Here is a 57671-nt window from a genome sequence, read left to right on the forward strand (position 1 = left end):
AGATGACCTCGCCTTTCAGGACACCTTTATTACCGCCTGCACTGCCGCGGGCATTCAGGCGGAGGCCATGGATCCGGCGCTGGCGCGGCGGCTGGAACCGTCGGTCAACCCGGCGCTTATCGGCGCGGTTAAAGTCCCTGACGGTACCGTCGATCCGTTTCGCCTGACCGCCGCCAACATGCTGGACGCCCGTGAGCATGGCGCACGCATTCTGACCGGACATGAAGTGACCGGGCTTATTCGCGAAGGTCATCGCATCTGTGGGGTGCGGGTGTTTGATACACAGTACAACGAGCACGGCGAGCTGTATGCCGCCGTAGTGGTCAACGCGGCGGGGATCTGGGGCCAGCGTATTGCGGAACATGCGGACCTGTCGGTGCGCATGTTCCCGGCGAAAGGCTCGCTGCTGATCCTCGACCACCGCATCAATAACCACGTGATTAACCGCTGCCGCAAGCCGTCTGACGCCGATATCCTCGTCCCGGGCGATACCATTTCGTTAATCGGTACGACTTCAACGCACGTGGACTACAGCGAGATAGACTACAACCGCGTGACCGCCGAAGAGGTCGACATCCTGCTGCGCGAAGGGGAAAAACTGGCCCCGGTAATGGCCCAGACGCGCATTCTGCGCGCCTACGCGGGCGTGCGTCCGCTGGTCGCCAGCGACAACGACCCGAGCGGACGGAACGTCAGCCGGGGCATCGTGCTGCTCGATCACGCCGCGCGCGACGGCATGGACGGGTTTATCACCATCACCGGCGGCAAGCTGATGACCTATCGCCTGATGGCCGAGTGGGCGACCGATGCCGTCTGCCGCAAGCTCGGAAATACCGAGCCGTGCGTCACGGCAGAACAGCCGCTGCCGGGATCGCGTCAGTCCACCGAAAAAACGCTGCAGAAAATCATCTCCCTGCCCGCGCCGCTGCGCGGGTCCGCGGTATACCGCCACGGCGACAGAACGCCACCGTGGCTTGGTGAAGGAAGATTGAGCCGCAGCCTGGTGTGCGAGTGCGAAGCCGTGACGGCCGGTGAGGTGCAGTACGTGGTGGAGAACCTGACGGTCAACAGCCTGCTCGATCTCCGCCGCCGCACCCGCGTCGGAATGGGCACCTGTCAGGGCGAGCTGTGCGCCTGTCGTGCCGCCGGATTATTGCAGCGTTTTCACACCACCACCGCCACCCAGTCGCTCGATCAGCTCAGCGCGTTTTTAAACGAGCGCTGGAAAGGCATTCAGCCTGTCGCCTGGGGCGATGCCCTGCGCGAAAGTGAATTTACCCGCTGGGTCTACCAGGGGCTTTGCGGTCTGGAGAAGGAGCAACACGATGAAATTTGATACCGTGATTGTCGGCGGCGGGCTGGCGGGCCTGCTCTGCGGCATTAAGCTCACGAAGCAGGGGCTGCGCTGCGCCATTATCACCCGGGGGCAGAGCGCCCTGCACTTCTCGTCGGGCTCGCTGGATCTGGTGGACGAAGCGTACCGCGATAAGCTGCCGCCGGAGCACCCGTATCACCTGGTTGGTGCACAGCATATTGACCGCTTTGCGCTGGAAACCGAAGCGCTGCTGGCGGAGTGCGGCGCGCGTCTGCAGGGCAGCGCCAGGTTCAATCACCAGCGCGTTACGCCGCTAGGCACCCTGCGTTCCGCCTGGCTCAGCCCGGAGGAAGTGCCCGTTGCCCCCATTCGCGCGGGACGCGTGCGGGTGGTAGGGATTAGCGGCTTTCTGGATTTTCAGCCCCATCTCGCGGCGGCGTCACTTTGTCGCCAGGGCGTTAACGCCGAAACGGCAGAGATAGAGCTGCCTGAGCTTGATGTCCTGCGCGATAACCCGAGCGAATTTCGCGCGGTGAATATCGCCCGTTTTCTGGATAACGAGGACAAATGGCCGCTGCTGTATGAGGCGCTCAGCCCGCTTGCGGCAGGATGCGATGCGCTATTGATGCCCGCGTGCTTTGGCCTGAACGACAACCGACTCTGGCGCTGGCTCTCAGACCGTCTGCCCTGCACGCTCGGTTTGTTGCCCACGCTGCCCCCGTCTGTCCCCGGCATTCGCCTGCATACCCAGCTCCAGCGTAAGTTTGTTGCGCAGGGTGGCGTCTGGATGGCAGGTGATGAAGTGAAAAAAATCACCCTGACAGACGGCGCGGTGAGCGAAATCTGGACGCGCAACCACGACGATATTCCGCTTCGTGCACGCTATACGGTGCTGGCAAGCGGCAGCTTCTTCAGCAACGGGCTGCTGAGCAGCCGGGAGGGCATCCGGGAAGCCATTATGGGGCTGACTGTTCGCCAGCGAGCCTCCCGCGCGGACTGGTATCAAAGTGATTTCTTCTCGCCGCAGCCCTGGCAGCAGTTCGGCGTGATTGTCGATAACCACCTGCATCCGCAGCTTGCCGGTAAGCCCGTCAGTAATCTCTTTGCCATCGGCTCGCTGCTGGGCGGGTACGATCCCATTACCCAGGGATGCGGTGGCGGAGTCTGCGCCGTCACGGCGCTGTATGTGGCAGAGCAGATTAGCCAGCGCACGGAGGCTGAACAATGAACGATACCCGTTTTGAAAGCTGCATCAAATGCACGGTGTGTACCACCGTCTGCCCGGTCAGCGGCGTGAACCCACGTTATCCCGGGCCAAAGCAGGCCGGGCCGGACAGCGAGCGTCTGCGCCTGAAGGACGGCAAGCTGTACGATGAAGCGCTGAAATACTGCATTAACTGCAAACGCTGCGAAGTCGCCTGCCCGTCGGATGTGAAAATCGGCGATATTATCCAGCGCGCCCGGGCGCGCTACAGCACGCAAAAGCCGTCGCTGCGGGACGCGATTCTGAGCCATACCGATCTGATGGGCAGCGTCTCGACGCCGTTTGCCCCGCTGGTGAATGCCGCGACCGCTCTCAAGCCGGTGCGCCAGCTGCTGGATGCCACGCTGAAGATAGACCATCACCGCAGCCTGCCGAAATATTCTCACGGCACCTTCCGCCGCTGGTATAAATCCGTGGCGGCGGAGCAGGCGCAGTACGCCGAGCAGGTGGCTTTTTTCCACGGCTGCTATGTGAATTACAACCACCCGCAGCCGGGTAAAGATCTGCTGAAAGTGCTGAACGCCATGGGAACGGGCGTTCAGCTACTGAATAAAGAAAAGTGCTGCGGCGTGCCGCTGATTGCTAACGGGTTTACCGATAAAGCACGCAGGCAGGCTCAAAGCAATGTCACCTCCCTGCGCGAGGCGATTGTCGAGAAAGGCATACCGGTATTGGCGACCTCATCCACCTGTACCTTCACCCTGCGCGACGAGTATCCGCACCTGCTGGACGTGGACAACACCGGCCTGCGCGAGCACATCGAGCTGGCGACGCGCTTCCTGTGGCGCAAGCTGGACAGCGGACAGACGTTGCCGCTGGGGAAATTACCCCTGAAAGTGGTGTACCACACGCCGTGTCATATGGAAAAAATGGGCTGGTCACTCTATACGCTTGAGCTGCTGCGGTTAATTCCGGGGCTGGAGCTGACGGTGCTGGACTCACGCTGCTGCGGGATTGCGGGAACCTACGGCTTTAAGCGTGAAAACTACGAAACGTCGCAGGCGATCGGCGCCCCGCTGTTCCGTCAGATTGAGGAGAGCGGCGCGGATATCGTGGTGACGGACTGCGAAACCTGCAAGTGGCAGATTGAGATGTCCACCAGCAAGCGCTGCGAGCATCCGATTACGCTGCTGGCAAAGGCGCTCGGGTGAACATGGCCGGGGCGAAAGGCCCCGGCACAGGCGTTACTCCACGAACAGCGACTCAACCACGTTAATCCAGCCGTGCTCGCTGGCCACCTCTTTGCCATTCAGCCAGCGGCGCAGCATGTTCAGCGCCATCATGGCGCACACCTCCTGACGCACCGTCAGGCTGTGGCGGGTAATGCTCATTTTTACCCGCAGGGCGTGGGTGCCCTCGGGCGTCGCCAGCGCGAAGTTGAGGTATTCCTCATCCAGCCCGCCGACAAACAGCGCCAGACCGGCAAAATGCTTCACCCTTCTCTCGGACGCCCAGCGGGCGGTTTGCGCGAGAGTCTCCTGCTGGAACGGCACCACTTCGCTGGCCAACAGCGGCGCGTTGACGCGCGACAGCTGCAGCGCCAGCAGGCCACCGGTGAACTGCTCGCTTAAGGTCACGCTCAGTTGACGCGCCTGCAGCTGCTTCGCAATCTGCGCGGGCAACCCTTCCGTACCTTCAAAGATCAGGCTTTCGCCCGCCACGCGCTGCACCTCGGGCCACAACGCCAGCATCGCCTCTTTCTGTTCGGCCGGGCCTGTCAGCTTAAGTTCAATGATCGGCATGGAGGAGCGATAGCCCATGGACACGCCCGGCGGCAGCGGAAGGTGATCGAGGCTCTGGGCCAGATCGCTTTCCGAGCGACCAAAGGTGGTCAGACGCAGGCACAGCGGCGGTTCCGGCAGGGTAAAACGATCGCGAAGGCGCGGCAGGATCTGCTGCTCGACCATCACTTTAAATTCTGAGGGCACGCCCGGCGTGAAGAACATCAGGCAGCGGTTAAGTTGCATGGCAAACCCACACGCGGTACCGACCGGGTTATCGACCAGTTCAGCACTGGCGGGAATTTCAGCCTGTTTGCGGTTGCTGGGGGCCATGACGCGGCCACGTTCGGAAAAAAAACGCGCCATCTGCGAGAGCCACGCCTCATGCAGCACCAGCCCTTCGCCTTTTGCGGTCGCGGCGGCCAGGGCACTGAGATCGTCACTGGTGGGACCGAGCCCGCCGTTCACAATCAGCACGTCGCACTGTTCACTGCGCTCGCGCAGAACTGCAACCAGTGACTCAAGATTGTCGCCCACCGTATTGCGGCGCGTTAACGGTAATCCTTGCTCAAAGAAAAGATCGGCCAGCCAGGCAGCATTGGTATCAATAATTTGTCCATGCAGCACTTCGTCGCCGGTGGATAACATCTCCACGTTAATCATTGTGTTCTCCCGCTTATTTGGTCAAAACACTATAGCGCAAACGCGGGGTGGAGCAGAGAGAAACTGGCGCGACAGCATGCCGCGCCGGAGAGATTAGAAGCCTGCGCTGACGCCCACGTACGGGCCGTCGGCCAGCGCGTTATCGCGGTTGCCGTCTTTGCCGGCCAGGTTCAGATAGCGATAGCCTGCTTCGATGGTGATTGGACGCATGATGGTCCAGCGTGCGCCAGCGTTGGCCTCTTCATAGCTGTCGATACCGCTTGAGAGGGAGTCTGGAGAGTAGTAGTACTCACCAAACAGGCCAAAGCTGTCGCCAATTTTCCACTGCAGACCGCCGCCCACTGCCGCCGCGTACCCTTCATCACCGTCATTTGGGTTGGTATAGATACCTTTACCGCCGACGGTCGCCAGGAACGGGCCAAGAGGAACGTTGAGACCCAGGCCGAGGCTGGCCGCGTCGCCGTCGTCATCGTTATGCGTCCAGCCGCCGGTCATCGCCAGACCGGATGTCTCGGTACCCATGCCAAAGCCCAGGTGGGTATAATCCTGACCCGCCGAGCCGTTAATGCTAATGGCGTTCGCCGCCGCAGATACAACCATCAGGCCGAAGCCCAGTAATGCCACTTTTTTCATTGTCGTGATCCCGCACAATTTTTATAGAGAAGTCCCAAAACCGCGAGATTTTAACCTGGGTCTTCCGGGGATCAAGCACTCTGCGTGCGGCCGGTCAGTAGATTGTAACTATTTGAAACGGCTATTATCCCTTCAGCGCTGCGTTAACCCACTCCTGCAGCGCGCGGCGCGAAACTTTAATGCCGCCATTTTTGAGTTCAGTCGGCAGCAGCAGCCAGCGGACGGGTTGCTCAAAACGCGCCACCTTGTCCCTGACCCAGTCGGGTAAGCAGGTGATATCCGTTCCCGGTTCACACTCCACTACCGCCACCGGGCGTTGCCCGAATTCAGCGTCGTCCAGCGGAACGACAAACACCTGGTTAACCTGCGGGTGCGTGGCGATAACGCGCTCCAGCGATTCCGGCTGGATCCCTTCTCCGCCGCTAAAAAAGAGGTTGTCCATGCGGCCAAGGATCGTCAGACGGCCGTCATGCCATTCGCCGCGATCGCGTGTGGCGAACCATCCCTGCGCGTTGGTCAGCGGAATCAGTTCGCCATCCCGCCAGTAGCCTGAGGCCATGCTTTGCGCCCTGATCCAGACTTCACCGTTAACGACCTGCACCTCTCTGCCCGGCAGCGCACAGCCCACGTCCGGCTCGCCGTCCGCCTCTTTCGCACAGACGGTAGAGGCAAACTCGGTCAGACCGTAGCCGCAGAAGGTGCGTATATGCTGCTCTCGCGCCTGTTCGGTCAATTCAACAGGGATGGCCGCCCCGCCCAGCAGCACCGCTTTCAGTGCGACAGGCTGGTGGGCATTCAGCAAGCGCCAGAGCTGGGTTGGCACCAGCGAGGCGTGGGTGCAGCCGCACAGCGCCTGCTCAAGAGGCTGTTTCTCGCGTACGGTTAACCGCGCGCCGGCCTGCAGCCAGCGCCATAAGATCCCCTGGCCGGAAACGTGAAACAGGGGCAGCGAAAGCAGCCAGTCGTCGTCTTCACCGTAGGGCATCAGCGCCAAAACGCCGCGCGCGCTGGCAAGGTGGGCCTCGCAGGTATGGACCGCCGCTTTCGGCAGCCCGGTGGAGCCGGAGGTCAGCGTCATGGAGGCCAGCCGCGCCGGTTGCCACGCAGCGCAATACGCATCGGCGGTCTCACGCATGCTCAGGGCAGGAAGGCCGTCGTAGCTGCCGTCCAGCACCAGCGCAAAGCGCAGCGTCATCTGCGGGAGCAGCACGTCCAGCAGCGGGCGCGGCAGCTGCGGATTAACGGGAAGAATACGCGCCCCGCACTGGAGCAGCGCCAGCCACGCCAGCAGGGTTTGCGGATGATTATGGGCCTGCAGCAGCACGCCGCAGCCCTCTTCCACGCCCTGCCGGTGAAAGCCTGCCGCAAGGCTGTCGATGCGTGCGCACAGCTGTTGCCAGCTGAGCACCTCGTCGTTCAGCCTCAGGGCCGGTTTATCGGCAAACAGCGCGCACCAGTGTCGCCACGGCCAGTCGGTAAAACTCATCGCAACGGCTCCAGCGCCGCGACGTCGAGGCACGGCAGCGCGCTGTCCGGCCACGGGCGGAGAAGCTGAGCCTGCATCAGGTTCAGCGTGTCGAGGCCAGGAACCGTATCCGGCGTTAGCCAGGCGGCCACGCGCGCCAGCTGTGTTAGCCCAAGGCTGGACTCAATCGACGAGCTGATCACCGCCGTCAGCCCTAAGGCGTGCGCCGCCGCGACCTGCTCGCGCACTTTCGCCAGGCTGCCGGTCAGCGTCGGTTTAATCACCACCGCGCTGACGCCGGGCTCGGCAGCGAATTCAAAATCGGCCTCGCGCAGGCTTTCATCCCAGGCGATGGCAATCCCCGTTTCGCGGGCGAACGCGCGCGAATCCTCGCGGGTTTTGCACGGCTCTTCGAGGAAGGCAATGCGGCTCCGGTAGGCCGGGTTGACGTACTTCGCAAACTGCTGCGCCTTAAGCGGCGTCCAGGCGCGGTTGGCGTCCAGACGCAGATGCAGATCGGGGATCGCCTCCAGCAGCAGGTTGGCGACCATGCCGTCACGCACCGCCTCGTAGAGCCCAACTTTGATTTTCGCGACTTTCTCGCCCGGCATGGCGGAGAGCAGCGCGAACAGCTCGTCCGGATCGCCTGTGCAGAGCGGCGCCGCGCGGTAATTCCCCGCTTCCGGCAGGCTGCCGTCCAGCTCGGCCAGCGCGCAGCTGATACCAAAGGCCGCGGAAGGGACCTCCGGCAGCGCCGGATTTGCACCCTCGCGCCACGCGTCCGCCCACGCCAGCAAGGCCGTCTGAGCGTCATCCAGCGACTCGAGGCTAAAGCCCGGCAGAGGCGAAATCTCGCCCCAGCCTTCCCGCTCGCCCTGCTGCAGATGCACGAAGAAGCCGTCACGGGTTTTTAACCGCCGTTCACGCAGCACCACGCCCGCGTCCATTGGTATCTGCCAGCGGTAAACCTGCGCGCGACGCATTACGGATTCCGTTTGTATTTGCTGAAGTCTGGCTGGCGTTTTTCGTTAAACGCGTTGCGCCCTTCCTGACCCTCTTCGGTCATGTAGAACAGCATGGTGGCGTTACCCGCCAGCTCCTGCAGACCCGCCTGACCGTCACAATCGGCGTTAAGTGCCGCTTTCAGGCAGCGCAGTGCCATCGGGCTGTTTTGCAGCATTTCACGGCACCAGCGCACGGTCTCTTTTTCGAGATCGGCAAGCGGCACCACGGTGTTCACCAGGCCCATATCCAGCGCTTCCTGCGCGTTGTACTGACGGCACAGGAACCAGATTTCGCGGGCTTTCTTCTGACCGACGATGCGCGCCATGTAGGAGGCCCCCCAGCCGCCATCGAAAGATCCCACTTTCGGGCCCGTCTGGCCAAAGATGGCGTTCTCGGCGGCAATAGTCAGGTCGCACATCATGTGCAGCACGTGGCCGCCGCCGATGGAGTAGCCCGCCACCATCGCCACCACCGGTTTTGGACAGGTGCGGATCTGACGCTGGAAATCGAGGACGTTCAGGTGATGCGTACCCGCGTCGTCCTGGTATCCGCCGTAGTCACCGCGCACTTTCTGATCGCCACCGGAGCAGAACGCTTTCTCGCCTTCGCCGGTCAGGACAATCACGCCGATGTTGTCGTCGTAGCGCGCATCCGCCAGGGCCTGAATCATCTCTTTCACGGTCAGCGGACGGAAGGCGTTACGCACCTGCGGGCGGTTGATGGTGATTTTGGCAATGCCGTCGGTGGATTTGTGGTAACGAATGTCGGTGTAGCCTTCGGAGCAGTCCTGCCATTCAACCGGAGCGTAAAGCATGTGTTCATCAGGGTAGATCATAGAGTGTCCTTTATTCGAAGACGCAGTATCTGAGCCAGACTTGCCGCAACCGCATCGGGGTTGTCCCGGTGGGCGTTGTGTCCGGCGTTGGGAATTGCATGGCGAACAGCGTTCAGCTCCGCGGCAAGGGCCGCAAACTTCTCATCACGTTCGCCATAGAGATAATCAAAAGAGAAATGGCGCGCGCTCAGGGCAGCACGCAGGTCGGGCTGCACGGCCAGCGATGTTGCCTCGAGCATCATCGCCAGCGCCGCGCCGCTGTTCTGGCTGCGCAGGGTAATCAGCGCGTCGCGCTGGGCGTCCGTCAGGGAGGCAAACACGGGCTGTTGGTACCAGTCAGCGAACACCTTATCCAGCGGTTCGCTGCGAAAACGTGCTGCCCAGCGGCGGTCGGATGCCAGCCGCGCCTGTCGCGCATCGGCATCCTGCAGGCCCGGATGTCCCCCTTCTACCGTCAGGCCCAACAGCCCCTTTGGCTGCTGGCAGGCATGGAACATCGCAATGCGGCCGCCGAGGGAGTACCCGACGAGCCAGAACTTCAGTATGTTGTAACTAATCAGGGTTCGGGTGAGCAACGCGCTCATCTCGTCGAAGCCCTCGACGCCCAGGTGCCGGGATCCACCGTGACCCGGCAGATCCAGATACAGCCGGGGGTAGTCACGAAGTCGCTCCCCAACACCCTGCCACTCGCGGTAATCGCCGGAAAAACCGTGCAAAAAGACCAGCCAGGGATAGCCTGGTTTTCCGGCCTGCTGCACGCCCGAGAGGATCACAGCTGGCTCACCTGCGCCAGCAGGCTTTGCAGGGTCTGCGCACCGTCAGCCTCGTTCACCACCAGCTCAATCAGCGTCGCGCCTGGCTGTTTCCAGGCTGTACCGAGCGCGGCACCCAGCTGTTCCCAGCTTTCCGGGCGATGATATTTCAGGCTGAACATCGCCGCGGCGTGTTCGAACTGCACGTTCTGCGGCATCAGATAGAAGCGCTCGCGCTCGCTCTGCGGCGTAGGCAGCAGGGAGAAAATCTGCCCGCCGTTGTTGTTGACCACAATCAGCACGAACGGGGCTGACGCCTGACGCAGCAGCGCCAGCGCGTTGAGATCGTAGAGCGCGGAGAGATCCCCCACGATGGCCAGCGTCGATTTCGCGCTGGCGCGCTGCACGCCCGCCGCCGTGGAGATCAGCCCGTCGATGCCGCTGGCGCCACGGTTGCTGTACACCGGGTAACCTGCTGGCAGCTGCGAAAAGGCGTCTATCAGCCGCACGACCAGGCTGTTGCCGACAAACAGCTGCCCCTGCTCGGGCAGGTACTGGCGAATACGGTGCGCCAGCCCGGCCTCGCTGAACGCTTCACAGCGCGCATGGGTCAGTTCCCACGCCTGACGCGACAGGTCCGGGAGGGTAACCGCCCAGGGTTTGCGTTTTTCAGCCGGATGGAGCGCCAGCCAGGCGTCGATACGGCTGACCAGACGACGACCGCGATGGTGCGCCGGGTCAAGACGCCCTTCCAGCGCGTCCACCAGCCAGTATTCGTCCGGTGTGCAGGTGGCCTGCCACTGCAGTAACCGTTTGCCGGTTAAACTCGATCCAAGCTGGACCACAATCTGCGCCTGCGACAGTTCGGTGACCGCTTTAGCATTACCCAGCCAGAGATCCGCGCACGGCAGCGGCTGCCCGGTCTGGGAAAGCACGTCGCCTATCAGCGGCCAGCCCAGGGTTTGCGCCCACTCGGCGACCAGCTTGCCTTCGGCGGCGCTCATGCGCCCGGCGATAACCACGCCGCGCTTCTGCCGCCAGAAGAACCAGTCGCGCTGTTTCGCGCTCTCAAGGTGCGTCTGCTCGCGCAGCCACGGTTTCTCACTCTGCCACCAGTCGCCGAGGGTCTGCTGCCAGTCAAGACCCGTATCGTCCAGCTCGCCGTACAGCGGCTCGGCAAACGGGCAGTTAATATGCAGCGCCCCGCTGCGCAGCGTCTCCATGGCATGATCGACGGTGGAGACCAGCCAGCTTGCCGGAATATCCTGGGTGGGACGGGGCAGCGAAATCGTCTGCGAAGGATGCGAAGAAAAGAGTCCCGGCTGACGGATGGCCTGATTGGCGCCGCAGTCGATAAGCTCAGGGGGACGATCGGCCGTCAGCAGAATCAGCTTTTCACCGGTTAACCCGGCTTCAATCAGAGCCGGATAGAGGTTCGCCACGGCAGTACCGGAAGTGACAATCACCGCCACGGGTTCTTTGCTGACCTTCGCCAGACCCAGCGCGAGATGCCCGAGGCCACGCTCATCAAAGTGGGTGTGATGAATCAACGCCCGGTTTTCGGCGGCCGCCAGCGTCAGCGGCGTTGAGCGAGAACCCGGTGCAATACACACGTGCCTGACGCCGTGGCGCGTCAGGGCTTCAAGGATCACCGCCGCCCAGCGTCGGTTAAAAGAACTTACTGACATGAGATTGTCCGGTATCAAGAATGCGACACAGTATAAATAATAGAAAAAATTGGAATTTTGATATGAATCGGGATTGCGCGAATCAGTATTAATCCCTAAGGAGCAGAGAGCGCAATCCGGCCGCTTTGTTTTCGATCTCCTGCCACTCCTGTTCCGGGTCAGACCCGCTGACAATGCCGGCCCCGGCGTAGAGCCGCAGGGAGTCATCCTGGACGCGGGCGGATCGCAACGCCACGCAAAATTCACTCTGGTCAGGCGATAAATACCCGGCAGAACCGGCGTACCACTCGCGGTTAAAGGGCTCAACCTTCTGAATAAATTCGCGCGCAGGCTGTCGCGGCAAACCGGCAACGGCCGCTGTCGGCTGTAGCATATGCAGGCACTGCTCGTCGTCGGCCTGTTTGAGTTCGGTCCAGATACAGCGGCGCAAATGCTGCACTTTACGCAGGCGCACCACCTGGGGGGGCAGTACCTCAAGCGTCTGCGTGTAGTGCTGAAGACGCTGGCAAATATCTTCCACGACCAGCATATTTTCGCGCTGGTTTTTATCGTCGTTCAGCAGCCATTCGCCGAGACGCTGCGCCTGGCCATCATCGGCATGGCTGGCGACGGTGCCCGCCAGCGCTTCGGTGCGCAACAGCGTGCCACGCCGCCGCCAGAGACGCTCGGGGGTCGAGCCAAGAAACGCGTTGCTGGCGTCGAAAATCATGCAGAAATGGTAGCAATGTAAATTCAGGGCGCGGCTGGCCGCCATCAGCGCGACAGGGTTAACGCGCTGTGTAAACCGGATATCGGTTGCCCGGGCGAGAACCACCTTTTCAAAATCACCGCGCGCGATGGTCTCTGTCGCTCTGCGAATAAGCGTCAGCCATTCGGCCTGTTGCGGCTGATGGGTTTCGTGCTCAACCTGAACGGATAGCGGACGGATAGATCTCGCAGGACGGAGTTGCTCTAAAAAATCCCGCGCGGCGAGGGCATCTTCCTGAAGTGAATAATCACTCCACAGCTGCAGACGCAGCGTAGCGGTGCCGGCGGTGCGTCGCCAGAGTAGTCGCGGTAAAAAGAGGCTGCCCTGCTCCGGAGTAAAGGCGTTCAGGCCACAGATACGGGTATCACCTGCCGCGTTTTGCTCGCGCAAAAACTGCGTGGCTAACGCCAGAGAGGAAAAGGGGATCACCGCCCCCAGCGCAGCCAGCTCTTCATCGCCGTTACGCTGCTGCCAGTAAAACTGCGGATAGCACTGCTGCGCCCCAAGCCAGGCGAGAGGGTCGAAAGCGTCGTTTAACGGGAAAGAGACGTCGAAATGACGTATGCCGGGTGTTGCGGGTAACGCTTGCGAAAGCTGGGTACGCAATTGCTCCAGCGCGAGGAAAATCGAATTCACGCGAACCTCTCCCTGTTAAAACCTCGTATTATACGGGGTACTGGCAATAAATAGCAGTACCCACGTATAGGGAGTGGTTAAGCGGCCTAACGACGGGCTAAGAGCAGCCCCAGTACCAGCCCAACGGCAGCACCGACTCCAATACCCTGCCACGGTTTTTCATGCACGTAATCATCGGCACGGTACACCGCTTTTTTGGCGCGGTAGTAGTAGGTATCAGACGCATGGCTGACGCGGTTTTTCACTTCATGCAGCGCCTGCTCGGCGCGGGCTTTTAGCTCAATATATTTCTGATCGGCAGGGTCGCCCGAGGAACGTAACACCTCTTCCAGCGTTTCGCTCAGTAAGGCCAGGTCGTCGTCGATACGGGTATCCCAGGATTGAAATGACATATTTTTCTCCATGTTAGTACACCAGTCCGCTAACTATAGCCAACGACTCGTCATTACGCCTGCTTCGCTTCCCGCGCCATGCCGATGTGGGGAATGCCGTCTTCATCGTACACCTCGGTGACCGGCACGAAACCAAAGTGGCCGTAGAAGGACTGCAGGTGCGCCTGCGCGCCCAGGTATAACGCCTTGTTCGGCCACTGTTTCTGGCATGCCTCCAGCGTTTTCTCCATCAGCTCATAGCCCAGTTTTTCACCGCGCGCTTTGCCGCTGATGATGACGCGGCCAATGACGACAGGCTCAAAATCGTCTTCGCTTTTCAGAATCCTCGCATACGCCACCAGCTCGTTATTCCGCCAGCCGAGGATATGGCGGTTCTCGCCGACGAGATCGTCGCCGTCGATGTCCTGATACGGGCAGGTCTGTTCAACCACGAACACTTCGCAGCGCAGTTTCAGCACGGCGTAAAGTGAATGAACGGTGAGGTCACTATGGTGTAAATCTTGCCACTGGATCATGTCAGTCTCCTTCCTGGGGTTCATCACGTTATACTAAACCCCTCCCCGTTCGGCAAAGGGCTGATTGCGTTATGGAACTGATTTTTCTGGGTACGTCCGCGGGCGTGCCAACCCGCTCACGAAATGTGACGGCGATACTGCTGGATCTTAAACACCCCACCCGCGGCGGGCTGTGGCTGTTTGACTGTGGTGAAGGGACGCAGCATCAGCTGTTACACACCGCTTATCACCCCGGCAAGCTGGATAAAATTTTTATCACCCATCTGCATGGCGACCATCTGTTTGGCCTTCCCGGCCTGCTGTGCAGCCGCTCGATGGCCGGTAACGCCAACCCGCTGACGATTTATGGGCCTGCGGGTATTCGTGAATTCGTTGAAACCACGCTGCGCCTGAGCGGGTCGTGGACGGATTATCCGCTGGAGGTCGTTGAGATTAGCGAAGGCCTGGTTTTCGATGACGGCGATTATAAGGTGAGCGCTCAGCCGCTCAGTCACCCTGTCGAGTGCTATGGCTATCGCATTGACGCGCATGACAAACCCGGCGCGCTGGACGCCGCCGCGCTGATGGCCGATGGCGTAAAACCCGGACCGCTGTTCCAGCGCCTGAAGCACGGTGAGACCGTCACGCTGGAGGACGGGCGCGTCATTAACGGTCAGGATTATCTCGCCGCACCGCAGCCCGGCAAGAAGCTGGCAATTTTTGGCGACACGGCCCCGTGCCGGGCGGCGCTCACGCTGGCCAAGGGCGTGGACGTGATGGTACATGAAGCGACGCTTGAAACGGCGATGGAAGAGAAAGCCAACAGCCGGGGCCACAGCTCGACGCGACAGGCGGCGCAGCTTGCCCGTGACGCGGGCGTCGGGAGGCTCATCGTCACCCACGTCAGCTCCCGCTACGACGCGCGGGGCTGTGAAAAGCTGCTGACAGAGTGTCGCGCGCTGTTCCCGGAATGTGAGCTGGCCGAAGATTTCGCTCAGGTCAGCGTTTAGTCCTTCATTTTTCCCTCAGGATGCCGATAACGATTAAAAGGTCAGCATTTCTCTCGAGGGTAGAATGGATAATTTCCAGAAAGATATTGATGACAGGGCGAATCTGACCCTGTCGAACCGTTTTGAACTGTTGCTGTTCCGTCTTGGCACCTCTCTTAACGAAAATAAATCTGAGCTGTTTGGCATTAACGTCTTTAAGCTGCGTGAAATTGTGCCGATGCCGGAGTTCACGAAACCCGCCGGGATGAAATCACCGCTGATGGGAATGGTGAATATTCGCGATCAGGTGATCCCGGTGATCGACCTGGCCGCCGTGGCGGGCTGTAAGCCTACCACCGGGCTGAATATCCTGCTGATCACCGAATACGCGCGCAGCGTGCAGGCGTTTGCCGTGGAGTCGGTTGAGAACATCATGCGTCTGGACTGGAAGCAGGTGCACGCGGCGGAAACCGCCGTCAGCGGTCGCTACATCACCAGCATTGCGTGTCTTGACGAGAAGAGCGATACCAACGATCTGGCGATGGTGCTGGACGTTGAGCAGATCCTGTACGACATCACCCCGGCCAATCACGATCTGCACGCCACCAATCTAAAGACGACCAAATTCCATATTAAGCCGGGCGCGGTCGCCATCGTCGCGGAAGACTCCAAAGTGGCGCGCTCGATGCTGGATAAAGGTCTGCAGGCGATGGAGATCCCGGCGCAGCTGCATATCACCGGCAAAGAGGCGTGGGAGAAAATTGGGGTTCTGGCCGCACAGGCGCAGGCTGAAGGCGTTCCCATCACCGATAAGATCGCGCTGGTGCTGACCGACCTCGAAATGCCGGAGATGGACGGTTTTACGCTGACGCGCAAAATCAAAACCGACCCGGTACTGAAAGATATTCCGGTGGTGATCCACTCTTCCCTTTCCGGCAACGCCAACGAAGACCATATTCGTAAGGTGAAAGCGGATGGCTACGTCGCGAAGTTTGAGCTGAACGAGCTGTCGTCAGTGATTGAGGAAGTGCTGGACCGCTCGATGAAGAAGATTGACGGGCCGTTGATTAGCCGCAAACAGCTGGCTTAGTCGGGTGGCGCTACGCTTACCCGACCTACAAAACCCGTAGGCCCTGCAAGCGTAGCGCCGCTGGGCAATAAAAAAACCCGCCGAGGCGGGTTTTTTGTTTTTACATTAATGGCATCGCTCGCTGCACGATATCAATCAGCGGCTGCGGATAGATACCGAAGATCAGCACCAGCAGCGCGGAGATGAGAACCACAATACCGCCAGCGCTGTACTGCCAGTTGGTTGGGGCATCACGGTTGAGCTGCTGAGGCGCGCTCAGGTACAGGCTCACGGCCACGCGCAGGTAGTAGTAGAGACCAATCGCGGAGCCGATCACCACGCCCGCAGTCAGCCACCACAGGTGCGCCTGCACACCGACGGCCAGCACGTAGAACTTACCGATAAAGCCGAGCGTCATCGGGATACCCGCCAGAGAGAGCATCATCACCGTCATCACCGCAGACAGGATCGGACGGTGCCAGAACAGACCACGGTAGGAGAACAGTGAATCGGCATCCGGACCACGGTACGGGCTGGACATCAGGCTCACCACGCCGAAGGCGCCGAGGCTGCTGAACAGGTAACCGGCCAGATAGACGCCCACGGCTTCCATCGACATCTCACCGCTCTGCAGCGCAATCAGCGCCACCATCAGGTAGCCCAGATGAGAGATAGACGAGTAGCCCAGCAGACGTTTGATGTTGGTCTGGCTCAGCGCCATCAGGTTACCGAAGATGATGGAGACGAACGCGATAATGCCCAGCACCACGCGAACCGCTTCACTGTCACCCACCGGTGCGTACAGGAACAGACGCATCACCACCCCGAAGATGGCGATTTTGCTCGCCGTCGCAAGGAAGGTCGACACCGGCGCTGGCGCGCCCTGGTAAACGTCTGGCGTCCACAGGTGGAACGGCACCAGAGAGAGTTTGAAGCCAAGGCCAACAATCATCATTCCCAGACCCGCCAGCAGCAGCGGCTCATGCAGCATGCCGTCACCGAGGCTCTTGCCGAGCGCCATAAAGGAGAGGTTACCGGACTGTGCGTACACCAGCGCAATACCAAACAGCAGGAACGAGGACGCCGCCGCAGACAGGATGGTGTACTTGATGCTTGCTTCCAGCGAGCGCTTCTGGCGGAAGGCGTAACCAATCAGACCGAACAGCGGCAGAGAGATCAGCTCAATACCGAGGAACAGCGCGGCCAGGTGGTTCGCATTCGCCAGTAGAATGCCGCCCAGCGCGGCAATCAGAACCAGCAGGTAAAACTCTTCTTTGTTGTCGTTGTAGCCTTCGAGCCATGGGTACGCAAAGGTACAGGTTGCCAGGCTCGCCAGCAGCACCAGACCGGTATACAGCATGGCGTAACCGTCAACGCGCATCAGCGGGGTGACGTCCATCGCCCCACCCTGGCCAACAAACCAGAGAGAGACTAACGCGGCGTTCAGGCCGATGACCGACAGCGTGGCATTCAGGAAGTGATTGCGTCGCCACGCAATGGAGAGCATCACAACCACCACCGTCAATCCGACGATCAGCAGCGGTAGCAGCGCGATCAGTTGTTGTGGAGTTATTGTCATGGCGAATTACGGCCTTGTAGTAGAAACAGAATTAACAAACCACTGCTGGATATTGCCCATCGCGCTGTGCGAGGTATCCAGAATCGGCTGCGGGAAGAAGCCCAGCAGCACCAGCAGTACGACCAGCAGCAGGATGATGAACAGCTCACGCAGCGACATCCCCGGCAGTTCTTGTGCAGCAATTTCGCTCTTCGCTTTACCGAAGTAAGCGCGGTGCAGCATCGCCAGCGAGTAGACGGAAGCGAACACCAGACCAAAGGTGGAGATCACGGTAATCACCGGTACCACTTTGAAGCTGCCGAACAGAATCATAAATTCGCCGACGAAGTTACCGGTGCCCGGCATCCCCAGAGTCGCCACCGCGAAGAACATGGAGAGCGCTGGCAGCCACTTAATTTTGCTCCACAGACCGCCCATCATACGCATGTCGCGGGTGTGCAGACGTTCGTACAGCTGGCCGCACAGGATGAAGAGACCGGCTGCGGACAGACCGTGCGCAATCATCTGGATCACCGCCCCCTGGTACGCCAGCTGGCTGCCGGTGTAGATAGCAATCAGCACGAAGCCCATGTGGGAAACGGAGGTGTAGGCAATCAGACGCTTGATGTCGTACTGGGTGAAGGCCATCCAGGCACCGTAGAAGATACCGATCACACCCAGCCACATGGCAATCGGTGCGAACTCTGCGGAGGCGTTCGGGAACAGCGGCAGTGCAAAGCGCAGCAGACCGTAGGCCGCGGTTTTCAGCAAGATGCCCGCCAGGTCAACGGAACCCGCCGTTGGCGCCTGAGAGTGCGCGTCTGGCAGCCAGCCGTGCAGCGGAACCACCGGCATTTTCACCGCGAAAGCGATGAAGAAGCCCAGCATCAGCAGGTATTCTACGCCGTGCGACATTGGTGTCTTCAGCAGGTCTTCGTAGTTGAAGGTCCAGGTGCCGGTCGCGTTGTGGTGAACAAACACCAGCGCCAGAATGGCAATCAACATCACCAGACCACTCGCCTGGGTATAGATGAAGAACTTGGTTGCCGCCGTGATACGCGTTTTACCGTCGGACGCCTTGTGGCCCCACAGCGCGATCAGGAAGTACATCGGCACCAGCATCATCTCCCAGAAGAAGAAGAACAGGAACATGTCGATGGCAAGGAACACGCCGATCACGCCGCCCAGGATCCACATCAGGTTCAGGTGGAAGAAGCCCTGGTATTTTTCGATTTCACGCCAGGAGCAGAGTACTGCCAGAACGCCGAGCAGGCCGGTCAGCACGACCATCAGCAGCGACAGGCCGTCAATCGCCAGGTGGATCGTAATGCCGAAACGTGGGATCCACGGCAGGATGAACTCAGACTGCCACTGCGGAATGCCCGCAGACTGGGTCAGTGAGTAACCGCCCTGCAACCACAGTTGCAGGCCAAGCGCGAGCGTCAATCCCATGGTGATCAGCGCGATCCAGCGCGGCATCTTCACGCCAAAGCGTTCAGTCTGCCAGCACAGGAAGCCGCCGATGAAGGGAATTAATATTAGCCAGGGTAGTAACATGGCGATTTACATTCCTTTTTAAGGCCCCCAGCAGGGGCCTGATTTTCAACGAATTCGAATAAAATTCACTTAACGATCAACGCAACACCATCAGCAGCGCCAGCACGACAACCGCACCGATGCTCATGGACGCCACATACCAGCGCAGGTAACCGTTCTCGCTATACAGCAGGCCTTTGCCTGCAAAGCGGGAAAGGATCGCCGGGATGTTCATCAGGCTGTTCAGCGGGTCTCGCTTCAGCAGCCACGCGATGCCCAGGAACGGCTTAACGAAGATAATGTCGTACAGCCAGTCGAAGCCCCACGCGTTGTACCACCAGGTGCCCAGCAGGCGGCCCGGCGCACTGTTGGCCACGGCAGTGACCAGCGTACGTTTGCCCAGCCACAGCCATGCCGCGATCAGGATGCCCGCGATAGCGACCACACCGGAGGTGATTTCAAGCGTCAGAACGCGACCGTGCTCAAGCTCGGTTGTCGCCGGCAGCACGCCCTGCAGCGGAGGCACAATCATCGCGCCAACGAAGGTGGACAGTACCAGCAGCACAATCAGCGGCAGGTGATGGGTAATCCCCTTCCCTGCGTGAGCGTGAATTTGTTCTTTACCGTGGAATACGATGAAAATCATACGGAAGGTATACAGGGAGGTCATGAACGCACCGACCAGACCCGCAACCATCAGATTGATATGACCATTCGCCATGGCCCCCGCAAGGATTTCGTCCTTACTGAAGAAGCCCGCGGTGATCAGCGGCAGTGCCGCCAGCGCCGCGCCGCCCACCAGGAAGCAGACATACACCAGCGGGATGGACTTACGCAGTCCGCCCATTTTGAAGATGTTCTGCTCGTGATGGCAGGCCAGAATCACCGAACCGGATGAGAGGAACAGCAGCGCTTTAAAGAACGCGTGCGTCATCAGGTGGAAAATGGCCGCGTCCCAGGCCTGAACGCCCAGCGCGAGGAACATGTAACCAATCTGGCTCATGGTGGAGTACGCGAGAACGCGCTTGATGTCGGTCTGCACCAGCGCGGCAAAGCCTGCCAGCACCAGCGTGACCGCACCGACGATACCCACCAGGTGCAGAATTTCCGGAGTCATCAGGAACAGGCCATGGGTACGCGCAATCAGGTACACACCGGCGGTAACCATGGTCGCAGCGTGGATCAGCGCGGAGACAGGGGTTGGACCCGCCATCGCGTCGGCCAGCCATGTCTGCAACGGCAGCTGCGCGGATTTACCCACGGCACCACCCAGCAGCATCAGCGTTGCCCACCACAGCATGTTGTTGCCTGCGGCGAAGTGCGCTGGCGCCAGTTCCACCATTTCGCGGAAGTTCAGCGTGCCCAGTTCGTTGTAAAGAATGAACAGCGCGAAAGCGAGGAAGACGTCACCCACGCGGGTCACGACGAACGCTTTCATGGCCGCTGCGCCATTCTTCGGATCGGTATAGTAGAAACCGATCAGCAGGTAAGAACACAGACCCACGCCTTCCCAGCCCAGATACATCAGCAGCAGGTTATCGGCCAGCACCAGAACGACCATGCTGGCGATAAACAGGTTGGTGTAGGCGAAGAAGCGGGAGTAGCCCTCTTCACCGCGCATATACCAGGAGGCGAACATGTGGATCAGGAAGCCCACGCCGGTCACCACGGAGAGCATGGTCAGCGAGAGACCATCCAGCACCAGGTTGAAACCGATGTTGAAATCACCGACCGACATCCAGGTCCACAGCGGCACGCTGAAAGGCTGACGCCCGTTGTTAAAGAAGTCGATACCCGCATACGCTGTCACCAGCGCGGCCAGGCCAACAGAGCCCATGCCGACGGTTGCAGACAGATTCTCAGACCAGCGGCCACGAGAAAACGCCAGCAGCACGAAGCCAATCAGCGGAAAAATAATGGTTAAGGCAAGCATGTTCATCCACGCAACTCACTTACTGAATCGATGTTCAGATTCTGGCGGCGACGATGGAGCTGCAGCAACAGCGCCAGGCCAATACTCGCTTCGGCAGCCGCAAGGCTGATGGCGAGAATGTACATCACCTGACCATCGGTCTGGCCCCAGTAGCTTCCGGCGACCACGAAGGCCAGCGCGGAGGCGTTAATCATGATTTCCAGCCCGATCAGCATAAACAGCAGATTGCGGCGGATAACCAGACCAGTCAGACCCAGAACGAATAAAATCGCAGCGAGGATCAGTCCATGTGTTAAGGGGATCATGCGCGCTCCTCCGTTTTTCTTTTCGCGCGGTCGTCAGTGCGGTTGCTCAGCACCTCGCCAGCACGCTCTTCGCGGCCAACGTGGAAGGCCACAACCAGACCTGCCAGCAGCAGCATGGAGGCCAGTTCAACCGCCAGAACGTATGGGCCAAAGAGCGTAATACCGACCTCTTTAGCGCCGATCGGCGTGCCGTCGATGCCCTGATCGTTTACACCCAGAATGGCGTACACGATCACCACCAGCATGATGGCCGACAAAATGGCCGGGCCGATCCACACCTGCGGTTTTAACCACTGACGTTCCTGCTCGATTTCAGAGCCGCCCAGGTTCAGCATCATCACGACGAACACGAACAGCACCATGATGGCCCCGGCGTAGACGATGATTTCCAGCGCACCGGCGAAGTGCGCGCCCAGTGCGAAGAACACCCCGGAAATGGCCAGCAGCGAGATGATTAAGTACAGCAGCGCATGCACCGGGTTGGTGTGCGTGATCACTCGCAGCGTAGCCAGGATGGCGATAAGGCCACAGATATAAAAAGCGAATTCCATTGCCCTCTCCTTACGGTAACAGGCTCTTGACGTCGATAGGCTTGGCTTCGTTCTCTGCTTCGCCCTTATCTTTGCCGTCGATTGCCATACCCGCCATCCGGTAGAAGTTATATTCCGGGTATTTGCCCGGACCGGAAATCAGCAGATCCTCTTTCTCGTACACCAGGTCCTGACGCTTGTACTCACCCAGCTCGAAGTCTGGAGTCAGCTGAATCGCCGTGGTTGGGCACGCTTCTTCACACAGACCGCAGAAAATGCAGCGTGAGAAGTTGATGCGGAAGAACTCAGGGTACCAGCGGCCGTCTACCGTCTCGGCTTTCTGCAGAGAGATACAGCCAACCGGGCACGCTACCGCACACAGGTTACAGGCAACGCAGCGCTCGGAACCGTCCGGGTCGCGCGTCAGCACGATACGGCCACGGTAGCGCGGCGGCAGATATACCGGCTCTTCCGGGTACATCCGGGTTTCGCGTTTGGCAAACGCGTGCAGGCCGATCATCCAGATACTGCGTACCTGGGTACCGAAGCCTACCAGTAATTCTTTTAAGGTCATGGTCTATTGCCCCTTATGGCTGCTGCCAGAGAATGACAGCGGCCGTTACCAACAAGTTGACGAGCGTCAGCGGCAGGCACACTTTCCAGCCGAAGGACATTACCTGGTCATAACGCGGACGCGGTAACGCTGCGCGAATCAAAATGAACATCATCATGAAGAACGCGGTTTTCAGCGCGAACCAGATGAACGGCGGTAAGAACGGGCCATGCCAGCCACCGAAGAACAGCGTTACCATCAACGCGGAAATGGTGACGATACCGATGTACTCGCCCACGAAGAACAGACCGAATTTCATACCGGAATATTCGATGTGGTAACCGTCGGCCAGTTCCTGTTCGGCTTCTGGCTGGTCAAACGGGTGACGGTGACACACCGCCACGCCCGCGATAGCAAAGGTAATAAACCCAAAGAACTGCGGAATCACGTTCCAGATGTCGGCCTGGTTGTTGACGATGTCGGTCATGTTGAATGAACCGGCCTGCGCCACCACGCCCATCAGGGAGAGACCCAGGAACACTTCATAGCTTAGGGTCTGCGCGGAAGCACGCATCGCACCCAGCAGCGAGTATTTGTTGTTACTGGACCAGCCTGCGAACAGCACCGCGTAAACCGCGAGGCCTGCCATCATCAGGAAGAATAGAATGCCGATGTTCAGGTCAGCGACCACCCAGGTCGGGCTGACCGGAACGATAGCAAACGCCAGCAGCAGCGAGGTGAAGGCGATCATCGGTGCCAGAGTAAAGATCACGCGATCCGAGAAGCGCGGGATCCAGTCCTCTTTAAAGAACATCTTGATCATGTCCGCGACCAGCTGGAGTGAACCACCCCAGCCCACGCGGTTCGGTCCGTAACGGTTCTGGAACAGACCGAGCAGACGACGTTCACCAAAGCTCATGAACGCGCCGCAGGTGACCACCACCAGCAGGATAACAATCGCTTTCAGAATGCTCAGCAGGATGTCGATAAGATCCGGCGTTAACCAACTCATGCTTTTGCCTCCTGCAGATTATCAAGACGCGCACCCGCCAGAACCGGCGCGATGCCAGGCATACCCATCGGCAGACCGACCTGCCCTGCTGTCAGACTTTCAGAAATAATCAGCGGCAGGCTGATGGTCTGGCCGTCATAGCTAAAGGCAATGTTCGCGCCCGCGTTAACGCCAAGCTTCGCGGCGTCCGCCGGGTTGAGCTTGATGTACGGCTGCGGCATGCGGGTCTGGAAGACCGGTGAACGCTGGGACAGCTCGTCGCTACCGAACAGGTGGTAGTACGGGGCAATACGCCAGCTACCGTCCTGCGCCTGGAAGCTCGCCGGTACGGTGGTGAAGAAGTCCAGACCGGTTTCGGAGGCTTCAATCAGACGCACGCCCGGATCGCCGTGGCGCAGGGAGCCGCCCACTTCAGCCTGGAACTTGTTCCATGCCTGCGGGGAGTTCCAGCCCGGTGCCCATGCGAACGGGATTTGCGAACGCGGCGCAGACGGCTGGTTGTTCCCTTCCATGGAGAAGGCGAACATGGTGTCTTTATCCTGCGGCTGGCGCGGTTCGTGCACGCTGATGTTGGCGCGCATTGCGGTACGGCCGCTGTAACGGTGCGGTTCACGCGCCAGTTTCTGGCCGCGAATGCGGAAGCTCGCTTCAGGCGCGGCATCTTTAATGCCTGCCAGCTGAGGCAGTTTTTCCACCACCGCGTCGATAACGTGGTCGAGCTGCGTCCAGTCCACTTCACGGCTCTGCACGGTGCTGTGCAGGGAGTGCAGCCAGCGCCAGCTTTCCAGCATCACGGTGTTGCTGTCGTAGTAAGACGGGTCATAAACCTGGAAGAAACGCTGCGCGCGGCCTTCGTTGTTGATAACGGTACCGTCGCTTTCTGCGAAGCTTGCCGCAGAGAGCACCAGGTGCGCTTTGTCCATAATCGCGGTGCGCTGATGGTCAATCACCATCACCAGCGGGGCTTTGGAGAGCGCGGCGTCTACGCGAGCGGCAGACGCATGACGATGCAGGTCGTTTTCCAGCACCACCACGGCGTCAGCGGCACCGGATTCCAGTTCGCTTAACGCAGCTTCCAGCGAGCCGCCGCCAATCATGCCCAGACCAATGCTGTTCACCGCACGGGCAATCATGGTCACGCCAACGTCAGCACCGCGGCCTTTCAGGGCTTTGGCCACGTTGGCTGCGGCCTGAATGATCTCTGCGCTACCGGCGTTGGTACCGGAAATAATCAGCGGTTTCTTCGCCCCCGCCAGCGCCTGAACAATCACGTCGACCTTGCTCTGCAGGTCACGATCCAGCTCAACGGCCGGAGAGTTGTTGTCCAGCGCATGGGCAATGGCAAAGCCAAGACGCGCCTGATCTTCAACCGGCGCGCAGTAGGTCCACGCGGCGATATCGTCCAGACGGGTGTTGTCGACGTTCGTCACAAACAGAGGATGCTTCGCGCGCTGGCCGATGTTGAGGATTGCCGCAATCTGCCAGTCAGCCACTTTCTGTGCCGCTGCCATTTCACGTGCTTTACCCTTCACCGCCTGGCGAACCGCCAGAGCCGCGCGAGCGCCGGTCTGCGTCAGATCTTCGCCCAGCACCAGAACCGCATCATACGATTCGATTTCGCGCAGCGCAGGGGTATGAATACCGCCTTCGCGCAGCACTTTCAGTACCAGCTGCAGACGTTCCTGCTCGCCCTGGGCGATGCCGGTATAGAAGTTTTCCGCCCCGACCAGCTCGCGCAGCGCGAAGTTGCTTTCGATGCTGGCACGCGGGGAGCCGATACCAATCACTTTCTTCGACTGGCGCAGAATATCTGCCGCGCCCTGCATCGCCTGTTCAGCGTTCAGGGTAATGAAGTCGTCGCCACGGCGCTGAACCGGCTGACGCGGACGGTCCTTCAGATTCACATAGCCATAGCCGAAACGACCGCGGTCGCACAGGAAGTAATGGTTTACGGTACCGTTGTAACGGTTTTCGATACGACGCAGTTCGCCGTAGCGCTCACCCGGGCTGGTGTTACAGCCGAGAGAACATTGCTGGCAGATGCTTGGCGCAAACTGCATGTCCCATTTACGGTTGTAACGCTCGGAGTGGGTCTTATCCGTGAAGACGCCGGTCGGGCAGATTTCTACCAGGTTACCGGAGAATTCGCTTTCCAGCACGCCGTCTTCCGGACGGCCGAAGTAGACGTTGTCATGTGCGCCATACACGCCCAGATCCTGACCGTCTGCATAGTCTTTGTAGTAACGCACGCAGCGGTAGCAGGCAATGCAGCGGTTCATTTCGTGAGAGATGAACGGCCCCAGGTCCTGGTTACGGTGAGTACGCTTGGTAAAGCGATAGCGACGGAAGCTGTGACCGGTCATCACGGTCATATCCTGAAGGTGGCAGTTACCGCCCTCTTCACAGACCGGGCAGTCGTGCGGGTGGTTGGTCATCAACCATTCCACAACGCTTTCACGGAACTGTTTGGCTTCTTCGTCATCAATCGAAATAAAGGTGCCTTCGGTGGCTGGCGTCATACAGGACATCACCAGGCGACCACGCGTGTCTTCCGCGTTTTGATATTGCTTCACCGCACACTGGCGGCAAGCACCGACGCTGCCCAGCGCCGGATGCCAGCAAAAGTACGGAATATCGAGGCCAAGAGACAGACAAGCTTCCAGCAGGTTGTCCGCCCCGTTGACTTCGTATTCTTTGCCGTCTACATGAATCGTAGCCATTAGCATGCTTCCAGTTGGCTCGGTCGAAACCGAGCGTTAATCAAAATTCTTGTCGTTACCAGCGCGCTTTAAGCAGGTTCGGCTGAATCCCATTAATCGCATGGGTATTGCTGAACGGCTGCTTGATGCCTGCTTCGAACTCGTCGCGGAAATATTTGATCGCGCTCTGCAGAGGTTCGACGGCACCCGGTGCGTGGGCACAGAAGGTTTTACCCGGGCCTAAGAATCGACACAGTTGCTCAAGTGTCTCGATATCGCCAGGCTGGCCTTCGCCACGTTCGATTGCACGCAGGATCTTCACGCTCCACGGCAGACCATCACGGCACGGTGTGCACCAGCCGCAGGACTCACGGGCGAAGAACTCTTCCAGGTTACGCACCAGCGAGACCATGCCGATCTCGTGGTCGACGGCCATCGCCAGCGCCGTACCCAGACGGCTGCCTGCTTTACCAATGCTTTCGAATTCCATCGGCAGGTCAAGGTGGGCTTCGGTCAGGAAGTCTGTCCCTGCCCCACCCGGCTGCCAGGCTTTGAATTTCAGGCCATCGCGCATGCCGCCCGCGTAGTCTTCAAGAATTTCACGTGCGGTAGTACCGAACGGCAGTTCCCAGACGCCAGGATTTTTCACGCGACCGGAGAAGCCCATCAGCTTGGTACCGGCATCTTTGCTTGAGGAGATGCCCTGATACCACTCCACGCCGTTCGCGAGGATAGCCGGAACGTTGCACAGGGTTTCGACGTTGTTCACACAGGTCGGTTTACCCCACACGCCGGAGCTTGCCGGGAACGGTGGCTTGGAACGCGGGTTCGCACGGCGGCCTTCCAGGGAGTTAATCAGCGCGGTCTCTTCACCGCAGATGTAACGCCCGGCACCGGTGTGCACGAACAGTTCGAAGTCAAACCCGGTGCCGAGAATGTTTTTGCCCAGCAGACCCGCTTCGGTGGCTTCGGCAATCGCGCGACGCAGGTTTTCCGCCGCTTCGATGTACTCACCGCGCAGGAAGATGTAGCCACGGTACGCTTTCAGCGCGAACGCGGAGATCAGCATGCCTTCCACCAGCAGGTGCGGTAGCTGTTCCATCAGCAGGCGGTCTTTATAGGTGCCCGGCTCCATTTCATCGGCGTTACACAGCAGGTAACGGATGTTCATGGATTCGTCTTTTGGCATCAGGCTCCACTTCAGACCGGTGGAGAAGCCCGCGCCGCCGCGGCCTTTCAGGCCCGACTCTTTTACCGCGTTAACGATGTCGTCCGGCGCCATGCCGCCAAGGGCTTTACGCGCACCGGCATAGCCGTTTTTGCGCTGATATTCGTCGAGCCATACCGGCTGTTTGTCATCACGCAGACGCCAGGTCAGTGGATGCGTCTCAGCAGTACGAATTACAGTTTTCATTTGTACTGCTCCAGCAGGTCAGGAATCGCTTCCGGCGTCAGATGGCTGTGAGTGTCCTCATCAATCATCATGGTCGGCCCCTTGTCGCAGTTACCCAGGCAGCAGGTTGGCAGCAGAGTAAAGCGCCCATCGAATGTGGTCTGGCCCGGCTTGATATTGAGCTTCTTCTCAATCGCAGCCTGAATGCCCTGATAACCGGTGATGTGGCAGACCACGCTGTCACAGTAGCGGATCACATGGCGGCCTACCGGCTGACGGAAGATCTGGCTGTAGAACGTGGCTACGCCTTCTACGTCACTTGCCGGAATACCCAGCACTTTCGCGATCGCATAGATCGCCCCGTCCGGCACCCAACCACGCTGTTTCTGTACGATTTTCAGCGCTTCAATGGACGCCGCACGCGGGTCTTCGTAGTGGTGCATCTCGTGCTCAATGGCGGCACGCTCTGCTTCACTCAGCTCAAAAGCCTCGGTTTGTGGTTGTTGATTCTCGTGCATAATTAGCGGTCCACATCTGACATAACAAAATCGATACTACCCAGATACACAATCAGGTCGGAGACCAGACTGCCGCGGATGGCGGACGGGATCTGCTGCAGGTGCGCAAAGCTCGGCGTACGCACGCGAGTACGGTAGCTCATTGTGCTGCCGTCACTGGTCAGGTAGTAACTGTTAATACCCTTGGTCGCTTCAATCATCTGGAAGGATTCTTGTGCCGGCATGACCGGGCCCCAGGAAACCTGCAGGAAGTGGGTGATCAGGGTTTCGATATGTTGCAGCGTGCGCTCTTTCGGTGGCGGCGTGGTCAGCGGGTGATCCGCCTTGAACGGGCCTTCCGGCATGTTGTTGAGGCACTGCTCAAGGATGCGCAGACTCTGGCGCAGCTCTTCCACTTTCAGCATCACGCGGGTGTAGCAGTCGGAAACGCCGCCGCCCACCGGGACTTCAAAGTCGAAGTTCTCGTAGCCAGAGTAAGGACGGGCTTTACGCACGTCGAAATCAATACCGGTCGCGCGCAGACCTGCACCTGTTGTCCCCCACTCCAGCGCCTCTTTGGCGCCATAGGCAGCAACGCCCTGGGAACGCCCTTTCAGGATGGTGTTACGCAGCGCGGCTTTCTCGTAAGAGGCCAGACGTTTCGGCATCCAGTCGAGGAATTCACGCAGCAGACGGTCCCAGCCGCGCGGCAGATCGTGTGCCACACCGCCGATACGGAACCAGGCCGGGTGCATACGGAAACCGGTAATGGCTTCTACCAGATCGTAAATTTTCTGGCGATCGGTAAAGGCGAAGAAGACCGGGGTCATCGCGCCGACGTCCTGAATGAACGTGGAGATGTACAGCAGGTGGCTGTTGATACGGAACAGTTCTGACAGCATGACGCGAATCACGTTTACGCGATCCGGCACGGTAATGCCTGCCAGTTTTTCAACGGCCAGCACGTATGGCATTTCGTTGACGCAGCCGCCGAGGTACTCGATACGGTCAGTATACGGAATGTAGCTGTGCCAGGACTGACGCTCGCCCATCTTCTCAGCACCACGGTGGTGGTAGCCGATGTCTGGCACGCAGTCGACAATCTCTTCGCCGTCGAGCTGAAGAATAATACGGAAAGCACCGTGCGCAGACGGGTGGTTCGGACCGAGGTTGAGGAACATGAAGTCCTCGTTGTCGGTACCGCGCTTCATGCCCCAGTCTTCCGGTTTGAAGGTCAGCGCTTCCATCTCCAGATCCTGCTTGGCTTTGGTCAGCTCAAACGGATCGAATTCGGTAGCACGTGCCGGGTAGTCTTTACGCAGCGGGTGGCCGGTCCAGGTCTGCGGCATCATGATGCGCGTCAGGTGTGGGTGGCCGTCGAAGGTCATGCCGAACATTTCCCATGTCTCACGCTCGTACCAGTTGGCGTTCGGGAAAAGTTTGGTGATCGTCGGCAGATGCATGTCGTTTTCAGACAATGCCACCTTGAGCATGATATCCGTATTACGGTCTATTGAGATCAGGTGGTAGAAAACGGAAAAATCCGCAGCAGGGAGACCCTGGCGGTGCGTTCTGAGACGTTCATCCATGCCGTGTAAGTCAAACAGCATGACGTATGGTTTTGGCAATTTCTTGAGGAAATCGACAACTTCCAGCAATTGTTCACGCTTCACCCAAACAACGGGTACCCCGGTGCGGGTAGCCTGAACAGTAAAGGCATCCGGCCCAAAACGGTTGCGCAGTTCGCCAATGACTGGGTCATCCAGATGATCCCGGGTCTGCCAGGCGGCTTCTTGCGCGGTTAAGTCGGTCATATTGTTCACCATTGCAAATGGTCCGTGGTGACTGTTGAGCCTGGCTTCGCGCTATTTGAGTAGTGATATGCGAAGGTGTTCTCCAGGCCTACAGGCGCAAATTAAATTTCGTCAGGCGTACGCAGATTGGTGACGGCAATACGTTCACCACGTTTACGCTCGCGCTCAGACTGCATGTTCGCGCGATACACACCCTGATCGCCAACGACCCACGACAGTGGGCGACGTTCTTTACCGATGGACTCCTGCAGTAGCATCAGCGCCTGCATGTAGGCTTCCGGACGAGGCGGACAACCCGGGATGTACACATCCACTGGGATAAATTTATCTACGCCCTGTACGACGGAATAGATGTCGTACATACCGCCAGAGTTAGCACATGCGCCCATGGAGATAACCCATTTTGGCTCCAGCATCTGGTCATAAAGACGCTGAATAACAGGTGCCATCTTGGTAAAGCAGGTACCGGCCACCACCATCAGGTCAGCCTGACGTGGGGAAGCACGCAGTACCTCTGCCCCAAAACGCGCAACGTCATGCACCGCAGTGAATGACGTCACCATTTCAACGTAGCAGCAAGAAAGGCCAAAGTTGTAAGGCCAGATGGAGTTCTTACGACCCCAGTTGACCATATCGTGCATGGCATGTTCGAGTTTGCCCATGTACACGCTTTTATTGACTTCTTGCTCCAGGGGGTCGGTTACGATCTCCTGTTTTTGCAGGGGGTAACGGTCATTCTCACCGTTAGGATCTATGCGGGTGAGCGTATAATCCATCTTATTGCCTCGCTGTTACTGCTGACGATTAGAGATACTGTTTTCCGGGTTGATGTGTTCACGACGTGAACGCGCAGGCGTCCAGTCAAGCGCGCCAATACGCACCAGATAAACCAGACCGGCCAGTAGCACTAAAATGAAAATTGCGGCCTCGACAAAGCCCACCCAACCACTTTCGCGAATGGAGGTAGACCACGCGAAGAGGTAAAGCGCTTCCACGTCGAAGATGACGAAGAACATGGCTACCAGATAAAACTTGGCAGACAGGCGTAAGCGAGCGGTACCTACTGAATCAATACCTGATTCGAAAGGTGTGTTTTTGTGCCTTGCACGGGCGCGACCGCCCAGGAACCAGCCGCCGACTAACATCAGGCAGCACAGGCCAATGGCTACAATAAGAAAGATTGCGAATGCCCAGTGATGAGCGATGACTTCTGTGGATGTTGACATACTCATTGCTTACTCATCAAAAGTGATACCAACGACACTGCTCTTGCTGGCAGATGGGCATCACATCGATTCATGGGGAGGAACAAATAACCTTACACTAACTGTCAGAAATGAGACGTAGACAGCAAAATGATGGGGTTTTTTACTCCTTTCTATAACCTATTGTCAACTTTAACAAAGGTTTCTTCACATTAAATTACATCGAGCGATTCTCATTAACATTTGGTGCCCTTTAACCCTGGTGGGTACATGACTTTCCGTCAAATGTATGTTGTTGAATCGTGTCCGTTTCGGAAGTAAAAAAAATAACCCTCCTATTTTGACAGGATTTGCCAACGATTCCTCCCCCCAAATAGGAGTATTTTCTTGATCTGCGACACGCTTTTGTTAATTCAACCTGGAAAACGGCAACATATTTCCTGTTTTTTTAACATAGGGGGGATATGGATGAAGTTAGAACGGAAAACGGATGAGTTTTAATCAAAAGCATTTAGCTTATTGATAAATAGAGGGTATCCCGTAAATCCACGCGGCATACGCGGGTATTATTGCTAAAAAAAAGCCACTGCATGTGAAAATCACACGAGTGGCTTTTTTTTACACTTACATTTTGTTACCAGAATTTTGAGCGGGCGATCACTCAAAATCCCCTTCAACGATCAGGGAATCATCCCCCCCTTCGGAGGTAACGCGCTCGAACTGCCACGGGTTATGGTAGTTTTCCATCGCCTCGAACACCACCTTTGCCAGCTCGTTATGGCTGGACGAATTGTGGCAGAGCAGATATTCCGTATCCGGCAGCGCAGGCAGGCCATCGGATTTTCCCAGAACGCGCAGATCGGGGCTCATCATTTCTACCGGACGGGCGGTAACACCCAGACCGGCTTTCACGGCGGCACGCACCGCTGGCAGCGTGGACGCCACATACGCCAGACGCCACGGAATATTGGCCTCATTCAGCGCCGTCAGCACCATATCGCGGAACGGGCTCGGGTCATCCAGTAACACCAGCGGCACCGGCTCGCCTTTTTGCAGCACGTATTCGGCCGCGCAATACCAGTGCGTAGGTGATGTACGCAGCGTCAGGCAATCAAACTGCCCGGGACGATGCGTGGTGACCACCAGGTCGACTTTATTCTCATTTAACATCTCAACCATAAAAGCATTACGCTTTACGCTAACGTCCAGCGCAAGCTTCGGATAAACCGAACTGATGCGATTGAGAAGAAACGGCAATATAGTATCCGCCGACTCATCAGATGCACCTAACGTTAGCACGCCCTGAAGGTTGCTAAACATTAATGACATACATGCTTCATCATTAAAGCGAAGAATTTTCCTGGCATAACCCAGAAGCTGAATACCGTGTTCCGTTAAGAGCTTATTACGCCCGTGACGGGCAAATAGCTCTTTACCAACCAGTTGCTCCAGCCGCTGCATTTGCTGGCTGACGGCGGACTGAGTTCGGCAAACGGCGGCAGCAGCTGCTGCAAAAGTGTTGAGATCGGCGACCGCAACAAACGTTCTCAGCAGATCGAGGTCGAGATTCATTATCGGACGATTTGCATTTATCATATCTATTCACTTTCAGGTTGCTCGTGCGGAGCTGCCCGGGTTGAAGCTGTGTGTGTACAGTTAAGCAATTCCCTCTGAAGATTTTCCCTCGCATCCCGGCCCGGCAGACTGCCTGACAGATAGTTATTGTGCTGCTTTATATCAACAGTCAGAAAGCACGTTTCATGACGTTATTTTTATTCTCTTAAACGTTCAGGATATTTAGATGTTCGCAGGTTTATGTAAATTACATTAAAGGTATAACACCTTTTCTGCCATCTGTATCGCAGCGCTGTCAACGTAGCAGGAGATGTGCGACACATTCCAGCCAGAGATAACTCTAACAATAACAATCAATTAATCCAGAAAACCAGTGTCAGATATACAAAAAACGTGCATCTGTCCTCTGCTTTCCTTGAAGACATCTTAACCCAAATCCACTTTATTTATAAGTCTTATTGCAATATTAAGGATTAAAGAAGAATGTTAAGCTTCTAAACTAATTTTATTAAAATTAACTAAAGTTGCATTTTATAGGTTAATAATAAATAAATTTTAATTTAGATTAAGACTATTCATTAATGGCACTTAACATTAATTTCACATGAGTAACTTTTATCCACAGTATGCTATTACAGAAACAGGCATCAAGCATTCAGGTTTTACGAAAAGTCACTCAGGGTGATTGCCACCTCTGTCCAGCTTACCACTTATTTTTAACAGCACATTATACAGTATTTTGGCAAATGGATAGCACATTTAACCTAACCTCTCGCTAAGCGCGCAACTTTAAGACAGTGAAAAAGCCTACGCGCAGCGAAAAAGATTCATCAATAATTTGCTCCGGGCACACAATCTTCTCCTGCACACCCTTCAAAACGAAGCGAGGGGGGAGTACATTATTCCGTGCTGACTTCCACGGCAGGGAGCGGCAATAATAGCGAAAAGGTTAAAGGTTCATGTCCCCTATCGAAAAATCCAGCAAGCTAGATAACGTCTGTTATGACATCCGCGGCCCGGTTCTGAAAGAGGCAAAACGCCTTGAAGAAGAAGGCAACAAGGTTCTGAAACTCAACATTGGTAACCCTGCGCCATTTGGTTTTGAAGCGCCGGATGAAATTCTGGTTGATGTGATCCGCAACCTTCCGACTGCACAAGGCTATTGCGATTCAAAAGGACTTTACTCCGCACGTAAAGCCATTATGCAGCACTACCAGGCACGCGGTATGCGTGATGTTACCGTTGAAGATATTTATATCGGCAACGGCGTCTCCGAACTGATTGTGCAGGCAATGCAGGCCCTGCTGAACAGCGGGGACGAAATGCTGGTACCCGCGCCGGACTATCCGCTGTGGACGGCTGCCGTATCACTGTCCAGCGGTAAAGCGGTGCATTATCTGTGCGACGAATCCTCCGACTGGTTCCCGGACCTGGATGATATACGCGCAAAAATTACGCCCCGCACGCGCGGTATCGTCATTATTAACCCCAACAACCCGACGGGCGCGGTTTACTCAAAAGAGCTGCTGATGGAGATCGTCGAGCTGGCCCGCCAGCACAACCTGATCATCTTTGCAGACGAAATTTACGACAAGATCCTCTACGACGCGGCGCAGCACCATTCCATCGCCGCGCTGGCCCCGGACCTGCTGACCGTCACCTTTAACGGCCTGTCCAAAACCTACCGCGTGGCCGGTTTCCGCCAGGGCTGGATGGTGTTAAACGGTCCTAAAAAACACGCCAAAGGCTATATTGAAGGGCTGGAGATGCTGGCCTCCATGCGTTTATGCGCCAACGTGCCGGCGCAGCACGCGATCCAGACCGCGCTCGGCGGCTATCAGAGCATTAGCGAGTTTATCGTGCCCGGTGGACGCCTGTACGAACAGCGTAACCGCGCGTGGGAGCTGATCAACGATATCCCGGGCGTCTCCTGCGTGAAGCCGAACGGGGCGCTCTATATGTTCCCGAAAATTGACGCAAAGCGCTTCAATATCCACGACGACCAGAAAATGGTGCTCGATTTCCTGCTGCAGGAAAAAGTGCTGCTGGTACAGGGCACGGCGTTTAACTGGCCGTGGCCGGATCACGTGCGTATCGTGACGCTGCCGCGCGAAGATGACCTGGAAATGGCCATCAGCCGTTTCGGCCGCTTCCTCTCCGGATACCATCAGTAACGTTGCCTTTCTGCCGGGTGGCGCTGCGCTTACCCGGCCTACAAAATCCGCAAATTTGCATCTTGCCTCCCCTCCCCGCACAATGAACGCCTGTCGCAGTGAAGACAAAAGGTAACCTATGAGTCAGAGTCATTTCTTTGCCCACCTCTCCCGCCTGAAACTCATCAACCGCTGGCCGCTGATGCGCAATGTTCGTACGGAAAATGTGTCAGAGCACAGTCTGCAGGTTGCGATGGTCGCTCACGCGCTGGCCGCGATTAAAAATCGCAAATTCAACGGTCAGGTTAATGCGGAACGCATCGCCCTGCTGGCGATGTACCACGATGCGTCAGAAGTGCTGACCGGCGATCTGCCTACGCCGGTGAAATATTTCAACTCGCAGATTGCGCAGGAATATAAGGCCATTGAGAAAATTGCCCAGCAGAAGCTGATTGAGATGGTGCCCGAAGAGCTTCGTGATATTTTCGAGCCGCTTATCAACGAGCATCAGTACACGGAAGAGGAGAAGTCGCTGGTTAAACAGGCCGACGCGCTGTGTGCCTATCTGAAGTGTCTCGAAGAGCTGTCCGCAGGGAATAACGAATTCTTGCTGGCGAAAACGCGCCTGGAAAAAACGCTGGAATCCCGCCGCAGCGAAGAGATGGATTACTTTATGCAGGTGTTTGTACCGAGCTTCCATTTATCGCTGGATGAGATCAGCCAGGATTCGCCACTCTGATTTACGCCCAGCGGCGCTGCGCTTGCAGGGCCTGCTGGCTTGTTGGCCGGGTAAGGCGCAGCCGCCACCCGGCAAAATGCTCAGAACGGAAACAGGACCGGTATCAATACCACGCACACCACCATCACCAGCACGGTGAACGGCACGCCCAGCTTCACGAAATCGCTGAATCGATAGTTCCCCGGTCCCAGCACCAGCGTGTTTACCGGTGAAGAGACCGGCGTCATAAACGCCGCGGAAGCGGCCATCGCCACCATCATCGCAAACGGATACGGCGATACGCCCATGGACTTCGCCATCGCCAGGGCGATAGGTGCCATCAGTACCGCCGTCGCGGTGTTCGAGATAAACAGGCCGATGGTGGCGCACATGATAAACAGGCAGACCATCATCATGTATGGCCCATACCCGCCGCCCACGTCCATTAAGCCTTTAACGATCAGATCTACCCCGCCGGTTTTTTGCAGCGCCAGGGCAAAAGGCATCATCCCGACAATGAGAATGATGCTCGGCCAGTGAATGGCCTTATAGGCGCTTTCGGCGTCAATGCAGCGGAATTTGCCCATCAACAGGCAGGCGATGATTGCGGCGACCGGATTGGGGATCTCATCGGTCAGCATCAGCGCCACCATCAATACCAGGCAAAAAATCGCATGGGGCGCCTGGCTGTGCGCAGGCGACGCGTCGCTCTCCTCAACGGGCATGTTGAGCACCACAAAATCACGCCCTTTTTGCCCGAGCTGGCTAATCAGCTTCCAGTTACCGACGACGAGAAAAATATCGCCCAGCAGGATCGGCTCATCCACCACCGCCCCTTCCATCGCCACGCCATCGCGCTTCAGCCCGACGACGTTCAGGCCATAGCGGGTACGGAACCCCATCTCCCGCACGGTTTTGCCCAACAGTTCCGACTCCGGGATCAGCGACACCTCGGCCATGCCGACATCCAGCGCCTGATCGGAGAAATACTCCCCGCGCAGCACCATCGGCTCCAGCAGCTGTTCGCTGCAAAACTCGCGCAGGTCCACATCCGCGGTGGACATATCAATCAGCAGGACGTCACGCGCGCGGAATTCCGACACCCCGTTGACGTTGACGATCACCCGGCGAAAACGTCGCCAGCGCTCTACGCCGATCACATTCGCGCCATAGCGCTCACGCAGCTTCAGGTCATCAAGCCGCTGCCCCACCATCGGCGAGCCGGGCCGGATCGCCAGACGGCGCGCGCGCCCGGTAAGGCGGTACTCCTTAATCAGATCGCGGAAGGTGCGTCGCTTCCATCCTTCTTTATTTTTGTCCTGTTTTTCACCTTTCAGGGCAAAACGGGTCAGCAGCATGTAGACCACGCCCATGACCAGAATGACCAGCCCAAGCGGGGTGACGCTGAAAAAGCTAAAGCCCTCAAATCCTTCCCGGATCAGTTCGCTGTTGACGACCAGATTCGGCGGCGTGGCCACCAGGGTCATCATGCCGCTGATAAGCCCGGCAAAGCTCAGGGGCATCATCAGGCGCGACGGCGAGCTCTGCATCCGCATGGAGACGCTCAGCACCACCGGGATAAAGATAGCGACCACGCCCGTGGAGCTCATAAACGCCCCCAGCCCGGCGACGGTTACCATCAGGTAGATCAGCATCTTGGTTTCGCTGCTGCCCGCCACTTTTACCAGCCACGCCCCCATGATGGTCGCTACGCCGGTGCGCACCAGACCATCCCCGATGATAAACAGGGCGGCAATCAGGATAACGTTGGGATCGCTAAATCCGGAGAACGCTTCCGGCAGCGTAAGCGTTCCGCTCAGCACAAACGCGACGATGACAAACAGGGCGACGGCGTCCATGCGAACCTTGCCCGTGGCAAAAAGAATGATGGCGATTAAAAGCAGGCTCAGGACCCAAATCAGTTCACCGTTCACAACCTATCCTTGTCAGTGGAAGATGAGAAATTTTGCCATAAAAAAGCCCCAGCAATGTGGGGCCATATCATGGGATTACATTTTTAGCGAGACGGTTACAACTCCGTCAGAGGCTTTTGAAACAGACAGTGCCGTCAGTGAATCCAGCACCAGATCTGCCTCGTCCAGGCGGGGAGATTCCGCCGGAACGTTAACGGCGATGACGTGGCTTCCTGCGTTCAGCCCGGCCAGTACGCCAGCCGCCGCATCTTCGACCACCACGCACTCTGCAGGGTCCAGGCCCAGCAGTTCAGCGCCCAGTAAAAATGCGTCAGGCTCCGGTTTACCCCGCTTCACGCGCTCCGCCGTGATAAACACGTCCGGCGTTGGCAACCCTGCAGCCTTGTGCCGGGCGTGGGCCACCGGCACGGAACCGGAGGTGACAATAGCCCACGGGATCTGCGCCTCGTTCAGATGCTCAAGCAGTTCGCGCGCGCCCGGTAACGCGGTGATGCCGTCCGTATCGGTGGCTTCAATGTGTTCCAGGTACTTGAACTCCGCCTGAATGTCCTCCTCAGAGCGTCCGGCCAGGAAGTGCCGTAGCGAGGTGATGGCCTGTTTGCCATGGATAAAATTCAGCACGTCCTGATGGTCGATGCCATGTCTGTCAGCCCAATGGCACCAGGAGCGTTCCACAACCGGCAGCGAGTCCACCAGCGTACCGTCCAGATCAAACAGAAAACCTCTACACTGCACACGCACCTCCGTCAGGCATTAATGATTTGTTGAATTTCGTTGCTGCTTAAATGGTACTGACGCGGGCAGGCGTGCCACGCGCTCAGCATACGCTGATATTTATCCCACATCGGGGTCTGCGCGTTGAAGCCGTGGGTGCCCGCGTCAAAGTGGGTATAACGCCCTTCTGTATTCACCATAAAGCGCACATAGCTCAGATAACGCGCTTCCGTTGCGGCATCAAAGCCTAAGAAGGTCACGCGGCGCTCGTCAATGGACTGCTGATCTTTGAGATTCGTCCAGGACACATGCAGGGCGTGATACATCTCCATAATGTCGATCACGATGCGACAGGTTTCTTCTTTCAGCTCGCCAAACTCGCGGTCCAGTTCGCGCATTTGTAGACCAAAGCCGCGTTCGACGATGGTTTGCAGGCGGCTGTAGCGCGCAGCGTTATCGGGATCAAGCATAGTCATCATCTTGTACTGGTTAGACAAAATCAGACGTTGGGCATGGGTCATTTCCATCTTTCGACTCCTGTAGCGCATTGCACTTAAAAAAAAAGACACGGTAACTGATTGTTACTGTGCCCTCTTTTCTTGGTCGTTTCGATGATCAATCACAAGTCATCGAGGAATGTTTTATCCAGTTGCTTAAATGCACGCTTTAACGTGTCCGCCAGCGCCTGGTAATCCGGCTTGCCTTCCACCGGGGCGAGCGCCTGCCCGGCCTCTTCCAGTTTACCGCGCACTTCATAAAACCAGTGTAAAATAGAAGGGGGAAGTGGCGTGATGGAGCGTTTACCTAACCACCACAGGCCCTGCATTGGCAGGCTTAATGCGAAGAGCGCCGTGGCAACGGCAGGTCCAAGCTGCCCACCCAACGCAATCTGCCAGCACAGCGTAAAGATAGCGACAGGCGGCATAAAGCGAATCGCATAGCGCGTGGCGCGGATGGTGCGATTCTCAATAAACATCGGCGCAAGGCGCTTTTCCATCGGCCACGTCTTTGCGTAATGCTGTCCCCGACGAAACAGGCTAAAGAAATTAACGGACGGGTTCTCTGGTGTCGACATGGCTGTACCTCAACTTCACATATAAAAATTAAAATTTTCGTGCAAAACCACAACAAGCTATGACAACGTTCAAAATATTTTGTCATCACTACCCCGTATCGGGTATCCTGTGCCAGCCTGATAGGGCCTTAGACGAGAATCATTAGCTCGTCAAATTATTGCATATTATGCCATTGGCTGAAAATTGTGCAAAATGGCATAAAATCATAGTTATTTCTTCCATCATGCCACAATGTTCGTTTGGCATGATGTTAATCATAAATGTCCGGGTCATCATGCGTTACGCTGTTAGACTCACTGACGTTTTTTTAGCCACGTATCAATAATAGGTACTTCCATGTCGAGTAAGTTAGTACTGGTTCTGAACTGCGGTAGCTCCTCACTGAAATTCGCCATCATCGATGCGCTCAACGGTGACGAATACCTCTCTGGTTTGGCCGAATGTTTCCATCTGCCTGAAGCACGTATCAAGTGGAAGATGGACGGCAGCAAACAAGAAGCGGCTTTAGGTGCAGGCGCCGCTCACAGTGAAGCGCTGAACTTTATCGTTAACACTATTCTGGCACAAAAACCAGAACTGTCTGCTCAGCTGACTGCGATTGGTCACCGTATCGTCCACGGCGGCGAAAAATACACCAGCTCCGTGGTGATCGACGACTCTGTGATCCAGGGCATCAAAGACTCAGCCTCTTTCGCACCGCTGCACAACCCGGCTCACCTGATCGGTATCGCTGAAGCGCTGAAATCCTTCCCGAATCTGAAAGACAAAAACGTGGCCGTATTCGACACCGCGTTCCATCAGACCATGCCGGAAGAGTCTTACCTCTATGCCCTGCCATACAGCCTGTACAAAGAGCACGGCGTACGTCGTTACGGCGCGCACGGCACCAGCCACTTCTATGTGACTCAGGAAGCGGCAAAAGTGCTGAACAAGCCGGTTGAAGAACTGAACATCATCACCTGCCACCTGGGCAACGGTGGTTCTGTTTCTGCTATCCGCAACGGTAAATGTGTTGATACGTCCATGGGTCTGACCCCGCTGGAAGGTCTGGTGATGGGTACCCGTTCCGGTGACATCGACCCGGCGATCATCTTCCACCTGCACGACACCCTGGGCATGAGCGTTGACCAGATCAACAAAATGCTGACCAAAGAGTCTGGCCTGCTGGGTCTGACCGAAGTCACCAGCGACTGCCGTTACGTTGAAGACAACTACGCAGAGAAAGAAGACGCTAAACGTGCAATGGACGTTTACTGCCACCGTCTGGCGAAATACATCGGCTCTTACACTGCGCTGATGGAAGGCCGTCTGGACGCGGTTATCTTCACCGGTGGTATCGGTGAGAACGCGGCAATGGTTCGTGAACTGTCCCTGGGCAAACTGGGCGTTCTGGGCTTCGACGTTGATCACGAGCGTAACCTGGCTGCCCGCTTCGGCAAGTCTGGCTTCATCAACAAAGAAGGCACCCGCCCTGCTCTCGTTATCCCAACTAACGAAGAACTGGTCATCGCGCAAGACGCGCACCGCCTGACTGCCTGATTCCACACCGCCAGCAATGCTGGCGGTGCTGTTTTGTAACCCGCCCGATTTGGGCGGTAACGAAAGAGGATAAACCGTGTCCCGTACTATTATGCTGATCCCTACCGGAACCAGCGTCGGCCTGACCAGCGTCAGCCTTGGCGTTATCCGTGCTATGGAACGCAAAGGCGTTCGTCTGAGCGTCTTTAAGCCAATCGCCCAGCCACGTGCCGGTGGCGATGCACCAGACCAGACCACCACCATCGTTCGCAAGAACTCCAATCTGCCGGCGGCTGAACCGCTGAAGATGAGCCACGTTGAGTCTCTGCTCTCCAGCAACCAGAAAGACGTGCTGATGGAAGAGATCATCGCCAACTACCATGCTAACGCGCAAGACGCAGAAGTGGTGCTGGTTGAAGGTCTGGTTCCAACCCGCAAACACCAGTTTGCCCAGTCTCTGAACTTCGAAATCGCGAAAACCCTGAACGCAGAGATCGTTTTCGTGATGTCTCAGGGCACTGACACTCCGGAACAGCTGAACGAGCGTATCGAACTGACGCGCAGCAGCTTCGGCGGCGCGAAAAATACCAACATCACCGGCGTGATCGTCAACAAGCTGAACGCGCCAGTGGATGAGCAGGGCCGTACTCGCCCTGACCTGTCCGAGATCTTCGACGACTCGTCCAAAGCGAAAGTCATCAAAGTTGACCCGGCTAAGCTGCAGGAATCCAGCCCGCTTCCGGTTCTGGGCGCGGTGCCATGGAGCTTCGATCTGATTGCCACCCGTGCAATCGACATGGCGCGTCACCTGAACGCGACCGTGATTAACGAAGGCGACATTAACACCCGTCGCGTGAAGTCCGTGACCTTCTGTGCGCGTAGCATTCCGCACATGCTGGAACACTTCCGCGCAGGTTCCCTGCTGGTGACCTCCGCAGACCGTCCTGACGTGCTGGTTGCAGCCTGCCTGGCCGCAATGAACGGCGTGGAAATCGGTGCGATCCTGCTGACCGGTGCCTACGAGATGGACCCACGCGTCAGCAAGCTGTGCGAACGCGCGTTCGCTACCGGCCTGCCGGTCTTTATGGTGAACACCAACACCTGGCAGACCTCCCTGAGCCTGCAGAGCTTCAACCTGGAAGTGCCGGTTGATGACCACGAGCGTATCGAGAAAGTACAGGAATACGTTGCGGGCTACATCAACGCAGACTGGATCGAATCCCTGACCGCGACCTCCGAGCGCAGCCGCCGTCTGTCTCCGCCAGCATTCCGTTACCAGCTGACCGAGCTGGCGCGTAAAGCGGGCAAACGCGTTGTGCTGCCAGAAGGCGACGAACCACGTACCGTTAAAGCGGCGGCTATCTGTGCAGAGCGCGGCATCGCGACCTGTGTGCTGCTGGGTAACCCGGATGAGATCAACCGCGTAGCGGCCTCTCAGGGCGTTGAGCTGGGCGCTGGCATCGAAATCGTTGACCCGGAAGTGGTTCGCGAAAGCTACGTTGCCCGTCTGGTTGAGCTGCGTAAGAACAAGGGCATGACCGAAGCCGTTGCGCGTGAGCAGCTGGAAGACAACGTGGTGCTGGGCACGCTGATGCTGGAGCAGGACGAAGTTGACGGCCTGGTTTCCGGTGCGGTTCACACCACGGCGAACACCATCCGTCCACCGCTGCAGCTGATCAAAACCGCGCCAGGCAGCTCTCTGGTTTCTTCCGTGTTCTTCATGCTGCTGCCTGAACAGGTTTACGTTTACGGCGACTGCGCGATCAACCCGGATCCAACCGCAGAGCAGCTGGCAGAGATCGCTATCCAGTCCGCAGACTCCGCGACCGCTTTCGGTATCGAGCCACGCGTGGCGATGCTCTCCTACTCCACCGGCACATCTGGTGCAGGTAGCGACGTAGAGAAAGTGCGTGAAGCGACCCGTATTGCGCAGGAAAAACGCCCTGATCTGATGATCGACGGCCCGCTGCAGTACGATGCTGCAGTCATGGCTGACGTTGCAAAATCCAAAGCGCCGAATTCTCCGGTTGCAGGTCGCGCTACCGTGTTCATCTTCCCGGATCTGAACACCGGTAACACCACCTACAAAGCGGTACAGCGTTCTGCCGACCTGATCTCCATCGGGCCAATGCTGCAGGGCATGCGCAAACCTGTGAACGACCTGTCTCGTGGCGCACTGGTAGACGATATCGTTTACACCATCGCGCTGACAGCGATCCAGTCTTCGCAGCAGCAGTAATGTATTGCCGGATGGCGCTTCGCTTATCCGGCCTACAAAACCGTAGGCCCGGTAAGCGCTAGCGCCACCGGGCAACAAAAAGGCGACCACTTAACCGGTCGCCTTTTTTATTTACAGCAGTTCGCGCGCCGCCGATACAATGTCATGTGCCGTCAGGCCATACTCTTTCTGCAGGAAATCCTGCGTTCCCACCTGGCCGTAACGCTCCTTGACCCCGACCCGCCGCATCGGCACCGGACAGGTTTCCACCAGCACTTCTGCCACCGCCGACCCCAGCCCGTTGTGAATGCTGTGGTTTTCACAGGTCACGATGCGCCCGGTTTTCTCGGCGTAGTTTTTCACCAGCATCCGGTCGATGGGCTTCAGGGTAAACATATCGATGACCGCCGCGCTGACGCCCTCCTGCTCTAGCTGGCGCGCCGCCTCCAGCGCCTCCGTCACCATGATGCCGTTGGCAATCAGCGTGATATCGCTGCCTTCGCGCAGCACGTTGCCTTTGCCAATGGTAAAGGTCGAGCCCGGCGCATAGACGCTCGGCGCCTGCTTGCGGATGGTGCGCACCCAGTAAAAGCCGTCGAGGTCGATAAGCTGACGCAGTACGTCCTCGAACATCACCGCGTCTGTGACCTCCAGCACCACCGAATGCGCCAGACCGCGCACGATGCCCATATCTTCGAACGACATGTGCGTCCCGCCGTTGTGGCAGGCCGTCACGCCCGCGTCTGAAGCAATCACCTTCACGTTGTTACGCTGATAGTCGAGGGACATAAACAGCTGGTCAAAGCAGCGGCGGCTGGCAAAGGCGGTGAAGGTGTGAACGAACGGCTTGCGGCCGGTAAGCGACAGCCCGGCTGCCGTGCCGATGACGTTAGCTTCCATAATGCCGCAGTTAATCACGTGCTGCGGATAATCGCGCGCCACGCCGTCCATCGCCATCGAGCTCATCAGGTCGGCTTCAAGCGCAATGATGTCGCTTCCGGCCTCAATCTGCTTTGCCACGAAGCCCGCGTAAACTTTACGCATCTCAACGGCGTCTTTCTGTCCTGCCGGTGCAACCTTAATCATGTGAAGCCTCCAGTTGGCGAATCGTCTCGTTGAGGGCCGCTTTGCTCTCCGCGGTCAATCGCAGGTGATGCGAGTTGCTGAGCTGCTCCAGATACGGCACCCCCTGGCCTTTGATGCTGTCAAGGATCACCACCCGCGGGCGAGCGTCCGCGGCAGGCACCCGGGACGTTACCTCCAGCAGCGCCGGAATGTCGTCCCCCTTGACCGTCACCACGTCAAAGCCAAAGGCGCGGAATTTGCCCTCGAGGTCGAACGCGCAGATGATCTCATCCAGCTCGCCGTCGAGCTGCTGTTTGTTCCAGTCGACAAACACCGTCAGGTTGTTCAGGCGATGGTGGGCAATAAACTGGAACGCTTCCCAGCACTGCCCCTCGTTCAGCTCGCCGTCGCCGACGATGCAGAAGACCCGATTCGGCCGCCCTGCCAGCCTGTGCGACAGCGCCATGCCGCCGGCGATGGAAATCCCCTGCCCCAGCGAACCGGTGGTAGCATCTACGCCGCGCGTTTTCAGGCGGTCCGGGTGGCTGGGCAGGCGCGTACCGTTCTGGTTAAGCGTGCTCAGCTCTTCTGTCGGGAAGTAGCCCTTGATCGCCAGGGTGCTGTAGAGCGCCGGGCCCGCATGGCCTTTTGACAGCACAAAGTAGTCTCGCTCCGGCCAGTCCGGGTCCGCCGGGTCGATTTTCATCACCGCGCCGTACAGCACGGCCAGGGTTTCAACCACCGACATGCTGCCCCCGTAGTGGCCAAAGCCCAGCTGCGTCAGGGATTTCAGCGTCTCCAGGCGGATCTGACGCGCGAGTTCAGTTATCTCTTTCTCATTCATGATTTGGCTCCGGTGTTTTCCTGCGCGTTACCGCCTGCAGGTTTGTTTTTCGCGAAGACGTTGTACGCCACCAGCAGCGCGAACAGCGCCACGACCAGCCCGGTGATAGCTAGCGGCGACAGGAAGCGCGCCAGGTTGCCGAGCACAATCCCAACCGCGCCGAAGTCGGCGTCAGAGAAGGTGGTGTTGGCAAAGCCAATGGCGCCCAGTACCGGCAGCAGCAGGACCGGCAGGAAGGTAATCAGCAGGCCGTTGGCAAAGGCGCCAATCATCGCCCCGCGACGTCCGCCGGTGGCGTTACCGAACACGCCCGCGGTTGCGCCAGTAAAGAAGTGCGGCACTACGCCCGGGAGGATCAGCACCCAGCTAAACTGACCGCAGATGAACAACCCCACAATCCCGCCGAGGAAGCTGAACAGGAAGCCAATCAGCACCGCGTTAGGTGCATAGGGATACACCACCGGGCAGTCCAGCGCAGGACGCGCGTTCGGCACCAGTTTTTCCGAGAAGCCGGTAAAGGCCGGGACGATTTCCGCCAGAATCAGGCGTACGCCCTGAAGGATGATGAACACGCCCGCCGCGAAAGTGATAGCCATGATGATGGCGTACACGAGGTAGTTCTGACCGGCGCTGAAGGTGGCCTCGACGTACTCACGCCCGGCGCTCACCGCCAGGATCAGGTAGATAATCATCATGGTCAGGGAGATGGAGATTGAGCTGTCGCGCAGGAAGCTCAGGTTCTTCGGCAGGTTCATCTCTTCGGTTGAGCGGGAGCCTTTGCCCACCTTGCTGCCAATCCAGCCGGACAGCACGTAGCCCAGCGTGCCGAAGTGGCCGAAGGCAATCTCATCGTTGCCGGTAATGCGCTTCATGTAGCGCTGCGCAATCGCCGGGAAGAAAGCCATGATCAGGCCGAGGATTAGCGACCCGGTAAAGACCAGCCCTACGCCTTCAAAGCCCGCCACCGTCAGGATCACGCCAATCATGCACGCCATATAAAACGTATGGTGCCCGGTCAGGAAGATGTACTTCAGGCGGGTAAAGCGGGCGACGATAATATTCGCCACCATCCCGAAGGCCATAATCAGCGCGGTCGCTGCACCGTATTTTTCGAGCGCAATGGACACAATGGCTTCATTGTTTGGAATAATGCCCTGAATAGTAAAAGCGTGTTCAAACATGCCGCCTAACGGATTTAACGATCCTACCAGCACCGTGGCGCCGCCGCCCAGCACAATAAAGCCCAGAATAGTTTTAATGGTCCCTTTCACCACGTCTGAAAATGCTTTTTTTTGCGCAACCAGACCGATTAACGCAATTAAACCCACCAGCACCGAAGGGACTTTTAAAATATCGACAACGAAATTCAGCGTTTCAAGGATAAACATATCCACCTCGCCTTATCAGGGTTATTGTCTTTCGAACCAGGCGCGCAGCTGCGCTTCGAGTTCGTTGATGTCGATGATGTTGTTGATCACCACCAGCTGGCTCTCCGGCACGCTGGCGCTGGCCGCAATGTCTTTTGCCATCACGAACAGATCGGCCGCGCCCGGCGTCGCCGAGGAGAGATCGGAGTGTTCAACCTCAGCCTCAATCTCCAGCTTTTTGAGCACCTTTTTAATATTCATTTCGACCATAAAACTGCTGCCCAGGCCAGAACCGCAAATAGCCATGATTTTCATTGTTGTCCCCTTATTTTGAGTAGAGTACGCCCCATCACGCTGACGCGTAATGTAGTGAAAAACCGGATTACAGAATTAAATCAGAAGCGGTTAATAATTGTTTTAATTTCCTCCAGGGTATTCGCCTGATGCAGTTTCTCCATCTCCTCGTCGCTGGAAAATAATTCTGCGAGTGCGGATATCATTTCGATATGGCTATGTTTGTCAGGTGCCGCAAGCATGATAATCACATCGACAGGGTCAAACTCACCGGCACCAAACGAGACGCCCTGTTTTAGTTTTAATAACGACAACCCCAGTCCTTTGGCGCCTTCCTCCGGCCGCGCATGCGGCATCGCCAGCCCTGGTGCCAGCACATAATAAGGTCCTAACGCGTGGTGCTGCTTGATGATGGCCGTGACGTAGTCAGGCTCAATCACCTGCAAATCCAGCAGCGGCTTCGCGCACAGCTTCAGCGCCTGCGGCCAGTCTTCCACGCTCTCCTGCAGCGTGATGGTTGTATCATATATCCATTTTTTGAGCACTTTTCACTCCCGCCACACGTTTAAGATGAGCAAACTTTATTCAACGCATCGCGGATTGACTGCGATCGCGATCACAAAGATAGCGCTACCAATCGTTAACATGCAGAAATGTGATAGCGCTATCAAATTGCAATCACGTTGCTAAATCACAGCAAAAAAAGGGATTTAAGGCGTATACTGCCTGTCACGTGAAACGAAGGAAAAAAAGAACGCGTCTGGTCAGCAGGAAGGTGTATGTCTCTAACCCGAAAACGGCGCAGTACTGGTAAAGTGACACTCGCCGATGTCGCACAGCTTGCCGGTGTGGGCACGATGACCGTGTCCCGTGCGCTTCGCACGCCCGAACAGGTTTCCGATAAACTACGAGAAAAAATTGAAGCTGCCGTGCAGGAGCTGGGTTATATGCCTAATCTTGCCGCCAGTGCCCTTGCCTCGGCGTCGTCATGGACGATAGCCATGGTGGTGCCCAACCTCTCCGAAGCCGGCTGCTCGGAGATGTTCGCCGGGCTTCAGCAGGTGCTGCAGCCTGCCGGATATCAGATCATGCTGGCAGAATCCCAGCATCGTCTTGAGCAGGAGGAGAAGTTGCTGGAGACGCTGCTGGCGTCAAATATCGCCGCAGCGATTTTGCTCAGCGTTGAACATACCGACACCGTTCGCCACTGGCTGAAAAACGCCTCGATTCCGGTGATGGAGATGGGCGCCATGCGCGCCGACCCGATTGATATGAACATCGGGATTGATAACGTGGCGGCCATGTTTGAGCTCACGGAAATGGTGATTAAGCGCGGCTATCAAAACATTGGCCTGCTGTGCGCCAACCAGGAGCAGTGGATTTTCCAGCAGCATCTGCAGGGCTGGTATAAAGCCATGCTTCGCCACCATATGTCGCCTAACCGGGTCATTAACGCGGCGATGCCGCCGAGCTTCTCGACCGGCGCGGCGCAGCTGCCCGAATTCCTGCTGGCGTGGCCTGAGCTGGATGCGCTGGTGTGCGTCTCTGACGAGCTGGCCTGCGGCGCGCTGTACGAGTGCCAGCGCAGGCGAATCAAAGTGCCGGACGATCTGGCAGTGGTAGGATTTGGCGATAGCGACGTGAGCCGCGTCTGTCAGCCGCCGCTGACGACCATGGCGGTGCCGCATCGTAAGATTGGCATCGAAGCCGGGAAAGCGCTACTGGAGCGCCTGAATGGCGGAGACTGGCGCGATCAAAAGCCCATCGCGTCCAGCCTGTGTCTGAGAGAGAGCTGCTGACGCTTACTCAGCCTCTTCCTCTTTTTCTGATTTGGTCGATTCGTTTTTGGCGTTGCGGGTCATCCACAGCGCCAGCGCTTTTAACGAATCCGGCGTGAACTCGTCGCAGCGCGCGGTGATCTCTTCCGGCGTCATCCAGCTGACTTCACTCACTTCTTCTTCCTGCAGGGCGAACGGGCCGTGGGAGACGCAGCTAAACAGCCCGCCCCAGACGCGGCAGTTCTCGTCTTCGAAATAGAACTGACCGTGCTCGGCAAACGGCACGCCGGCGATGCCTAACTCCTCTTCCGCTTCACGACGCGCAGAATCCAGCAGCACTTCATCCGCCTGGACGACGCCGCCTGCAGTGGCATCCAGCATACCCGGGAGAAAATCTTTGGTGTCCGTGCGGCGCTGAACCAGAATTTTACCCATACCGTCATGCACAACGATATATGTCGCACGGTGACGCAGGCGCTCCGCACGCATTTGCTCGCGGCTGGCCTGCGCGATCACTTCATTCTCTTCGTTGACAATGTCAACCCACTCTGTACTTGCCAAATGACTCTGCTCCACCATCGGGAAACCTTCTTTTCTAAGCGCTCTTTCGGCGCGTTTGCAGTTGAGGTGTAACTTACGGATTAATCGCTACCTGCGCAATAACTTGCTGATCATTAAGTGCGATAACGCTCAGGGTATTTCCTTCCAGCATGCCGTAGCTTGCAGGATACCCGCCTTTTGGGATGCTGACCGAGCCCGGATTAAAGTGATAAATCTCACCGCGTTTTTCCGCAACCGGAATATGAGTATGACCGTAAACCAGGACATCGCCAGCCGCGAGGGCCGGGAGATTATCCGGGCTGAAAAGATGCCCGTGGGTCAGGAACAGACGGTGTTGTTCGAGCAGCACCTGCTGCCACGGCGCGGTAATGGGAAAATACAGCAGCATCTGGTCCACTTCGCTGTCACAGTTGCCGCGAACGGCGATGATGCGCGAGGCATACGGGTTGAGTTTTTCCGCGACCTGCGCAGGGTCATAGCCTTCCGGCAGCGCGTTGCGTGGGCCGTGATTCAACACGTCACCCAGAATAATCAGCCACTTCGCACCGCTTTTCTCAAACAGAGAAAGGACACGCTCGGTCGCGGGCAGCGATCCATGGATATCCGACGCAAACATCAGTTTCATCAGTCACTCCTCGGGAAAACAGACTGCCCCCATCATACCTGAAGCGTCAGGGCTTATCAGCCCGCGCGCTTAGCCGAGAGTGCCACATAGCGCTGTACGGAGGCACGCTGCCACTGGAATGCGGCATAATCCACCAGCAGCTGCGGCACCTCATCACCGTTGAGGATCAGGCGGTTTAGCATCAGCGCCAGATCGGCATCCGCAATGCACCACTCGCCGAACAGGTTTGGGTTGCCATGGGTGAGCAGTAAGGAGGCGGTTTCAATCAGCTTCTGCGCGCTTTCCTGGCCTTCTGCGCTGAGGGCGGGCTTTTTCACCCCGGCAAACACGACGTCCGTGGCGCGTTCGACGCGAATCGGCACCAGATCGCTGCGCAGCCACGCCTGGATCTGCCGCGCCCGGGCGCGCTTTTGCAGATCGTGAGGATAGATACGCTCCCACTCCGGGGGGGCGAACCGATCTTCCAGGTATTCATCGATCGCCGACGATTCGCTCAGGGCAAATCCGTCAATCTCCAGCACCGGCACGCGACGGGTCAGGTCGTAACCCTGCCACTGCGGCTTGAGATGTTCACCGCCGTCGAGATCAACGGTCTTCAGGGTAAAAGCGAGTCCTTTTTCGGCCAGCGCAACGTAAACGCTCATGACATAGGGAGAAAAGAAGTTCGCATCGGACCACAACGTGATGACGGGCTGGTTCATAACATCCTCATAGGCTGATCGGTTTTTACTCAACATATAATCTCTTTGCCTCGCTGTCACTTGATGAAAACTCACGATTTACAACAACCACCTATACTCATTTGTCATGGCACCACTATTCGCATGGACAGGAGTTGAGAATGATCGACCTTTATTATGCCCCTACCCCAAACGGCCATAAGATCACCCTCTTTCTTGAAGAAGCCGAGCTGGATTACAGGATCATTCGCGTGGATATCAGCAAAGGCGAGCAGTTCAGCCCTCTCTTTCTGGCTATCTCGCCGAATAATAAAATCCCGGCCATCATTGATAACCAGCCAGCGGACGGGGGCAGACCGTTGAGCCTGTTTGAATCCGGTGAAATTTTGCTCTACCTGGCGGAGAAAACCGGCAAGCTGCTGAGCGGCGAACTGCGCGAGCGCCACCATACGCTGCAATGGCTTTTCTGGCAGGCAAGCGGGCTGGGCCCCATGCTGGGACAAAATCATCATTTTACCGCTTACGCCCCGCAACCCATTCCTTATGCGATAGAGCGCTATCAGGTTGAGACGCAGCGGCTCTACGACGTTCTGAACCGTCGGCTGGAGAAAACGCCGTGGCTCGGGGGCGATCATTACAGTATTGCCGACATCGCCTGCTGGCCGTGGGTGAATACGCATGAAAAACACCGAATTGACCTGGCCGCTTACCCGGCGGTGAACAACTGGTTTGAGCGCATCCGGACCCGCCCGGCGACCGAGCGAGCGATGCAAAAAATCCAGCAAATTTAACCCGGTATGAGGCTGGGTGCCTGTGAGGCTCTCATGTATTATGGGCAGGAAATACTGACACGGAGAAGACCTGCAATGTCACAGCCAGACGCCATTATTCGTATAAAAAATTTACGCCTGCGTACCTTCATCGGTATCAAAGAGGAAGAGATCGCCAACCGTCAGGATATTGTTATTAACGTGGTGATTCACTACCCCGCAGACAAAGCGCGCGCCAGCGAAGACATCAATGACGCGCTGAACTACCGCACAATCACCAAGAACATTATCCAGTTTGTGGAGAATAACCGTTTCTCTCTGCTGGAAAAATTAACTCAGGATGTGCTCGATATCGCACGCGAACATCACTGGGTCACTTATGCTGAAGTTGAGATCGATAAACTTCACGCCCTGCGTTACGCCGACTCCGTCTCTATGACGTTAAGCTGGAAACGCCAGGCGTAAACCTGGAGGTTGTATGAAGATTTTGCTGACCGGCGGTACTGGCCTGATTGGTCGTCACCTCATTGCGCGTCTGCAGGCCTTGCACCACGACATCACCGTGGTCTCGCGCAGCCCGGAAAAAGCGCGTCAGGTGCTGGGGGCAGGTGTTGATATCTGGAAAAATCTGGCCGAGCAGCAAAATCTGGACGGTTTCGACGCCGTTATTAACCTCGCGGGAGAACCCATCGCCGATAAGCGCTGGACGGAAGAGCAAAAACAGCTGTTATGCAGCAGCCGGTGGAACATTACCGAAAAGCTGGTCGAGCTGATCCGCAACAGCCATACGCCGCCTTCCGTGCTGATTTCGGGTTCCGCAGTAGGCTATTACGGCGATCTTGGCGAGGTGGTGGTGACCGAGGAAGAGCCTCCCCATAACGAGTTTACCCATAAGCTCTGCGCCCAGTGGGAGCGTATCGCCTGCGCGGCGCAGAGCGATCGGACCCGCGTCTGCCTGCTGCGGACCGGTGTCGTCCTCGCGCCGAAAGGCGGCATTCTGGCGAAGATGCTCCCGCCATTCCGACTCGGCCTTGGCGGCCCGATCGGCAATGGCCGTCAGTATATGGCGTGGATCCATATCGACGATATGGTCAACGGGATTCTCTGGCTGCTGGATAACGATCTGCGCGGGCCGTTTAACATGGTTGCGCCGTATCCGGTGCGAAATGAACAGTTTGCCCACGCGCTGGGACATGCCCTGCACCGCCCGGCGATATTGCGCGTGCCTGCGACGGCGATTCGGCTGCTGATGGGTGAAGCGTCTGTTCTGGTACTGGGCGGACAGAGAGCGCTGCCAAAACGGCTGGAAGCGGCCGGGTTTGCGTTCCGCTGGTATGAATTAGAAGAGGCGCTGGGGGATGTGGTGCGGTGAATATGGTACAGTGACAGGCCATGTTCCGAAGAAATGGCGTAACAATGGCAACCATCACCACTCCCCGGCTTTACCTCACCCCTTTTGAACCCACTGACTGGGCCTTCTTCCGCTCGCTGCGTGAAGATTGCCGCATCATGCGCTATATGGCCGCCATCGCCCCGGAAAAAGAGACCCGACGCGTGTTTGCCGCGCGACTCGCTGCTGCTCATGTGTTTGTCATTCGCGCCCGGGATGATGATACGCCGCTGGGCGATATCGGCCTGCAAATCAGCGCTGAGAATCGTGAAGAGGCCGACATCGGCTATACGGTTGTGCCTGCCGCGCAGGGGAAAGGTATCGCCAGCGAAGCGCTGCGCGCGGTGTGTGATTACGCCTTTAACCAGACCGGCGTGAAGGCGATTAATGCGTACGTACTGGCGGACAATGGCGGATCGATACGGGTGCTGGAGAAAGCCGGGTTTGTGCGTATGCAGGTACTGGAAAAGGCGTATGAGATTGACGGCTTGCGCTATGACGACTGGGTGTACCGGCTGGAGTGTAGTGCGGCCTGAATGCCGGGCGGCACCGCGTTTGCCCGGCCTACGGTTTTGTAGGCCCGGTAAGCGAAGTGTATGACCGGATACATAGGTGACAGATCAGACCGGGAACATAGGTAACACTTTAGTCTATCCGCACCACACTCTGGGTTTTTCGGTCGTAGTACGCAAGCGTTATTCCGTTGAAGATGATGGCCTCCAGGCCATCATCCTGTTCTTCCAGCATGATGTACTCATCAGTCAGCGCTTCACTCAGGAACACCGTCCCCTTTTTCCCCATATAGAGTGTCCCCCTCGATTTCACCCTGTAGACCGTTCCTCCTGACGGATAGGCATAGTCAGGAACACGGCCATCCCACTGGCGCTTCGAGGGGTGCCACACCGTTCCGGGCGTTACACCCGCCAGGGCTTCATGCGGTCTTTCGTAGTTAAATTCTTCCCGGTAGTCACTGAACCACCGCTGTTGTTCTTCCATCGTCATGAAGGTGTTCCCCTGCGCCAGCGCACTTTTCAGGGAACGGTGCATGCGTTCGTGCCGCCCGTTCTCTTCGGGATGGCCCCGCCGGATACGCTCCGGTCTGACGCCCAGCTTTATCAGCCAGACGGCAAGGCGACTTAACCCGGCGATACCCGTCCCTGCGAAGGGCTGACCATTATCGGTTCTCAGAACGTCCGGCAGACCGTACTCCAGGAACGCCTCCGTCAGACAGTGCCTGACGAAGGGCTCGCTCTCACGGTCCGTTCCACGGCAGCTCAGCAGATACCGGCTGTGGTTGTCGGTCAGGGTGAAGGGATGACAGTACTCTCTGCTCAGCAGCCTGAACTTGCCTTTAAAATCAGCGCTCCAGACCTGATTGTTTTCACTGATGCTGGTCAGGGGCCGGCGATTCCCCGGCGTTCTGCGCTTTCTCTTTCTGTCAGGTACCAGGCCTTCACGCTTGAGGATATCGCCGACAGTGCTGGCAGCAGGAACGGTAAAATCGACGTGATGATTGAGGAGCCACATCCGCAGTTTTTTCGGGCCCCAGTCAGGGTGTTTCTGACGCAGGGCAGTCAGGTGTCCGACGACCTCATCAGGAACCGTCCGGGAGTGAGAGCATGGTGCGCGCGACCGGTCAGAGAGAGAGGACAGGTCAGAAGGGTCAAAACGCTGAAGCCATTTGTAGCCGGTTTTGCGGCTGATACCAAAAAGACGGCAAAGAGCGGAGAAGGAGTCCGTACCTGCATGGCAGGCACGGATAAAATCAAGGCGTTGCATAGGTCGGGTCTCAGTCCAGGGCATAGCGAGTCTCCTCTTCTATGCCAGTTATAACTGTTACCCCTGTATCCGGTCTAAAGTGTTACCCATGTTTCCGGTTCATACCGAAGCGCCACCGGGCGATTGGGCTGCACTGCGGTCTGATGCCCTCTTACTTCAGAGATCCTTTGAGGAACTGCTGTAAACGCGGACTTTGCGGGTTCGCCAGCACCTCATCCGGATGCCCCTGCTCTTCAATTTTCCCCTGATGCAGGAAAATCACGTGGTTCGAGACGTTACGGGCGAAGCCCATTTCGTGCGTCACGACCACCATCGTTTTGCCCTCTTCGGCCAGCTTCTGCATGATGCGCAGCACTTCGCCAACGAGTTCAGGATCCAGCGCGGAGGTCGGTTCGTCGAACAGCAGCACCTCGGGCTCCATCGCCAGCGCGCGGGCGATAGAGACACGCTGCTGCTGACCGCCGGAGAGATGCACCGGGTATTTCATCTGCTGGCGTTCGTCGATACCCACTTTCGCCAGGTATTTCACCGCGCGCTCGCGGGCTTCATGCTTGCTCAGGCCCAGCACCTGAACCGGTGCTTCCATCACGTTCTCCAGCACCGTCATGTGGCTCCAGAGGTTAAAGTGCTGGAATACCATCGTCAGGCGCGTACGCAGCAGGCGCAGCTGGTTCTTGTCTGCCACCTTCAGCTGACCGTCTTTGTCACGCACCAGGTTGATATTCTGCCCGCTCACCACAATTGAGCCTTCACTCGGCTTTTCGAGGAAGTTGATGCAGCGCAGGAAGGTACTTTTTCCCGAGCCGGATGAGCCGATGATACTGATCACGTCGCCCGCATTCGCCTGCAGCGACACCCCTTTCAGCACTTCATGTTCGCCGTAGCGTTTGTGCAAATCAATTACGTTTAATTTGTTCTCAGCCATCATCTTTCTCAGTGCGTCGAAGAAGGTTTTATATGCTGCAACCAGCGTTTTTCAGCCTTACGGAACAGGCTAATCAGAACATAAGAGATAATTAAATAGAGCACCGCCGCAATGCCAAACGCGGTAAACGGCTGATAGGTTGCGGAGTTAATATCGCGCGCGATTTTGAGCAGGTCCGGCACCGTCGCGGTAAAGGCGAGCGCAGTCGAGTGCAGCATCAAAATCACTTCGTTACTGTAGGCCGGTAACGCGATACGCAGGGCCGATGGCAGAATGATGCAGCGGTAGAGTTTCACCGACGAGAAGCCGTAGGCCCGGGCTGCTTCAATTTCACCGTAAGGAACAGAACGAATCGCCCCCGCGAAAATCTCCGTGGTGTAGGCGCACGTGTTGAGCGTCAACGCCAGCACCGTACAGTTCAGACCGCTGCGGAAGAACGCATTCAGCATCTCAGTGCCTTTTACGATCTCAAGCGTATACATTCCCGAGTAGAACACCAGCAGCTGCACGTACAGCGGCGTACCGCGAAACACGTAGGTGAACAGCCAGATCGGGAACTGGATAAATTTATTGTTCGACACGCGGCCAATGGCAAGAAACACCGCCAGAATTCCGCCCATTACCACGGAGGAGATCAACAGCCAGAGCGTAATCGCCACGCCGGTAAAGCGGTAGCCATCTGTCCACAGCAGCGATTTCCAGTATTCCTGAATAATCTCAATCACAGGTCAGCCCTCTTCACACCCACGGAGTAGCGACGCTCCAGCAGAAGCAGCACACCATTGGAGACGGTCGTAAAGACCAGATAAATCACGCCACAGACCACCGCAAAATAGAACGGCTCCCAGGTGCTCTTACCCGCCAGCTGAGTCGCTTTCACGACGTCTTCCAGACCGAGCAGCGAGACCAGCGCTGTTGCTTTGAGGATAACCTGCCAGTTGTTCCCGATGCCCGGCAGCGCGTAGCGCATCATGGCCGGGAACATAATCCGACGAAACGTTTGTGATGAGGTAAAACCAAATGCGGTTGCCGCCTCAATGTGACCTTTCGGCACGGCCATGTAAGCACCGCGGAAGGTTTCAGTGAAGTAGGCGCCGTAGATAAAACCGAGGGTAATAATACCGGCCACCATCGGGTCGATATCAATTTGTCCCATACCCATCGCGTCAGTTATGCCGTTAAGCGCAATCTGCAGACCGTAAAAGATCAGCAGCATCAGCACCAGATCGGGAACGCCGCGAATGAGCGTGGTGTAGCCTTCAAAGATTAGCGCCAGCGGTTTGTTAGCTGAAAGCTTCGCCCCTGCGCCTGCCAGACCTATCAGCACCGCCAGCACCACGGAGCTGATAGCCAGCTCAAGGGTGACAAGCGCGCCCTGTAAAATAACGCCAGAAAATCCGTACAGCATACCGCGAGCCCTGTCGTATCGTGAGTGGTGGAACCGTGTCTTTTCCCCTCCCGCCGTGGGAGGGGCCGCACGTTATATGACGGGGCGATTAGCCGCCGTAAACATTAAAATCAAAGTACTTTTTCGCCAGCTTGTCGTAGGTGCCGTCTGCGCGCATTTCAGCGAACGCCTTGTTCAGCGCCTCACGCAGCTCGTTGTCTTCTTTGCGCAGGCCCATACCGGTGCCCACACCAAACAGCTTCACATCCTTAATGGACGGGCCGCCAAACTTGTAATCTTTACCTACCGGCGTTTTCAGGAAGCCTTCACTAGCCGCGACTTCATCCTGGAATGCGGCATCAATACGGCCTGCCGTCAGGTCAGCGTAGATATTTTCCTGGCCCTGATAGGAGACAATTTCAATCCCCTTCGGTGCCCAGTGCTCGTTGCCGTAGGTTTCCTGAGTGGTACCCTGCAGCACGCCCACGCGTTTGCCCTTCAGCGATTCCAGCGTTGGCTGAATATCAGACGATTTCGCCACTACCAGACGTGAATCGGCCGCGTAGAGTTTGTCGGTGAAGGCAATCTCCTGCTGGCGTTTTTCAGTGATGGAGAGGGAGGACATGATTACGTCGATTTTTTTCGCTTTCAGGGACGGGATCAGCGCATCCAGCGGGTTCTCAACGTAGGTACACTGTGCTTTGATGCGTTTGCACAGCTCATTGGCCAGATCGATGTCAAAACCGACCAGTTCACCCTTTGAATTCTTCGATTCGAACGGCGCATAGGTAGGGTCGGTACCAATTCGAATTTTCTGCGGAATAGCTGCGAATGCCGCGGTGGCGCTGGAAAAGGCCAGTACCAGTGATAATGACAACACGAGTTTTTTCATATTTGTCCTCAACAAACTGTCTTCATACGGGATTTTTACGACGACGGGGTGGTGCTAATGTGCCATTAATCCCCTCAGTCAGGCAAAGATTAATGCCTTTCCAGCGGGAATTTTTGCATTATTAATGCGTAAGTATGCACACAGCGATCCAATACAGTGCATCAAATGCACCGTATTGGGTCAACCGCTCCCGTAACGCACCTTTCCGGTGCGTCACCGTCAGGTGTTATTCACCGTATACGTTGAAGTCGAAGTATTTCTTCGCCAGTTTGTCGTACGTACCGTCTTTACGCAGCTCTGCAAAGGCTTTGTCGAAGGCGGCTTTCAGCTCGGTATCATCCTTACGCAGGCCAATCCCGGTGCCATCGCCAAAGTACTTTTTATCTTTCACCGACGGGCCTGCAAACGCGTAGTCTTTACCCGCAGGTTGCTTCAGGAAGCCTTCGCTCGCAGCGACTTCATCCTGGAATGCCGCATCCAGACGGCCTGCCGCCAGGTCAGAGTAAATCAGATCCTGGTTCTGGTAAGCCACCACGTCTACGCCCTTCTCACGCCAGTTAGCATTGGCATAGCCTTCCTGCGTCGAGCCCTGAAGCACGCCGACATGCTTGCCTTTCAGCGAGTCGATGGTGGGCTTAATCGGGGAGCCTTTAGGCGCAATCAGGCGAGAATCCGCGGCGTAGAGCTTGTCAGAGAAGGCAATC

56 protein-coding genes (2 of these 56 only partly in view) are annotated in these 57671 nt (G+C 57.3%); 14 read left to right on the plus strand and 42 right to left on the minus strand.

The genetic code is table 11. From position 1 onward, the window contains the following. The 3 genes in view from glpA to glpC are tightly spaced (each overlapping or abutting the next) and all read left to right on the plus strand, a layout consistent with a single transcriptional unit that may run on beyond the window. Nucleotides 1-1336: the 3' portion of an anaerobic glycerol-3-phosphate dehydrogenase subunit A gene (glpA, locus tag ACEPLT_RS15535; RefSeq protein WP_032675224.1), read on the plus strand. It extends 293 nt beyond the left edge of the window; the window shows 1336 of its 1629 coding nt (coding positions 294-1629); the start codon falls outside the window, past its left edge; it ends in the stop codon at nt 1334-1336. Next, nucleotides 1326-2543, plus strand: coding sequence for a glycerol-3-phosphate dehydrogenase subunit GlpB (gene glpB, locus ACEPLT_RS15540; protein ID WP_232929101.1), 1218 nt, complete (start codon nt 1326-1328; stop codon nt 2541-2543). Before glpA ends, glpB begins: the two co-directional genes overlap by 11 nt. Further along, nucleotides 2540-3730, plus strand: a complete 1191-nt coding sequence (gene glpC, locus ACEPLT_RS15545; RefSeq protein ID WP_447088286.1) for an anaerobic glycerol-3-phosphate dehydrogenase subunit GlpC — start codon at nt 2540-2542, stop codon at nt 3728-3730. The genes glpB and glpC overlap by 4 nt, the downstream gene beginning before the upstream one ends. 33 nt (nt 3731-3763) lie before the next feature. Here the strand turns inward: glpC and ACEPLT_RS15550 are convergent, their stop codons facing one another. From ACEPLT_RS15550 to ACEPLT_RS15595, 10 genes are all read right to left on the minus strand, one after another. Beyond that, complete coding sequence (locus ACEPLT_RS15550; protein WP_032675227.1) at nt 3764-4963, minus strand: nicotinamide mononucleotide deamidase-related protein YfaY; 1200 nt, start codon at nt 4961-4963, stop codon at nt 3764-3766. Nucleotides 4964-5056: 93 nt separating this feature from the next. Further along, nucleotides 5057-5596, minus strand: a complete 540-nt coding sequence (locus ACEPLT_RS15555) for a YfaZ family outer membrane protein (RefSeq protein WP_023616384.1) — start codon at nt 5594-5596, stop codon at nt 5057-5059. A gap of 124 nt (nt 5597-5720) precedes the next feature. Next, nucleotides 5721-7082: an o-succinylbenzoate--CoA ligase gene (gene menE, locus ACEPLT_RS15560; RefSeq protein ID WP_232929097.1), complete on the minus strand. Its 1362-nt coding sequence runs from the start codon at nt 7080-7082 to the stop codon at nt 5721-5723. After that, nucleotides 7079-8044, minus strand: coding sequence for an o-succinylbenzoate synthase (gene menC / locus ACEPLT_RS15565; protein WP_167211679.1), 966 nt, complete (start codon nt 8042-8044; stop codon nt 7079-7081). The genes menE and menC overlap by 4 nt, the downstream gene beginning before the upstream one ends. Further along, entirely contained in the window at nt 8044-8901 is an 858-nt protein-coding gene (menB, locus tag ACEPLT_RS15570) for a 1,4-dihydroxy-2-naphthoyl-CoA synthase (RefSeq protein WP_008500223.1), read from the minus strand. Before menB ends, menC begins: the two co-directional genes overlap by 1 nt. Beyond that, complete coding sequence (gene menH, locus ACEPLT_RS15575; protein WP_232929095.1) at nt 8898-9674, minus strand: 2-succinyl-6-hydroxy-2,4-cyclohexadiene-1-carboxylate synthase; 777 nt, start codon at nt 9672-9674, stop codon at nt 8898-8900. Before menH ends, menB begins: the two co-directional genes overlap by 4 nt. After that, nucleotides 9671-11341, minus strand: coding sequence for a 2-succinyl-5-enolpyruvyl-6-hydroxy-3-cyclohexene-1-carboxylic-acid synthase (menD, locus tag ACEPLT_RS15580; RefSeq protein ID WP_063622166.1), 1671 nt, complete (start codon nt 11339-11341; stop codon nt 9671-9673). Before menD ends, menH begins: the two co-directional genes overlap by 4 nt. A gap of 88 nt (nt 11342-11429) precedes the next feature. Further along, the gene (gene menF / locus ACEPLT_RS15585) at nt 11430-12725 is read right to left on the minus strand and encodes an isochorismate synthase MenF (protein WP_045908721.1); all 1296 of its coding nucleotides are present in this window, start codon (nt 12723-12725) and stop codon (nt 11430-11432) included. A gap of 86 nt (nt 12726-12811) precedes the next feature. Beyond that, complete coding sequence (gene elaB / locus ACEPLT_RS15590; RefSeq protein ID WP_008500219.1) at nt 12812-13117, minus strand: stress response protein ElaB; 306 nt, start codon at nt 13115-13117, stop codon at nt 12812-12814. Nucleotides 13118-13170: 53 nt separating this feature from the next. Beyond that, a complete protein-coding gene (locus tag ACEPLT_RS15595) occupies nt 13171-13632 on the minus strand; it encodes a GNAT family N-acetyltransferase (RefSeq protein WP_232929093.1) in 462 nt (153 codons plus the stop codon). Nucleotides 13633-13703: 71 nt separating this feature from the next. Here ACEPLT_RS15595 and rbn point away from each other — a divergent pair, with 71 nt between their 5' ends. Then, nucleotides 13704-14621 carry a ribonuclease BN gene (gene rbn, locus ACEPLT_RS15600; RefSeq protein WP_232929092.1) on the plus strand — a complete coding sequence of 306 codons (918 nt, stop codon included), beginning with the start codon at nt 13704-13706 and terminating at the stop codon, nt 14619-14621. Between the two features lie 64 nt (nt 14622-14685). After that, nucleotides 14686-15690: a chemotaxis protein gene (locus tag ACEPLT_RS15605; RefSeq protein ID WP_232929091.1), complete on the plus strand. Its 1005-nt coding sequence runs from the start codon at nt 14686-14688 to the stop codon at nt 15688-15690. A gap of 100 nt (nt 15691-15790) precedes the next feature. Here ACEPLT_RS15605 and nuoN read toward each other — a convergent pair whose 3' ends face one another. The 14 genes from nuoN to lrhA form a co-directional block, all read right to left on the minus strand. Then, nucleotides 15791-17248: an NADH-quinone oxidoreductase subunit NuoN gene (gene nuoN, locus ACEPLT_RS15610; protein WP_024908971.1), complete on the minus strand. Its 1458-nt coding sequence runs from the start codon at nt 17246-17248 to the stop codon at nt 15791-15793. Between the two features lie 6 nt (nt 17249-17254). After that, the gene (gene nuoM / locus ACEPLT_RS15615) at nt 17255-18784 is read right to left on the minus strand and encodes an NADH-quinone oxidoreductase subunit M (protein ID WP_008500214.1); all 1530 of its coding nucleotides are present in this window, start codon (nt 18782-18784) and stop codon (nt 17255-17257) included. Nucleotides 18785-18860: 76 nt separating this feature from the next. Next, a complete protein-coding gene (gene nuoL, locus ACEPLT_RS15620) occupies nt 18861-20702 on the minus strand; it encodes an NADH-quinone oxidoreductase subunit L (protein ID WP_232929090.1) in 1842 nt (613 codons plus the stop codon). Continuing rightward, a complete protein-coding gene (gene nuoK / locus ACEPLT_RS15625) occupies nt 20699-21001 on the minus strand; it encodes an NADH-quinone oxidoreductase subunit NuoK (protein ID WP_003861496.1) in 303 nt (100 codons plus the stop codon). Before nuoK ends, nuoL begins: the two co-directional genes overlap by 4 nt. Next, entirely contained in the window at nt 20998-21552 is a 555-nt protein-coding gene (nuoJ, locus tag ACEPLT_RS15630; protein ID WP_008500212.1) for an NADH-quinone oxidoreductase subunit J, read from the minus strand. The genes nuoK and nuoJ overlap by 4 nt, the downstream gene beginning before the upstream one ends. A 10-nt stretch (nt 21553-21562) precedes the next feature. Further along, complete coding sequence (nuoI, locus tag ACEPLT_RS15635; RefSeq protein ID WP_003861491.1) at nt 21563-22105, minus strand: NADH-quinone oxidoreductase subunit NuoI; 543 nt, start codon at nt 22103-22105, stop codon at nt 21563-21565. A gap of 13 nt (nt 22106-22118) precedes the next feature. Continuing rightward, nucleotides 22119-23096, minus strand: coding sequence for an NADH-quinone oxidoreductase subunit NuoH (gene nuoH / locus ACEPLT_RS15640; protein WP_008500211.1), 978 nt, complete (start codon nt 23094-23096; stop codon nt 22119-22121). Then, entirely contained in the window at nt 23093-25816 is a 2724-nt protein-coding gene (nuoG, locus tag ACEPLT_RS15645; RefSeq protein WP_023325765.1) for an NADH-quinone oxidoreductase subunit NuoG, read from the minus strand. The genes nuoH and nuoG overlap by 4 nt, the downstream gene beginning before the upstream one ends. A 55-nt stretch (nt 25817-25871) precedes the next feature. Beyond that, nucleotides 25872-27209, minus strand: coding sequence for an NADH-quinone oxidoreductase subunit NuoF (gene nuoF, locus ACEPLT_RS15650; protein ID WP_023325766.1), 1338 nt, complete (start codon nt 27207-27209; stop codon nt 25872-25874). Then, nucleotides 27206-27706 carry an NADH-quinone oxidoreductase subunit NuoE gene (nuoE, locus tag ACEPLT_RS15655; RefSeq protein ID WP_008500208.1) on the minus strand — a complete coding sequence of 167 codons (501 nt, stop codon included), beginning with the start codon at nt 27704-27706 and terminating at the stop codon, nt 27206-27208. The genes nuoF and nuoE overlap by 4 nt, the downstream gene beginning before the upstream one ends. Before the next feature lie 2 nt (nt 27707-27708). Then, on the minus strand, nt 27709-29511 hold the full coding sequence (nuoC, locus tag ACEPLT_RS15660) for an NADH-quinone oxidoreductase subunit C/D (protein WP_008500207.1): 1803 nt from the start codon (nt 29509-29511) through the stop codon (nt 27709-27711). Between the two features lie 89 nt (nt 29512-29600). Then, on the minus strand, nt 29601-30275 hold the full coding sequence (gene nuoB / locus ACEPLT_RS15665; RefSeq protein WP_003861482.1) for an NADH-quinone oxidoreductase subunit NuoB: 675 nt from the start codon (nt 30273-30275) through the stop codon (nt 29601-29603). A 15-nt stretch (nt 30276-30290) separates the two neighbouring features. Then, nucleotides 30291-30731 carry an NADH-quinone oxidoreductase subunit NuoA gene (gene nuoA / locus ACEPLT_RS15670; RefSeq protein WP_006176516.1) on the minus strand — a complete coding sequence of 147 codons (441 nt, stop codon included), beginning with the start codon at nt 30729-30731 and terminating at the stop codon, nt 30291-30293. A gap of 630 nt (nt 30732-31361) precedes the next feature. After that, complete coding sequence (gene lrhA / locus ACEPLT_RS15675) at nt 31362-32300, minus strand: transcriptional regulator LrhA (protein WP_021241557.1); 939 nt, start codon at nt 32298-32300, stop codon at nt 31362-31364. Nucleotides 32301-33238: 938 nt separating this feature from the next. Between lrhA and alaA the strand changes: the two genes are divergently transcribed. Next, nucleotides 33239-34453, plus strand: coding sequence for an alanine transaminase AlaA (gene alaA, locus ACEPLT_RS15680; protein WP_008500204.1), 1215 nt, complete (start codon nt 33239-33241; stop codon nt 34451-34453). Between the two features lie 118 nt (nt 34454-34571). After that, a complete protein-coding gene (gene yfbR, locus ACEPLT_RS15685; protein WP_023344588.1) occupies nt 34572-35171 on the plus strand; it encodes a 5'-deoxynucleotidase in 600 nt (199 codons plus the stop codon). 80 nt (nt 35172-35251) lie between these two features. Here yfbR and ACEPLT_RS15690 read toward each other — a convergent pair whose 3' ends face one another. From ACEPLT_RS15690 to yfbV, 4 genes are all read right to left on the minus strand, one after another. Then, nucleotides 35252-37084, minus strand: a complete 1833-nt coding sequence (locus ACEPLT_RS15690) for an SLC13 family permease (RefSeq protein WP_021241559.1) — start codon at nt 37082-37084, stop codon at nt 35252-35254. 75 nt (nt 37085-37159) lie between these two features. After that, nucleotides 37160-37819 carry a sugar phosphatase gene (locus ACEPLT_RS15695; RefSeq protein WP_021241560.1) on the minus strand — a complete coding sequence of 220 codons (660 nt, stop codon included), beginning with the start codon at nt 37817-37819 and terminating at the stop codon, nt 37160-37162. An 11-nt stretch (nt 37820-37830) separates the two neighbouring features. Beyond that, complete coding sequence (locus ACEPLT_RS15700) at nt 37831-38325, minus strand: YfbU family protein (RefSeq protein WP_008502874.1); 495 nt, start codon at nt 38323-38325, stop codon at nt 37831-37833. A 92-nt stretch (nt 38326-38417) separates the two neighbouring features. Beyond that, the gene (yfbV, locus tag ACEPLT_RS15705; protein WP_008502875.1) at nt 38418-38873 is read right to left on the minus strand and encodes a terminus macrodomain insulation protein YfbV; all 456 of its coding nucleotides are present in this window, start codon (nt 38871-38873) and stop codon (nt 38418-38420) included. Nucleotides 38874-39210: 337 nt separating this feature from the next. Between yfbV and ackA the strand changes: the two genes are divergently transcribed. Further along, on the plus strand, nt 39211-40413 hold the full coding sequence (gene ackA / locus ACEPLT_RS15710; RefSeq protein ID WP_008502876.1) for an acetate kinase: 1203 nt from the start codon (nt 39211-39213) through the stop codon (nt 40411-40413). A gap of 76 nt (nt 40414-40489) precedes the next feature. Beyond that, nucleotides 40490-42631 carry a phosphate acetyltransferase gene (pta, locus tag ACEPLT_RS15715; RefSeq protein ID WP_023294122.1) on the plus strand — a complete coding sequence of 714 codons (2142 nt, stop codon included), beginning with the start codon at nt 40490-40492 and terminating at the stop codon, nt 42629-42631. Nucleotides 42632-42742: 111 nt separating this feature from the next. On the opposite strand, the gene ACEPLT_RS15720 is transcribed toward pta, so the two are convergent. From ACEPLT_RS15720 to ACEPLT_RS15740, 5 genes are all read right to left on the minus strand, one after another. Further along, entirely contained in the window at nt 42743-43696 is a 954-nt protein-coding gene (locus ACEPLT_RS15720; RefSeq protein WP_100121786.1) for a transketolase family protein, read from the minus strand. Then, nucleotides 43689-44519 (minus strand): transketolase, encoded by an 831-nt coding sequence (locus tag ACEPLT_RS15725; protein ID WP_025912734.1) that lies wholly within the window; start codon nt 44517-44519, stop codon nt 43689-43691. The genes ACEPLT_RS15720 and ACEPLT_RS15725 overlap by 8 nt, the downstream gene beginning before the upstream one ends. After that, nucleotides 44516-45907: a PTS ascorbate transporter subunit IIC gene (locus ACEPLT_RS15730; RefSeq protein WP_023344592.1), complete on the minus strand. Its 1392-nt coding sequence runs from the start codon at nt 45905-45907 to the stop codon at nt 44516-44518. Before ACEPLT_RS15730 ends, ACEPLT_RS15725 begins: the two co-directional genes overlap by 4 nt. 21 nt (nt 45908-45928) lie before the next feature. Further along, entirely contained in the window at nt 45929-46201 is a 273-nt protein-coding gene (locus ACEPLT_RS15735) for a PTS sugar transporter subunit IIB (protein ID WP_003861447.1), read from the minus strand. 80 nt (nt 46202-46281) lie between these two features. Then, complete coding sequence (locus ACEPLT_RS15740) at nt 46282-46725, minus strand: PTS sugar transporter subunit IIA (RefSeq protein ID WP_008502882.1); 444 nt, start codon at nt 46723-46725, stop codon at nt 46282-46284. Nucleotides 46726-46959: 234 nt separating this feature from the next. Here ACEPLT_RS15740 and ACEPLT_RS15745 point away from each other — a divergent pair, with 234 nt between their 5' ends. Further along, entirely contained in the window at nt 46960-47979 is a 1020-nt protein-coding gene (locus ACEPLT_RS15745; protein ID WP_021241565.1) for a LacI family DNA-binding transcriptional regulator, read from the plus strand. A gap of 3 nt (nt 47980-47982) precedes the next feature. Here ACEPLT_RS15745 and yfcD read toward each other — a convergent pair whose 3' ends face one another. The 3 genes from yfcD to yfcF are packed head-to-tail and all read right to left on the minus strand — an operon-like array spanning nt 47983 to nt 49845. Next, the gene (yfcD, locus tag ACEPLT_RS15750) at nt 47983-48537 is read right to left on the minus strand and encodes an NUDIX hydrolase YfcD (protein WP_008502582.1); all 555 of its coding nucleotides are present in this window, start codon (nt 48535-48537) and stop codon (nt 47983-47985) included. 55 nt (nt 48538-48592) lie between these two features. Continuing rightward, nucleotides 48593-49144 carry a phosphodiesterase gene (yfcE, locus tag ACEPLT_RS15755; RefSeq protein ID WP_232929083.1) on the minus strand — a complete coding sequence of 184 codons (552 nt, stop codon included), beginning with the start codon at nt 49142-49144 and terminating at the stop codon, nt 48593-48595. A 56-nt stretch (nt 49145-49200) separates the two neighbouring features. Beyond that, nucleotides 49201-49845: a glutathione transferase gene (gene yfcF, locus ACEPLT_RS15760; RefSeq protein WP_232929081.1), complete on the minus strand. Its 645-nt coding sequence runs from the start codon at nt 49843-49845 to the stop codon at nt 49201-49203. Nucleotides 49846-49985: 140 nt separating this feature from the next. On the opposite strand from yfcF, the gene yfcG reads away from it, so the two are divergent. The 4 genes from yfcG (at nt 49986) to ACEPLT_RS15780 (ending at nt 52520) form a co-directional block, all read left to right on the plus strand. After that, nucleotides 49986-50615, plus strand: a complete 630-nt coding sequence (yfcG, locus tag ACEPLT_RS15765; protein ID WP_008502585.1) for a GSH-dependent disulfide bond oxidoreductase — start codon at nt 49986-49988, stop codon at nt 50613-50615. A gap of 75 nt (nt 50616-50690) precedes the next feature. After that, the gene (gene folX / locus ACEPLT_RS15770; RefSeq protein ID WP_008502586.1) at nt 50691-51059 is read left to right on the plus strand and encodes a dihydroneopterin triphosphate 2'-epimerase; all 369 of its coding nucleotides are present in this window, start codon (nt 50691-50693) and stop codon (nt 51057-51059) included. A gap of 13 nt (nt 51060-51072) precedes the next feature. Beyond that, nucleotides 51073-51966, plus strand: coding sequence for a TIGR01777 family oxidoreductase (locus tag ACEPLT_RS15775; RefSeq protein WP_021241567.1), 894 nt, complete (start codon nt 51073-51075; stop codon nt 51964-51966). Nucleotides 51967-52010: 44 nt separating this feature from the next. Continuing rightward, complete coding sequence (locus ACEPLT_RS15780; RefSeq protein ID WP_032652823.1) at nt 52011-52520, plus strand: GNAT family N-acetyltransferase; 510 nt, start codon at nt 52011-52013, stop codon at nt 52518-52520. A 109-nt stretch (nt 52521-52629) separates the two neighbouring features. On the opposite strand, the gene ACEPLT_RS15785 is transcribed toward ACEPLT_RS15780, so the two are convergent. The 6 genes from ACEPLT_RS15785 to argT all read right to left on the minus strand — a co-directional run. Continuing rightward, nucleotides 52630-53787 carry a DDE-type integrase/transposase/recombinase gene (locus ACEPLT_RS15785; RefSeq protein ID WP_032651274.1) on the minus strand — a complete coding sequence of 386 codons (1158 nt, stop codon included), beginning with the start codon at nt 53785-53787 and terminating at the stop codon, nt 52630-52632. 127 nt (nt 53788-53914) lie between these two features. Continuing rightward, nucleotides 53915-54688, minus strand: coding sequence for a histidine ABC transporter ATP-binding protein HisP (hisP, locus tag ACEPLT_RS15790; protein ID WP_014832781.1), 774 nt, complete (start codon nt 54686-54688; stop codon nt 53915-53917). An 8-nt stretch (nt 54689-54696) separates the two neighbouring features. Then, nucleotides 54697-55413, minus strand: a complete 717-nt coding sequence (locus ACEPLT_RS15795; protein ID WP_008502590.1) for an ABC transporter permease — start codon at nt 55411-55413, stop codon at nt 54697-54699. Continuing rightward, the gene (locus tag ACEPLT_RS15800; RefSeq protein ID WP_008502591.1) at nt 55410-56096 is read right to left on the minus strand and encodes a histidine ABC transporter permease HisQ; all 687 of its coding nucleotides are present in this window, start codon (nt 56094-56096) and stop codon (nt 55410-55412) included. The genes ACEPLT_RS15795 and ACEPLT_RS15800 overlap by 4 nt, the downstream gene beginning before the upstream one ends. Before the next feature lie 88 nt (nt 56097-56184). Further along, nucleotides 56185-56967: a histidine ABC transporter substrate-binding protein HisJ gene (hisJ, locus tag ACEPLT_RS15805; RefSeq protein ID WP_008502592.1), complete on the minus strand. Its 783-nt coding sequence runs from the start codon at nt 56965-56967 to the stop codon at nt 56185-56187. A gap of 226 nt (nt 56968-57193) precedes the next feature. Continuing rightward, a protein-coding gene (gene argT, locus ACEPLT_RS15810) for a lysine/arginine/ornithine ABC transporter substrate-binding protein ArgT (RefSeq protein WP_008502593.1) crosses the window boundary here: on the minus strand, nt 57194-57671 show its 3' portion. 305 nt of this gene lie beyond the right edge of the window; the window shows 478 of its 783 coding nt (coding positions 306-783); its start codon lies off the right edge, out of view; it ends in the stop codon at nt 57194-57196.

The organism is Enterobacter sp. fkY84-1 (genome assembly GCF_052974705.1).

Bases quoted from the DNA above. Each gene is read 5' to 3' on its own strand.
- glpB (WP_232929101.1), top strand. From the start codon at position 1,326: ATGAAATTTGATACCGTGATTGTCGGCGGCGGGCTGGCGGGCCTGCTC.
- glpC (WP_447088286.1), top strand. From the start codon at position 2,540: ATGAACGATACCCGTTTTGAAAGCTGCATCAAATGCACGGTGTGTACC.
- ACEPLT_RS15550 (WP_032675227.1), bottom strand. From the start codon at position 4,963: ATGATTAACGTGGAGATGTTATCCACCGGCGACGAAGTGCTGCATGGA.
- ACEPLT_RS15555 (WP_023616384.1), bottom strand. From the start codon at position 5,596: ATGAAAAAAGTGGCATTACTGGGCTTCGGCCTGATGGTTGTATCTGCG.
- menE (WP_232929097.1), bottom strand. From the start codon at position 7,082: ATGAGTTTTACCGACTGGCCGTGGCGACACTGGTGCGCGCTGTTTGCC.
- menC (WP_167211679.1), bottom strand. From the start codon at position 8,044: ATGCGTCGCGCGCAGGTTTACCGCTGGCAGATACCAATGGACGCGGGC.
- menB (WP_008500223.1), bottom strand. From the start codon at position 8,901: ATGATCTACCCTGATGAACACATGCTTTACGCTCCGGTTGAATGGCAG.
- menD (WP_063622166.1), bottom strand. From the start codon at position 11,341: ATGTCAGTAAGTTCTTTTAACCGACGCTGGGCGGCGGTGATCCTTGAA.
- elaB (WP_008500219.1), bottom strand. From the start codon at position 13,117: ATGTCATTTCAATCCTGGGATACCCGTATCGACGACGACCTGGCCTTA.
- ACEPLT_RS15595 (WP_232929093.1), bottom strand. From the start codon at position 13,632: ATGATCCAGTGGCAAGATTTACACCATAGTGACCTCACCGTTCATTCA.
- rbn (WP_232929092.1), top strand. From the start codon at position 13,704: ATGGAACTGATTTTTCTGGGTACGTCCGCGGGCGTGCCAACCCGCTCA.
- ACEPLT_RS15605 (WP_232929091.1), top strand. From the start codon at position 14,686: ATGGATAATTTCCAGAAAGATATTGATGACAGGGCGAATCTGACCCTG.
- nuoN (WP_024908971.1), bottom strand. From the start codon at position 17,248: ATGACAATAACTCCACAACAACTGATCGCGCTGCTACCGCTGCTGATC.
- nuoM (WP_008500214.1), bottom strand. From the start codon at position 18,784: ATGTTACTACCCTGGCTAATATTAATTCCCTTCATCGGCGGCTTCCTG.
- nuoL (WP_232929090.1), bottom strand. From the start codon at position 20,702: ATGAACATGCTTGCCTTAACCATTATTTTTCCGCTGATTGGCTTCGTG.
- nuoK (WP_003861496.1), bottom strand. From the start codon at position 21,001: ATGATCCCCTTAACACATGGACTGATCCTCGCTGCGATTTTATTCGTT.
- nuoJ (WP_008500212.1), bottom strand. From the start codon at position 21,552: ATGGAATTCGCTTTTTATATCTGTGGCCTTATCGCCATCCTGGCTACG.
- nuoI (WP_003861491.1), bottom strand. From the start codon at position 22,105: ATGACCTTAAAAGAATTACTGGTAGGCTTCGGTACCCAGGTACGCAGT.
- nuoH (WP_008500211.1), bottom strand. From the start codon at position 23,096: ATGAGTTGGTTAACGCCGGATCTTATCGACATCCTGCTGAGCATTCTG.
- nuoG (WP_023325765.1), bottom strand. From the start codon at position 25,816: ATGGCTACGATTCATGTAGACGGCAAAGAATACGAAGTCAACGGGGCG.
- nuoF (WP_023325766.1), bottom strand. From the start codon at position 27,209: ATGAAAACTGTAATTCGTACTGCTGAGACGCATCCACTGACCTGGCGT.
- nuoE (WP_008500208.1), bottom strand. From the start codon at position 27,706: ATGCACGAGAATCAACAACCACAAACCGAGGCTTTTGAGCTGAGTGAA.
- nuoC (WP_008500207.1), bottom strand. From the start codon at position 29,511: ATGGTGAACAATATGACCGACTTAACCGCGCAAGAAGCCGCCTGGCAG.
- nuoB (WP_003861482.1), bottom strand. From the start codon at position 30,275: ATGGATTATACGCTCACCCGCATAGATCCTAACGGTGAGAATGACCGT.
- nuoA (WP_006176516.1), bottom strand. From the start codon at position 30,731: ATGAGTATGTCAACATCCACAGAAGTCATCGCTCATCACTGGGCATTC.
- lrhA (WP_021241557.1), bottom strand. From the start codon at position 32,300: ATGATAAATGCAAATCGTCCGATAATGAATCTCGACCTCGATCTGCTG.
- alaA (WP_008500204.1), top strand. From the start codon at position 33,239: ATGTCCCCTATCGAAAAATCCAGCAAGCTAGATAACGTCTGTTATGAC.
- yfbR (WP_023344588.1), top strand. From the start codon at position 34,572: ATGAGTCAGAGTCATTTCTTTGCCCACCTCTCCCGCCTGAAACTCATC.
- ACEPLT_RS15700 (WP_008502874.1), bottom strand. From the start codon at position 38,325: ATGGAAATGACCCATGCCCAACGTCTGATTTTGTCTAACCAGTACAAG.
- yfbV (WP_008502875.1), bottom strand. From the start codon at position 38,873: ATGTCGACACCAGAGAACCCGTCCGTTAATTTCTTTAGCCTGTTTCGT.
- ackA (WP_008502876.1), top strand. From the start codon at position 39,211: ATGTCGAGTAAGTTAGTACTGGTTCTGAACTGCGGTAGCTCCTCACTG.
- ACEPLT_RS15720 (WP_100121786.1), bottom strand. From the start codon at position 43,696: ATGATTAAGGTTGCACCGGCAGGACAGAAAGACGCCGTTGAGATGCGT.
- ACEPLT_RS15725 (WP_025912734.1), bottom strand. From the start codon at position 44,519: ATGAATGAGAAAGAGATAACTGAACTCGCGCGTCAGATCCGCCTGGAG.
- ACEPLT_RS15730 (WP_023344592.1), bottom strand. From the start codon at position 45,907: ATGTTTATCCTTGAAACGCTGAATTTCGTTGTCGATATTTTAAAAGTC.
- ACEPLT_RS15735 (WP_003861447.1), bottom strand. From the start codon at position 46,201: ATGAAAATCATGGCTATTTGCGGTTCTGGCCTGGGCAGCAGTTTTATG.
- ACEPLT_RS15745 (WP_021241565.1), top strand. From the start codon at position 46,960: ATGTCTCTAACCCGAAAACGGCGCAGTACTGGTAAAGTGACACTCGCC.
- yfcD (WP_008502582.1), bottom strand. From the start codon at position 48,537: ATGGTGGAGCAGAGTCATTTGGCAAGTACAGAGTGGGTTGACATTGTC.
- yfcE (WP_232929083.1), bottom strand. From the start codon at position 49,144: ATGAAACTGATGTTTGCGTCGGATATCCATGGATCGCTGCCCGCGACC.
- yfcF (WP_232929081.1), bottom strand. From the start codon at position 49,845: ATGAACCAGCCCGTCATCACGTTGTGGTCCGATGCGAACTTCTTTTCT.
- yfcG (WP_008502585.1), top strand. From the start codon at position 49,986: ATGATCGACCTTTATTATGCCCCTACCCCAAACGGCCATAAGATCACC.
- folX (WP_008502586.1), top strand. From the start codon at position 50,691: ATGTCACAGCCAGACGCCATTATTCGTATAAAAAATTTACGCCTGCGT.
- ACEPLT_RS15775 (WP_021241567.1), top strand. From the start codon at position 51,073: ATGAAGATTTTGCTGACCGGCGGTACTGGCCTGATTGGTCGTCACCTC.
- ACEPLT_RS15780 (WP_032652823.1), top strand. From the start codon at position 52,011: ATGGCAACCATCACCACTCCCCGGCTTTACCTCACCCCTTTTGAACCC.
- ACEPLT_RS15785 (WP_032651274.1), bottom strand. From the start codon at position 53,787: ATGCCCTGGACTGAGACCCGACCTATGCAACGCCTTGATTTTATCCGT.
- hisP (WP_014832781.1), bottom strand. From the start codon at position 54,688: ATGGCTGAGAACAAATTAAACGTAATTGATTTGCACAAACGCTACGGC.
- ACEPLT_RS15800 (WP_008502591.1), bottom strand. From the start codon at position 56,096: ATGCTGTACGGATTTTCTGGCGTTATTTTACAGGGCGCGCTTGTCACC.
- hisJ (WP_008502592.1), bottom strand. From the start codon at position 56,967: ATGAAAAAACTCGTGTTGTCATTATCACTGGTACTGGCCTTTTCCAGC.